46 protein-coding genes, 2 tRNA genes, 2 pseudogenes and 2 riboswitches are annotated in these 57,671 nt (G+C 42.7%); of the genes and pseudogenes, 24 read left to right on the forward strand and 26 right to left on the reverse strand.

Annotated features, from left to right (window positions below; all coding sequences use genetic code 11):
* From AC1F2U_RS13100 to AC1F2U_RS13120, 5 genes are all read left to right on the forward strand, one after another.
* Window positions 1-1,244 (forward strand): WD40 repeat domain-containing protein (locus AC1F2U_RS13100; protein ID WP_480261507.1); only part of this gene is annotated, 1,244 nt, incomplete at its 5' end.
* 29 nt (window positions 1,245-1,273) lie between these two features.
* Complete coding sequence (locus tag AC1F2U_RS13105) at window positions 1,274-1,453, forward strand: type I-MYXAN CRISPR-associated protein Cas6/Cmx6 (RefSeq protein ID WP_480261677.1); 180 nt, start codon at window positions 1,274-1,276, stop codon at window positions 1,451-1,453.
* Between the two features lie 111 nt (window positions 1,454-1,564).
* Window positions 1,565-2,164, forward strand: a complete 600-nt coding sequence (locus AC1F2U_RS13110; RefSeq protein WP_480261508.1) for a Uma2 family endonuclease — start codon at window positions 1,565-1,567, stop codon at window positions 2,162-2,164.
* 45 nt (window positions 2,165-2,209) lie between these two features.
* Window positions 2,210-2,596, forward strand: a complete 387-nt coding sequence (locus tag AC1F2U_RS13115; protein ID WP_480261509.1) for a type I restriction endonuclease — start codon at window positions 2,210-2,212, stop codon at window positions 2,594-2,596.
* Window positions 2,597-2,644: 48 nt separating this feature from the next.
* Window positions 2,645-2,893 (forward strand): hypothetical protein, encoded by a 249-nt coding sequence (locus tag AC1F2U_RS13120; protein WP_480261510.1) that lies wholly within the window; start codon window positions 2,645-2,647, stop codon window positions 2,891-2,893.
* Between the two features lie 271 nt (window positions 2,894-3,164).
* Here AC1F2U_RS13120 and AC1F2U_RS13125 read toward each other — a convergent pair.
* Window positions 3,165-3,237 (reverse strand) — tRNA-Val (locus AC1F2U_RS13125).
* A gap of 112 nt (window positions 3,238-3,349) precedes the next feature.
* On the opposite strand from AC1F2U_RS13125, the gene AC1F2U_RS13130 reads away from it, so the two are divergent.
* Both AC1F2U_RS13130 and mazG read left to right on the forward strand, forming a co-directional pair.
* The gene (locus AC1F2U_RS13130) at window positions 3,350-3,937 is read left to right on the forward strand and encodes a metal-binding protein (protein ID WP_480261511.1); all 588 of its coding nucleotides are present in this window, start codon (window positions 3,350-3,352) and stop codon (window positions 3,935-3,937) included.
* A gap of 51 nt (window positions 3,938-3,988) precedes the next feature.
* Window positions 3,989-4,807, forward strand: coding sequence for a nucleoside triphosphate pyrophosphohydrolase (mazG, locus tag AC1F2U_RS13135; RefSeq protein WP_480261512.1), 819 nt, complete (start codon window positions 3,989-3,991; stop codon window positions 4,805-4,807).
* 153 nt (window positions 4,808-4,960) lie between these two features.
* On the opposite strand, the gene AC1F2U_RS13140 is transcribed toward mazG, so the two are convergent.
* Window positions 4,961-6,151 carry a transporter substrate-binding domain-containing protein gene (locus tag AC1F2U_RS13140; protein ID WP_480261513.1) on the reverse strand — a complete coding sequence of 397 codons (1,191 nt, stop codon included), beginning with the start codon at window positions 6,149-6,151 and terminating at the stop codon, window positions 4,961-4,963.
* A gap of 844 nt (window positions 6,152-6,995) precedes the next feature.
* Between AC1F2U_RS13140 and AC1F2U_RS13145 the strand changes: the two genes are divergently transcribed.
* Together AC1F2U_RS13145 and AC1F2U_RS13150 are read left to right on the forward strand one after the other, a co-directional pair.
* Window positions 6,996-9,290 (forward strand): PAS domain-containing hybrid sensor histidine kinase/response regulator, encoded by a 2,295-nt coding sequence (locus AC1F2U_RS13145; protein WP_480261514.1) that lies wholly within the window; start codon window positions 6,996-6,998, stop codon window positions 9,288-9,290.
* A 15-nt stretch (window positions 9,291-9,305) separates the two neighbouring features.
* The gene (locus AC1F2U_RS13150) at window positions 9,306-9,611 is read left to right on the forward strand and encodes a hypothetical protein (protein ID WP_480261515.1); all 306 of its coding nucleotides are present in this window, start codon (window positions 9,306-9,308) and stop codon (window positions 9,609-9,611) included.
* 19 nt (window positions 9,612-9,630) lie between these two features.
* On the opposite strand, the gene AC1F2U_RS13155 is transcribed toward AC1F2U_RS13150, so the two are convergent.
* The 3 genes from AC1F2U_RS13155 to AC1F2U_RS13165 all read right to left on the reverse strand — a co-directional run bounded on the left by AC1F2U_RS13155 (window position 9,631) and on the right by AC1F2U_RS13165 (window position 15,929).
* A tRNA-Val gene (locus AC1F2U_RS13155) sits at window positions 9,631-9,704 on the reverse strand.
* A 221-nt stretch (window positions 9,705-9,925) separates the two neighbouring features.
* Window positions 9,926-10,546 (reverse strand): hypothetical protein, encoded by a 621-nt coding sequence (locus AC1F2U_RS13160; protein ID WP_480261516.1) that lies wholly within the window; start codon window positions 10,544-10,546, stop codon window positions 9,926-9,928.
* Between the two features lie 223 nt (window positions 10,547-10,769).
* A complete protein-coding gene (locus tag AC1F2U_RS13165) occupies window positions 10,770-15,929 on the reverse strand; it encodes a CHAT domain-containing protein (protein WP_480261517.1) in 5,160 nt (1,719 codons plus the stop codon).
* 207 nt (window positions 15,930-16,136) lie between these two features.
* Between AC1F2U_RS13165 and AC1F2U_RS13170 the strand changes: the two genes are divergently transcribed.
* Together AC1F2U_RS13170 and AC1F2U_RS13175 are read left to right on the forward strand one after the other, a co-directional pair.
* On the forward strand, window positions 16,137-17,951 hold the full coding sequence (locus AC1F2U_RS13170; RefSeq protein WP_480261518.1) for a ShlB/FhaC/HecB family hemolysin secretion/activation protein: 1,815 nt from the start codon (window positions 16,137-16,139) through the stop codon (window positions 17,949-17,951).
* Between the two features lie 329 nt (window positions 17,952-18,280).
* The gene (locus tag AC1F2U_RS13175; RefSeq protein ID WP_448267994.1) at window positions 18,281-18,535 is read left to right on the forward strand and encodes a DUF7219 family protein; all 255 of its coding nucleotides are present in this window, start codon (window positions 18,281-18,283) and stop codon (window positions 18,533-18,535) included.
* Window positions 18,536-19,225: 690 nt separating this feature from the next.
* On the opposite strand, the gene AC1F2U_RS13180 is transcribed toward AC1F2U_RS13175, so the two are convergent.
* Window positions 19,226-20,257: a VOC family protein gene (locus AC1F2U_RS13180; RefSeq protein ID WP_480261519.1), complete on the reverse strand. Its 1,032-nt coding sequence runs from the start codon at window positions 20,255-20,257 to the stop codon at window positions 19,226-19,228.
* Between the two features lie 224 nt (window positions 20,258-20,481).
* On the opposite strand from AC1F2U_RS13180, the gene AC1F2U_RS13185 reads away from it, so the two are divergent.
* The 4 genes from AC1F2U_RS13185 (at window position 20,482) to AC1F2U_RS13200 (ending at window position 25,616) form a co-directional block, all read left to right on the forward strand.
* The gene (locus AC1F2U_RS13185; RefSeq protein ID WP_480261520.1) at window positions 20,482-21,105 is read left to right on the forward strand and encodes a DUF3859 domain-containing protein; all 624 of its coding nucleotides are present in this window, start codon (window positions 20,482-20,484) and stop codon (window positions 21,103-21,105) included.
* A 5-nt stretch (window positions 21,106-21,110) separates the two neighbouring features.
* Window positions 21,111-22,949 carry an asparagine synthetase B family protein gene (locus AC1F2U_RS13190; protein ID WP_480261521.1) on the forward strand — a complete coding sequence of 613 codons (1,839 nt, stop codon included), beginning with the start codon at window positions 21,111-21,113 and terminating at the stop codon, window positions 22,947-22,949.
* A 25-nt stretch (window positions 22,950-22,974) separates the two neighbouring features.
* Window positions 22,975-24,189: a diaminopimelate decarboxylase family protein gene (locus AC1F2U_RS13195; protein WP_480261522.1), complete on the forward strand. Its 1,215-nt coding sequence runs from the start codon at window positions 22,975-22,977 to the stop codon at window positions 24,187-24,189.
* Between the two features lie 125 nt (window positions 24,190-24,314).
* Window positions 24,315-25,616 (forward strand): hypothetical protein, encoded by a 1,302-nt coding sequence (locus AC1F2U_RS13200; protein ID WP_480261523.1) that lies wholly within the window; start codon window positions 24,315-24,317, stop codon window positions 25,614-25,616.
* 96 nt (window positions 25,617-25,712) lie between these two features.
* Here the strand turns inward: AC1F2U_RS13200 and AC1F2U_RS13205 are convergent.
* The 3 genes and pseudogenes from AC1F2U_RS13205 to AC1F2U_RS13215 form a co-directional block, all read right to left on the reverse strand.
* Window positions 25,713-25,988: pseudogene (locus tag AC1F2U_RS13205) on the reverse strand (DUF4351 domain-containing protein); the annotation flags it as partial.
* Window positions 25,955-26,095: a hypothetical protein gene (locus AC1F2U_RS13210; protein ID WP_480261524.1), complete on the reverse strand. Its 141-nt coding sequence runs from the start codon at window positions 26,093-26,095 to the stop codon at window positions 25,955-25,957. The gene AC1F2U_RS13210 and the pseudogene AC1F2U_RS13205, both read right to left, overlap by 34 nt.
* Before the next feature lie 75 nt (window positions 26,096-26,170).
* Window positions 26,171-26,755, reverse strand: a complete 585-nt coding sequence (locus AC1F2U_RS13215; RefSeq protein ID WP_480261525.1) for a hypothetical protein — start codon at window positions 26,753-26,755, stop codon at window positions 26,171-26,173.
* Window positions 26,756-27,229: 474 nt separating this feature from the next.
* On the opposite strand from AC1F2U_RS13215, the gene AC1F2U_RS13220 reads away from it, so the two are divergent.
* The gene (locus AC1F2U_RS13220; protein ID WP_480261526.1) at window positions 27,230-29,218 is read left to right on the forward strand and encodes a S8 family serine peptidase; all 1,989 of its coding nucleotides are present in this window, start codon (window positions 27,230-27,232) and stop codon (window positions 29,216-29,218) included.
* Between the two features lie 708 nt (window positions 29,219-29,926).
* Here the strand turns inward: AC1F2U_RS13220 and thiC are convergent.
* From thiC to AC1F2U_RS13235, 3 genes are all read right to left on the reverse strand, one after another.
* Window positions 29,927-31,300 (reverse strand): phosphomethylpyrimidine synthase, encoded by a 1,374-nt coding sequence (thiC, locus tag AC1F2U_RS13225; protein WP_292818366.1) that lies wholly within the window; start codon window positions 31,298-31,300, stop codon window positions 29,927-29,929.
* A 7-nt stretch (window positions 31,301-31,307) separates the two neighbouring features.
* A riboswitch (TPP riboswitch) is annotated at window positions 31,308-31,404 on the reverse strand.
* 77 nt (window positions 31,405-31,481) lie between these two features.
* Window positions 31,482-32,474 carry a 2-hydroxyacid dehydrogenase gene (locus AC1F2U_RS13230; protein ID WP_480261527.1) on the reverse strand — a complete coding sequence of 331 codons (993 nt, stop codon included), beginning with the start codon at window positions 32,472-32,474 and terminating at the stop codon, window positions 31,482-31,484.
* Window positions 32,475-32,656: 182 nt separating this feature from the next.
* Complete coding sequence (locus tag AC1F2U_RS13235; protein WP_480261528.1) at window positions 32,657-32,863, reverse strand: hypothetical protein; 207 nt, start codon at window positions 32,861-32,863, stop codon at window positions 32,657-32,659.
* Window positions 32,864-33,229: 366 nt separating this feature from the next.
* Between AC1F2U_RS13235 and AC1F2U_RS13240 the strand changes: the two genes are divergently transcribed.
* Together AC1F2U_RS13240 and AC1F2U_RS13245 are read left to right on the forward strand one after the other, a co-directional pair.
* The gene (locus tag AC1F2U_RS13240; protein WP_480261529.1) at window positions 33,230-33,457 is read left to right on the forward strand and encodes a hypothetical protein; all 228 of its coding nucleotides are present in this window, start codon (window positions 33,230-33,232) and stop codon (window positions 33,455-33,457) included.
* 87 nt (window positions 33,458-33,544) lie between these two features.
* The gene (locus AC1F2U_RS13245; protein ID WP_480261530.1) at window positions 33,545-34,162 is read left to right on the forward strand and encodes an rRNA large subunit pseudouridine synthase E; all 618 of its coding nucleotides are present in this window, start codon (window positions 33,545-33,547) and stop codon (window positions 34,160-34,162) included.
* On the opposite strand, the gene lnt is transcribed toward AC1F2U_RS13245, so the two are convergent.
* The 5 genes from lnt to AC1F2U_RS13270 all read right to left on the reverse strand — a co-directional run bounded on the left by lnt (window position 34,157) and on the right by AC1F2U_RS13270 (window position 41,886).
* Window positions 34,157-35,752 (reverse strand): apolipoprotein N-acyltransferase, encoded by a 1,596-nt coding sequence (gene lnt, locus AC1F2U_RS13250; RefSeq protein WP_480261531.1) that lies wholly within the window; start codon window positions 35,750-35,752, stop codon window positions 34,157-34,159. The two genes, AC1F2U_RS13245 and lnt, sit on opposite strands and share 6 nt — an antisense overlap.
* The gene (gyrA, locus tag AC1F2U_RS13255) at window positions 35,733-38,336 is read right to left on the reverse strand and encodes a DNA topoisomerase (ATP-hydrolyzing) subunit A (protein WP_480261532.1); all 2,604 of its coding nucleotides are present in this window, start codon (window positions 38,334-38,336) and stop codon (window positions 35,733-35,735) included. Before gyrA ends, lnt begins: the two co-directional genes overlap by 20 nt.
* Before the next feature lie 140 nt (window positions 38,337-38,476).
* Window positions 38,477-39,793, reverse strand: a complete 1,317-nt coding sequence (locus AC1F2U_RS13260; RefSeq protein WP_480261533.1) for a chloride channel protein — start codon at window positions 39,791-39,793, stop codon at window positions 38,477-38,479.
* Window positions 39,794-40,193: 400 nt separating this feature from the next.
* A complete protein-coding gene (locus AC1F2U_RS13265; protein WP_480261534.1) occupies window positions 40,194-41,063 on the reverse strand; it encodes a zinc metalloprotease HtpX in 870 nt (289 codons plus the stop codon).
* Window positions 41,064-41,334: 271 nt separating this feature from the next.
* Complete coding sequence (locus AC1F2U_RS13270; protein ID WP_480261535.1) at window positions 41,335-41,886, reverse strand: Chromate resistance protein ChrB; 552 nt, start codon at window positions 41,884-41,886, stop codon at window positions 41,335-41,337.
* 131 nt (window positions 41,887-42,017) lie between these two features.
* On the opposite strand from AC1F2U_RS13270, the gene AC1F2U_RS13275 reads away from it, so the two are divergent.
* Together AC1F2U_RS13275 and AC1F2U_RS13280 are read left to right on the forward strand one after the other, a co-directional pair.
* Entirely contained in the window at window positions 42,018-42,212 is a 195-nt protein-coding gene (locus AC1F2U_RS13275; protein ID WP_480261536.1) for a hypothetical protein, read from the forward strand.
* An 81-nt stretch (window positions 42,213-42,293) separates the two neighbouring features.
* Window positions 42,294-43,487 (forward strand): MFS transporter, encoded by a 1,194-nt coding sequence (locus AC1F2U_RS13280; RefSeq protein ID WP_480261537.1) that lies wholly within the window; start codon window positions 42,294-42,296, stop codon window positions 43,485-43,487.
* 82 nt (window positions 43,488-43,569) lie between these two features.
* Here the strand turns inward: AC1F2U_RS13280 and AC1F2U_RS13285 are convergent, their stop codons facing one another.
* Window positions 43,570-45,639: a potassium channel family protein gene (locus AC1F2U_RS13285; RefSeq protein ID WP_480261538.1), complete on the reverse strand. Its 2,070-nt coding sequence runs from the start codon at window positions 45,637-45,639 to the stop codon at window positions 43,570-43,572.
* An 88-nt stretch (window positions 45,640-45,727) separates the two neighbouring features.
* A riboswitch (Fluoride riboswitch) is annotated at window positions 45,728-45,812 on the forward strand.
* A 95-nt stretch (window positions 45,813-45,907) separates the two neighbouring features.
* On the opposite strand from AC1F2U_RS13285, the gene AC1F2U_RS13290 reads away from it, so the two are divergent.
* From AC1F2U_RS13290 to vapC, 4 genes are all read left to right on the forward strand, one after another.
* Window positions 45,908-47,236 (forward strand): voltage-gated chloride channel family protein, encoded by a 1,329-nt coding sequence (locus AC1F2U_RS13290; RefSeq protein WP_480261539.1) that lies wholly within the window; start codon window positions 45,908-45,910, stop codon window positions 47,234-47,236.
* A gap of 38 nt (window positions 47,237-47,274) precedes the next feature.
* Window positions 47,275-47,571, forward strand: a complete 297-nt coding sequence (locus AC1F2U_RS13295) for a hypothetical protein (RefSeq protein WP_480261540.1) — start codon at window positions 47,275-47,277, stop codon at window positions 47,569-47,571.
* Window positions 47,572-47,729: 158 nt separating this feature from the next.
* Window positions 47,730-47,894 carry a hypothetical protein gene (locus AC1F2U_RS13300; protein ID WP_480261541.1) on the forward strand — a complete coding sequence of 55 codons (165 nt, stop codon included), beginning with the start codon at window positions 47,730-47,732 and terminating at the stop codon, window positions 47,892-47,894.
* Entirely contained in the window at window positions 47,891-48,292 is a 402-nt protein-coding gene (vapC, locus tag AC1F2U_RS13305) for a type II toxin-antitoxin system tRNA(fMet)-specific endonuclease VapC (RefSeq protein WP_480261542.1), read from the forward strand. Before AC1F2U_RS13300 ends, vapC begins: the two co-directional genes overlap by 4 nt.
* 104 nt (window positions 48,293-48,396) lie before the next feature.
* Here vapC and AC1F2U_RS13310 read toward each other — a convergent pair whose 3' ends face one another.
* The 8 genes and pseudogenes from AC1F2U_RS13310 to AC1F2U_RS13345 form a co-directional block, all read right to left on the reverse strand.
* A complete protein-coding gene (locus tag AC1F2U_RS13310) occupies window positions 48,397-48,903 on the reverse strand; it encodes an SLATT domain-containing protein (protein WP_480261543.1) in 507 nt (168 codons plus the stop codon).
* 607 nt (window positions 48,904-49,510) lie between these two features.
* Window positions 49,511-50,464: a hypothetical protein gene (locus AC1F2U_RS13315; protein ID WP_480261544.1), complete on the reverse strand. Its 954-nt coding sequence runs from the start codon at window positions 50,462-50,464 to the stop codon at window positions 49,511-49,513.
* Between the two features lie 193 nt (window positions 50,465-50,657).
* Window positions 50,658-51,143: pseudogene (locus AC1F2U_RS13320) on the reverse strand (Uma2 family endonuclease); the annotation flags it as partial.
* Between the two features lie 113 nt (window positions 51,144-51,256).
* Window positions 51,257-52,492: an LL-diaminopimelate aminotransferase gene (locus tag AC1F2U_RS13325; protein WP_480261545.1), complete on the reverse strand. Its 1,236-nt coding sequence runs from the start codon at window positions 52,490-52,492 to the stop codon at window positions 51,257-51,259.
* A 178-nt stretch (window positions 52,493-52,670) separates the two neighbouring features.
* Entirely contained in the window at window positions 52,671-54,026 is a 1,356-nt protein-coding gene (locus AC1F2U_RS13330; RefSeq protein WP_480261546.1) for an NAD(P)/FAD-dependent oxidoreductase, read from the reverse strand.
* Between the two features lie 234 nt (window positions 54,027-54,260).
* Complete coding sequence (locus AC1F2U_RS13335) at window positions 54,261-55,181, reverse strand: DUF4349 domain-containing protein (RefSeq protein ID WP_480261547.1); 921 nt, start codon at window positions 55,179-55,181, stop codon at window positions 54,261-54,263.
* 336 nt (window positions 55,182-55,517) lie between these two features.
* Window positions 55,518-56,651 carry a restriction endonuclease, SacI family gene (locus tag AC1F2U_RS13340; protein ID WP_480261548.1) on the reverse strand — a complete coding sequence of 378 codons (1,134 nt, stop codon included), beginning with the start codon at window positions 56,649-56,651 and terminating at the stop codon, window positions 55,518-55,520.
* Window positions 56,618-57,487 carry a DNA adenine methylase gene (locus tag AC1F2U_RS13345; RefSeq protein WP_480261549.1) on the reverse strand — a complete coding sequence of 290 codons (870 nt, stop codon included), beginning with the start codon at window positions 57,485-57,487 and terminating at the stop codon, window positions 56,618-56,620. Before AC1F2U_RS13345 ends, AC1F2U_RS13340 begins: the two co-directional genes overlap by 34 nt.
* Window positions 57,488-57,671 lie beyond the last annotated feature (184 nt).

Below are 57,671 nucleotides of genomic sequence, written 5' to 3' on the forward strand. Positions count from 1 at the left end.
CCTACAGCCCCAATGGACAACAGTTAGCTTCTGCTAGTCGTGACAAGACGATCAAAATCTGGGATGTCAGCAGTGGTCAACTCCTGAAAACCCTGACTGGTCATAGCAATTGGGTCTTTAGCGTCGCCTACAGCCCCAATGGACAACAGTTAGCTTCTGCAAGTTGGGACAAGACAATCAAAATCTGGGATGTCAGCAGTGGTCAACTCCTGAAAACCTTGACTGGTCATAGCGATTCGGTCATTAGCGTCGCCTACAGCCCCAATGGACAACAGTTAGCTTCTGCTAGTCGTGACAAGACGATCAAAATCTGGGATGTCAGCAGTGGTCAACTCCTGAAAACCCTGACTGGTCATAGCAATTGGGTCATTAGCGTCGCTTACAGCCTCAATGGACAACAGTTAGCTTCTGCAAGTACTGACAAGACGATCAAAATCTGGGATGTCAGCAGTGGTCAACTCCTGAAAACCCTGACTGGTCATAGCGATTCGGTCTATAGCGTCGCCTACAGCCCCAATGGACAACAGTTAGCTTCTGCTAGTCGTGACAAGACGATCAAAATCTGGGATGTCAGCAGTGGTCAACTCCTGAAAACCCTGACTGGTCATAGCAATTGGGTCATTAGCGTCGCTTACAGCCTCAATGGACAACAGTTAGCTTCTGCAAGTTGGGACAAGACGATCAAAATCTGGGATGTCAGCAGTGGTCAACTCCTGAAAACCCTGACTGGTCATAGCAGTGAGGTCATTAGCGTCGCCTACAGCCCCAATGGACAACAGTTAGCTTCTGCAAGTGATGACAAGACGATCAAAATCTGGGATGTCAGCAGTGGTCAACTCCTGAAAACCCTGACTGGTCATAGCAGTGATGTCTATAGCGTCGCCTATAGCCCCAATGGACAACAGTTAGCTTCTGCTAGTTGGGACAAGACAATAATTTTATGGGATTTGGATTTCGATAATTTATTACACAGTGGTTGCAACTTACTAAATAATTACCTCATTGCCCATCCAGAAGTGTTAGAAGAGTTGCAATCATGCCAAACGCGATCGCGGTTGGCGCAGGGAGCGGCAGTGTTAGTCATCCAAGGTGAGAAGTTAGCGCGAAATGATGATATTGATGGCGCTGTTGAAAAGTTCCGCAAAGCACAGCAGTGGGATAACAAATTAAAGTTTGATTCCCAGGCGAGAGCAAAAGAGTTGGCGAATCATGGCAAGATATTTGTCCCTCACTACATGAACTAAACAATATTGGGATTCATCCGATTGCTGGAATACCGACCAGAAAAAATTTGCTTGAACTCACTGCTCAATCTGGTCTAAGAATTCGGATTTATCATCAACAAATTCCTTTAATTTATCCTTATTTAGCGGGTCAAGCCTTTCATATAGGTCAAAATTTTTATCAACTAGATATTCCTGACTACAAACCTTCCTTGATGAACAAGCATTAGTTAGACGAAGAGTAGGGCATTACGGATAAATCTATTTGTGTAAAATAAAGTGCAGCAGAGATTTTTCTATATGAAAATGTGCGAGTCATCCAATCCAGGAGTTTCCCCACAATGATCGCAGCCAAAAACAACGTCCCCCACCTCACCCTAGACGAGTACTTTGCCTGGGAAGCAACCCAACTGGAAAAACACGAATACATCGACGGCAAAGTTTACGCCATGAGCGGCGGTAGCGTTAATCACGGTCGTATCGCCATCCGCTTCACCGCCATGTTCGACAGCAACTTAGAAAATACAGGTTGCATCACCGGAAATTCTGATGTCAAAGTCAATATCCTTGGCAGTAATAACTATACCTACCCAGATGCCAGCGTTACCTGCGACGATCGCGATAAAACCACAACCCAATATATTACCTATCCCTGCCTCATTGTCGAAGTCCTCTCCGCCAGCACCGAAGCCTACGACAGAGGCGGCAAATTCCGAATGTACCGCCAAAACCCAGCCTTAATCGATTACCTACTAGTCAGTTCCACCAGCATCGAAATCGACCTATATCACAAAAACGACGCAGGCGACTGGTTAATTATCAATTACAAAGCAGGCGACACAATCGAACTCAAAAGCATTAACCTCAATTTCCCCATTGAACAAGTCTATCGCGGTTTAACCCTCACTCCAGAAACCCCAACAGACATCATTAGAGAATAGGTAGTAGGTAATACTTTTATCTCATTCCCCATTCCTCATTTCCCTATGCCCCAAACCGAAGCCGAACTTGAACAAAAACTGATTGAACGTCTAAGAGGATTAGACTACGAACTTGTCACCCTTCGCAATGCCGAAGATTTCAAAGCCAACCTGAAAGCCCAACTGGAAAAACATAATAAAGCCGAACTAGAAAAGCATAATAAAACCCAGTTTAGCGACGGAGAATTTAAGCAAATCCTCAACTACCTCGACAAAGGCAACGTCTTCGATCGCGCCAAACGCCTGCGCGACAAAATGCAACTCAACCGCGACGATCGCACTACCTTTTACCTAGAATTCCTCAACACCGAACATTGGTGTCAAAACCAATATCAAGTCACTAACCAGATTACCCAACAAGGCAATTACAAAAATCGCTACGTTTATCTTTGACGAATGCCACCGTTCCTAATTTGGCAAAACCCATAAAAATCAGGCATCTTGCACTGTCTGTTAGGAACATACGAACTACTTACATTCCGTAATTTGAGCGGTCAACTCTCACGTCGTAGTGTTGATATTCATTTTTGCCGTTATTGTGCTGACACTCCAGAGGATGTGCAAGCTTTCAAAAGTGTATTATTAAGTTTCCAGCAGCAGATGCCACTTGCAGAAACTCCAGATTTAGTTAGTCATTGGAAATATTTTTATGAACGTACTTTGGGATGTGTTGGTATCCTCAAAGACTAGCTCAAACGCGCTTTCAAAGATGCTTTAACAGAAGGGGCTAATACTGTCACTATTAAGCATCTAAAGCAACATGCTTGGTCAATAGCCCGTCCGTGCTGCTTTGAATGATGCACGACGTGAGCTTGGTTTGTAAGCTGTTATAGTTTTACCTATAAGCTTCAAAAACTGGAAGGATAAATTTGCCAGTTTAAATTTTAACCATAAGCTTGCAGTTGCGGCAAACTTATGGGTAAAGTTACAACCAACATTTAATCTGCGAATGTACAGTAGATGGGCAGTACCAGACTCGAACTGATGACATCCTGCTTGTAAGGCAGGCGCTCTACCAACTGAGCTAACCGCCCGTTTGACTAATCCTTAACTAATATAGCAAAACATTTCGCATTGCGCTAGTAGTTTCAAGAAAATCTTTTTTTCTCTTATACTGACTCAGTATTCAGTCACTCAGGATTTAGGATGCCCTCTGGTCGGACGCACGATCGCATTACTATGTATGCTCTGCCGTTCGTGGCGGGCGTTACTTTCTGGCAGACTCGCAGTAGCAATGCAACTTTGTTGGTTGCAGGCGGGTTTCTCTTTGGTGGGCTGATGTTTGGCCCCGATTTGGATATTTACTCTGTGCAATTCCAACGCTGGGGTTTCTTGCGCTGGATTTGGCTACCTTATCAAAAAAGTCTCCGCCATCGTTCTTTTTTATCCCACGGGCCGATTATTGGCACGATTCTGCGGATACTTTATCTGGGGTGTTTGCTTGCTATTGTGGCAATTTTCGCTTTGGCGATCGCCCAAAGGTTGTGGAATCTGAGTTTTAGTTGGCAGGATTTGGGACAAACTGTGGGGCGATCGCTCGTGCAATACGATACTGAATATGTCGCCCTGTTTTTGGGGTTGGAACTCGGTGCGATGAGTCATTCTCTCAGCGATTGGGGGGGTTCGGCTTATAAGCGGTTTAAAAAACAGGGGGTTCGTGGGTTGCTTCCTAGTGGCAAAATTAAGAGGCGGAAAGTGAGGAGTGGTAGTCGTCGGCCGAGAGTAAAGAAATAATTTTTTTTAACGCAAAGGAACGCTAAGGGAAGCGCAGAGGTACGCAGAGGTATGGAAAAGCAAGAAGAGACTTTGGCGGCGTTGCAGGAATTAATTGAGGTGGTGGCGAAATTGCGATCGCCTGATGGTGGTTGTCCTTGGGATTTGGCGCAAACCCCTGAAACACTCACGCCTTATGTAATTGAGGAAGCTTATGAGGTGGTGGACGCAATTAAGAGTGGAGATAAAGGTGCGATCGCTGAGGAGTTAGGCGATTTATTATTACAGGTGGTATTGCAAGCCCAAATCGCTAGTGAATCAGGACAATTTTCTCTCAAGGAAATAACTCAGGGGATTTCTCAAAAGTTGATTCGCCGTCATCCTCATGTGTTTGGTGATGTGTCGGTGGCCAGTGTGGATGAGGTGCGGCAAAATTGGGAACAAATCAAAGCTGCGGAAAAGGGCGAAGCATCTCCAGACGCCCAAAAATTTAGTGCTAAACTCGCTCGTTATGGACGTACTCTTCCCCCACTGACGGCGGCGATGAAAATTTCTCAAAAGGCTGCGGCGATCGGGTTTGAATGGGAAAATATTCAGGGCGTCTGGGATAAGTTTCATGAGGAGTTGGCAGAGTTCCAGCAAGCTTTAGCTGAGGAAACACCCGAACGACAAGAAGCAGAATTAGGCGATTTACTATTTGCCGTGATTCAGCTAGCACGTTGGCATAATCTCGACCCTAGCACCGCTTTGCAAGGCACAAATCAGCGCTTTGTCCAGCGATTAGAAAAAATGGAGGCGGTTGTTGACCGTCCCCTTTCTGATTACAGTTTGAATGAGCTAGAAACTCTCTGGCAACAGGCAAAAGCTCAACTTGCGAAAGAAGGGAGCTGAAAAGAGGCGGAGGGGCGGAGGGGCGGAGGGGCAGAGGGGCAGAGGGGAAAAACTTACTACAACTTCTCCCCTGCTCCCCTGCTCCCCTGCTCCCCTGCTCCCCTGCTCCCCTGCTCCCCCGCTCCCCTGCTCCCCTGCTCCTTGCTTCCTTCTTCAAGATTTTTCAGCATCAAACCACTTATCATATAACGATTGATAAGTGCCATTTTCCTTAAGACTCAGGAGAGCCTGATTAATTGGTTTGCGGTAGGGACTGTTATTGGGCAGGATGATGCCATAGCTTTCTTCACGCAAGATGCTGCCAACAATTTGTACTTTTCCTTTGCCTTCATTGGCAGCAAAGAAAAGGAGTACAGGCGCATCAAATACTACAGCATCAGCTTTTTTTGTTTGCAAAGCATTATAAGCTTGCTCAATCTTAGTAACTTCTAAAACTGAAATCTTATGTTCTCGTAGGTATGTGGCGGCTGTGCTACCCGCAGTTGTAGCCACTACCTTGCCGGGTAAATCGTCTATACTTCTGATGTCACCTTGAAGCTGTTGCACTGTCAATGAGGTAGTCGCGCTGGCTGTAAAGTAGGCGGCAAAAAGTACTCCGATGAACATCCAGACAATACCTACTAGGCGTCCCATTACTCCCTTGGGCATTTCGTCAGCTTGGGTTGCTAAGGTGGCAGCTGCCCACCAACAGGCTTTGAAAATGCCAGGAAAGTATGATTTGGGAATCATCCCATCTTTGTGATGACGTTCAGATAACCAAATAATATGGGCTGCTACCACAATTAGTACCAGGGCAACACCTATTACCTGCAATAGGGCAGCAGAGAAAAACAATTGCAAAATATTTGGGAAGGCACTGTTATTGCTCTCTGCGTTTCTCACCATAATTTGCAGCCCCCCAGCAAAAATAGGTAATGAAAAATCAAAATTCTGTTCGCGTTCGGCTGTAATCGAGATAGCTGAAATTCCCAAGTTGGCTTTGTTGTCTTTAATAGCCGAAAGCAGTTGCGGCACTGTGGAATACTCTATAAATTTAGACTCTACACCTATTTGATTAGCGATTTTGCGCCAGAGGTCGATACTGAATCCTGATAGCTCACCTTTGTTTGATAGCACAAAGGGCGGTATAACTCGTGTAGCTACTAATAAAGGTTGTTGGGGTTGTGGTTTTTGGGCCACTCCTGGGGACGCCATTAATAACAATGCCAAAATTCCACCTATTAATCCTATGCAGGTATACAGTGCTAAGGAACGCTTGGTTTTGTTTTTCGGGTCATATCTGCCAATTAGGCTGTTTTTCCCAGCCATAAATTGGCGAAATCTACTAGCGATCGCATTTATCATCAGAATTGTCTTAGGGTTGTGTGCATAATCTATTTATCATGCCCACCTCATACCAAAGATCGTGTTCATCATCCCCCTAAAACCAATTTTTTTCAGATTTAGGGAGACTGGGAATTAGTAAGATAGATTACCTCGCCTGTAGTCGGGTTGATTGTTTCACATTTGCGTAGGCATAGCCCGCACTTCTCTAGGAGATGCTGTGCGTAGCTTGCTTCTTTGAAGGAGTATGACATGGTTCGACTCCGGCTCCATCGAGCGAAGCCGAGATACTCACCAGCAGCTCAGTGACCATCGTAGACATCGCTTACACTATTTACCCACTCATTCTTTAATCAGCAACTTGGTTGGGCCAATTTTGATCTATTGTTCTGGTAGTGTTGCTGTAAGCATTAAGTCCCCCTAAGCTATAAAAACATTTACTGAAATCTACCTATTATGTTTCTTGCCGTACAACCCTGTAGGTAGATTTTTTGATGAATTCTTTATTTTAAAATTATAGCCAGAGGTTGAGACAACTATATCGTGTCTAAGAGGATGTTTGAAAAGTCCTCTTGTCGGTATCAAAAATTTTAGATCCCCCTAAATCCCCCTTAAAAAGGGGGACTTTGATTCCGGTTCCCCCCTTTTTAAGGGGGGTTAGGGGGGATCTAAAAGTGCCTAAAGTCACAGCGAAACACTTTTCAAACAACCTCTAATTCACTTTCTAGAACTTGCGTTGCCAAGACAAACCTCTATCTTTTGAGCAATAGTTTTGAGATCGGACTTTAGCGTACATTTGGATTTATAATTGCGAGATATTTTATCTAAACTACGCTTCTTAGTCTTTGGAAACAAAGTGAGCAACATGGATGTAGACGATTTCAGTCAACAAATAGAGACATTGCGCTCACGGGTAACGGGATTAGTGCAAAAGACTGCTAGTGAGCCGTATTCACAGCAAGAGTTAACAGCAGAAGCTTTTGAGGAACTGCAAATCACTCTGGAAGAACTAAAAATCGCCTCCGAGGAACTACAAGCAACACGAATCGTAGTAGAGAAGGAGCGTCAGCGCTACCAAGAATTATTTGATTTTGCACCTGATGGTTACTTGGTAACTGATACATTCGGCATTATCCTGGAAGCTAACCATGCTGCTACCATGCAGCTCAATGTTTCACAGCGATTTTTGATTGGCAAACCGCTGCTGACTTTCATCGCCCAGTCAGATCATCGAGCTTTTTTTAATTACCTAACTCAGTTGCAGCATATTAACCGAGGCGGGGAATGGGAAGTGTGTTTACAACCACGAGAAAAAATCTGTTTTGATGTAGCTTTGACAGTAGTTACCGTTCGTAATGAAAAAGGTAAGCCAGTTGCTCTGCGCTGGCTAATGCGTGACATTAGCCAGCGTAAGCGTTTAGAGTTGCAGCGCCAGCAGTTATTTGCCAATGAGCAAGCCGCCCGAATTGCAGCCCAAGCCGCAGAGAAACGCTCTAATTTTTTGGCTGAAGCAAGTAGTGTATTGGCATCTTCCTTAGATTATCGCACTACCCTAACTAGCGTCGCGCAATTAGCAGTGCCTACTCTTGCCGATTGGTGTATTGTGGATGTCATCGAACATAATTTGCCAGTCTTCACTAACCCAGTCATCGTTGCATCAGAACCAGCGAAGGAAGCATTGATCCGAGAACTCCAACAACGCTATCCAATTCCTGTTGATGCTGATTACGGCCCAGCGAAAGTTTTACGGACTGGTAAGCCGGAACTGGTTACAAACATTCTTGAGTCTTCATTACAGAGAAAGTCCTCAAACGAAGAACACTTTAGTCTGCTGCGCCAACTCCAAGTTAAGTCTCAGATGGTAGTACCACTGTTAGTACGCGAACGCAAGCTGGGGACAATTCTATTTGCGTCTGCACAACCAGGACGCCATTACACGACTGTAGACCTAGAAATGGCTGAAGAACTTGCTCAACGAGCAGCATTCGCCATTGAAAATGCCCAGCTTTATCAGCAAGCCCAAGAAGCTAACCGCATCAAGGAAGAGTTTTTAGCGATCGTTTCCCACGAACTTCGTACACCTCTCAATTCTATGCTGGGTTGGGTTCAAGTAATACGTACTCGCAAATGGGACGAAGCAACTACTTCTAAGGCATTGGAGACAATCGAGCGGAATGCTAAACTTCAAAGAAAACTGATTGAAGATATCCTGGATGTCTCACGCATTGTACAAGGGCAAATTCGCCTAAATATCCGTAAAGTTGACCTTGTGCCGATAATTCAGGCGGCAATTGAAGTTGTACATCCCACATCTGAAATTAAGGATATTCAAGTTGAATTTCATCTTGATTCCTCAGTTGGTCAAGTTATGGGCGATGCCGAACGCCTACAACAAGTTGTCTGGAATTTGCTCTCTAATGCCGTCAAGTTTACACCTAACGGAGGGCGAGTTGAAGTCTATCTAGAAGAGGTAAACTCAAATGCTCAGATAACTGTCTCTGACACAGGTAAGGGAATTAGTACTGACTTTCTACCTTATATCTTTGAGCGTTTCCGTCAAGCTGATAGCACAACTACCAGAGCAGACAATGGTTTGGGGTTGGGGCTAGCAATTGTACACCATTTAGTAGAAATGCACTCAGGCACAGTCTGCGCATTTAGTGAAGGGGAAGGAAGGGGAGCAAAATTTACAGTGTTGTTGCCTCTGGTAGAACCGCAACCAGAACAGTTAATTAAAGAAAGTAAAGAAAAAGCCGAGAACCTCTCAATACTCAACGGCTTGCAAATACTTGTTGTCGATGACAATGCCGATACGCGGGAGTTAGTTGCCTTCATTCTTGAAAAGTCTGGAGGGCGGGTGACGGCAGTTAGCTCAGTAGGTGAAGCCCTGGAAGCACTAGAACTATTAAAACCAGATGTTCTAATCAGTGATATTGGAATGCCAGATGAGGATGGTTATTCTCTGATTCGGAAAGTGCGGGCGCAGGAAGCAGAGCAAGAAAAGAAGATGCTAGCTGTAGCACTAACGGCATTTGCTAGAGATGAAGAACACAAGCTCGCTCTGCAAGCTGGATTCCAAGTTCATTTATCCAAGCCAATTGAGCCAGAAGAGTTGGTGGCAGTGGTAGCGAATCTTACCAAGGGTAGCAAACAAGTTTAACGCACAATTAAGCTTTTGGTAGCAAATGCGTACCCCGAAATAGCAAATGCGAACCCTGAAATAACAAATGCGTACCCCGAAATAGCAAATGCGATCGCCAAAATAGCAAATGCGATCGCCAAAATAGCAAATGCGAACCCCGAAATAGCAAATGCGAACCCCGAAATAGCAAATGCGTACCCCGAAATAGCAAATGCGTTCGCCGAAATAGCAAATGCGAACCCCGAAATAGCAAATGCGAACCCCGAAATAGCAAATGCGTTCGCCGAAATAACAAATGCGAACCCCGAAATAGCAAATGCGATCGCAGACGAAAAATAATTAGTCACTGTACAAATAATGGACGTAACTGGATTCGAACCAGTGACCTCTACGATGTCAACGTAGCGCTCTAACCAACTGAGCTATACGTCCTTAACCACACGATTATCAATAGTAGCATATACTTCTCTGATAAAGCAAGATAAAAGACCAAATCAGGCGAATATCACTCCCTAAGTAATCAAGCGCAGATGATGTGAAGTATTTGTTTGATTTGTAAAAAAGGTTGCACCACTTGCTACAAATCAAACAAATAAGTCAAATCCTTTTCCTTTTGACCTCCAGCAAGACTGCCTGATTTTTTGCAAGCGTCTTTAAGTTTCTCGAATCCAAAATGCCAATCCTCCCCCACGACCGCGAGCTGCAATGAAATCTTCTGTGACTAAAAAGAAGCCAAAGAAGGGTAGTTTCGCTATAGGTTGGTTGTAGAAATCTTCTGTTTGAACTTTACCAGCACGAATTGCTCTGTTGTAAACAACACGACCAAACAAACTGATAATCATCTGGTTAAAGTCAAAGGCCAATAAATTTTTCTTCCCGAAATATTGCACTGGCCCCGTGAGCTTCAGTGAAACTGCGTTAAGCTCAACCTGATTAGCAATTTCGCCTCTGTCTGAATCCTGTTCCAAAGTGGCATTAAAGGAAACATGGATTGCCATGAACTTAGGTACATAGAAACCGTTGCCTAATACAATTCCGCCGCTACCTCTGTTTTTCTTAGTGCCAGTGACAAAGCAAAGTTGCCATTTACCGAGCAGAAACTCAAACGGATAAGTCAACTTTTGTTGCTTGGCAGTTTTTTCTGCTTGTAGCACTGCCTTTATTAAGATTTCAGGACTAGGGCGTATACTTTTTGGTTCTCTATACTTAGCCGCAGCCTGGGATAGCACGTTAATAAAGTCAAATGTCGCTTTAGGTGTTAAATTAGCCGTCATGAAGCCACTCTGGATTTAACTATTTCTTGATTTTCTGATAGATTGTAGCGTTCATCCGTAAGAAGACACATCTTTCAACCGTAGTATCCACTAGAAGTACGTCGCTCGATTTATCAAGGAAGGCAAGAGGCAGAGGGCAGGAGGCAGAAGGAAAACTGCCCGGTTGTTGAGCGTAGTCGAAACACTGCCTCCCGCCTACTTCAAGACTTCATATTCCCTATCTTCACCAAGGATTACCAACCATTGTAAATCCAGCCCAATAATAAGGATGCATAAGTGATTCATCAGCACTGTCAGCAGGTAAAGGCAAATTTCCAACTCCTCCTAAACCTTGCACTTGTCCATCCTTTACATAAATTTGCCCTTTGAGCATAGCTACCTGAGCCTGTCTGAGGGCTTCTGCCTTAATTGGCGCTGTCTTTAAGTTCTCATAAAATTTTGTCATCAACGCTGCTGTCCCGGCATCATTAACCGACCAAAGACTAGCAACACTAGTTTTCACACCTGCCAACACTGCTAAACCCGCAAATCCCAATTCGGATTCTTCATCCCCTAAAGCTGTTCTACAAGCACTCAGCACTAGCATTTCAACTTCAGGTTCATTCAAGCGCAACTGTCTTAATTGGTTCAAGCGTAACTTGTCTTCCCACAGTTGAATATAGGAATTACTCAAAGCACCCGTAGCAAAATCGGCATGGGTTGCCATGTGAATAATTCCAAAAGGTTGTTGGCGGCGGATGGTTTTGAGATTTTCTAAAGTGGCTTGCTTATCTAACAATAATTTGCCCTGCCAGAGTTTAGATACTAGTGTTGATAACTCCAGGGGAACTGCTGGTAAAGGCTCTTGTCCCTGAGTACTCTGAGAAACTCCCAGCGCTAAAATTTGAGATTTTTTGATGTCTTTATAGAGGGTATTGGTCAAACTAAGACTAGGCATTAAGCCAATACTGTATTTTTCTGCTAGAAATTCTTTACCATCGTGAAGTGCTGCCATTGGGGTTGAACGTAACCCAATATCTGGTAAAAAGACCAGATTGTTGATTTTTCTCGCCTGTAAATCTGCTTCTAGTGGTGCAATAATCCAGCGATAAAGTTGTTGAGATGAACGCAAATAACCGGTGCGACGACGGTTTTGTGGACTAACGATTTGGTCACGGAATTCTTGAGCTACTTGGAGAACTTTGGCTTTAGTTGTTTCTGGGATGCGCTTGCGGATAGGATCGCCTTTTCCGGTTACTACTACTACTTCTAGTTGGTCGCTATCCTTTTCTGCTACGGTATTTAACTGTTTTGTATGTTTTTGAGCTTTGCCTAAATTTCCCTCTGGTAGAATTTCCACAGGGACAAAACTGATGTAGATAAATGCAGGTTTCACACCAGTAGCTTCTTCAATTTTGCGAGCAATTTCTTTGGCATCATCTAGGGTTTTGATTCTAGGGCTGGGTATGTCTAAATGGGCGGCAAAACCATCTGTGAAATTGTCTTCGGGAGTGGGGTCGCTATTAAGAACGGGGTTATCATCAATCTTAGGATTATTGGGGACAGGGTTATTCGGTTTATCTGGTAGATTGCATTGGAATGTGCAGGGGTCAGGATTCGGAGTTTCGGGATTCGGAGTTTCAGGATTCGGAGTTTCAGGATTCGGAGTTTCAGGATTCGGTGTCTCAGGATTCGGAGTTTCAGGATTCGGTGTCTCAGGATTCGGTGTCTCAGGATTCGGTGTCTCAGGATTCGGAGTAGGAGTTTGACTGACGTTGATTCCTATCTGTACAGGTGCAGAAGAGGAAACGCCGTCATTTGCACTAATTACAAAGGCATTTAGTGACCCATTCGTATCTGCTGGAGGTGTGTATACTAAAGTATCGCCGCTAGATAAGGTTGTAACACCAGGGATGACGGGAACGCCATTGACAGTGATATTTCCCGTATTCACGACATCGACCTTGATGGAGGTGATGTCATTATTACCATCGCTGACCAGCGGAGCCAAACTAGAGAACGTTAAGGTAACAGGTTGATTAGTCTGGGTATCGGGTAGCGATGAGTTTGCTGTTAATGTCGGCGGGGTGTTGACAGATGTAATGGTGATGCCGATTGGTGTACCGCTAGCATTGCCACCATTTGGCAAGACTGGAAAGCTATTAGCGATTATTGAATTGTCACCTGTATTAATTGACCCTGCTGTACCATTGACACTTGCATCACCGACAATAAAATCTACATTGTTTGGGCCACCATCATGGCGAATGCTAACACTACCTCCTGCTGAAGGTTGAACGTTAGTACCTCCTTCGCCAGTAAATAATCCACCAGTTGCGATCGCTTCACCGGTTCCAATTCCTTGAATCAGTCCGTTGGTTAGCACTTGCACATTGCCACCTTGAACTGTATTTCCATCAACAAAATCGTCTGCTATGGACTGGGTGTTGATGTTGGTAAAATTAATATTGCTGCCAGCAGTATTGGTAGTCTGTAAAATAACATTGCCAGCTGTAACGTTTCCAATACCATCGACTCCGGTAGCGATCGCAAAGGCGTTAATGGCGTCATTCACGGTGATATTATCTCTAGCAGTTAAACTAATCGCGCCAGCTGTGCCGATAAAATCGCCACCTCCTTCCTTAACTACAGATGAGTTAATTTCTCCTGTAGTAATACTGCCGCCTGTGGTTGTTGCGACTACATCGCCAGCCTTACCTGAGCTATTAGCATCATTGGAAGAGGAATTAATAGCACCTGTTAAGATGTTGCCTGCGGCAGTCAAATTTACTGTTCCTGCATCCGTAATAATAATGCCACCATATCCAAATCCAGAAAACCCTTGAATATTACTAGTGTCTAGGTTATTTAGGGTAATTCCACCACTTGTGCTTTGGACTGTAATATTACCTGCTGAGTAGCCCTGACCACTGGCAATAATGTTGCCCGCAGTGATATCGCCACTCGCAGATAAGGTTACATTACCGCTATTGCCAGAAGAATTATTTGTATCTAGATTTCCCAGTAGTAGGCTTGCTCCAGAAATGTTGATTGCTCCTCCAACTGTCTGGATGGTGTTGGTAGGGTCAATAAAGTTTACAGAACCAGTTTGTGAGGAGAGGTTAAAGCTACCGCCATTACCCAAGTTTAATGTAGCTACACCAGGGGTAGTCACTGTTGGTGTAGCTCCGGTGATGTTATTAATGGTTATGTTGCCTGTAGCTTGTAAGTTGATATTTGCACCCGAAGCTGCGATCGCACCCCAAGAAACAGTGTTAGCCCCAATATCTGCATCGCCAAAGGCAATATTGCCTGCTGTAGCATCAAAATCACCTGTCCCACCATCGATAATTGTCAATGTGCTGGGGTCTAGCAATAAAGTCCCAAAGCTGCCATTGACGGCTGAAGTATCTACCAAACCGTTAAAATTTAAGAAATTTTTGCCTGATACTTCTACAAAACCACCATTGCCGACATTTGCTCCTCCACGAGCCGAAATTTTTCCAAAAAACTGGGTTGTGTCGTTACCCCAAACAATTACGCGTCCGCCGTTCCCATTCAAATTGCTATCGGCATTAATGACGGAGTTGGAGTCCACATAAGTCCGATCTGCGTTGGGTAAAGTTCCCTTCCCTTGATAATCTCCACCAATTAGTACAGTACCGCCGCCATTATTCCCAGAGGCGTTAATATTGGCATCAATCACCGCGACTTTTTTACCCAAAGCGGTTATAGTCCCGCCTGTTTGACTCAATGTACTTACTTTCCCAGAAACAATCGTTGTACCTGGAGTTGTGGGAATTGTCACATTAGAGTTTGTCAATTTTACAGTTCCATCAGGATTGGCAGTTAACCCTGTGTTACCAACTGTGAGCAGTTCTGGTAAAGATGCAATGGGAATTGTCCAGTTATTGGGTTGGGTGCTACTAGAGGCGAGGGGCTGAATTTCTAGACTCAGCAGATTTCCTGGCTGACTGAGACGCACCCAATTTTGTCCTGGTACTGATGTAACGGCAATCTGCCCTCCGGGTGCTGAAAGTTGCCCGGTGTTGACTACAGTACCGCCTAATAAATTCAAATTTTGCCCAGCACCTACTGCCAAATTTCCCGCATTTGCGATCGCTCCTGGCTGGTTCGTACTAAAGGCAAATCCATTAGGGTTTCCAACTAAAGCATTGTAGTCATTCACACCAATGGCGTTGAACCAACTGCTGCCAAAACCAATGCCGTTGGCTGTTGTCACCGTGAAAGCATTAGGCACATTTAAACTGGCGTTTGCTCCAAAAATAAATCCGGCCGGATTCATCAAGAAAAGGTTAGCATTGCCACCTGTCACCTGAATTAAACCATTGATAACCGAGGCATTCCCGCCTGTAATTCGACCAAGGATATTTTGCAGCGCCGGACTAGCTTGAAAGTTGGCGATTTGTTCTGGTGAAATCCCAAATTGTTGAAAGCTGTGAAAGAGGTTTGCACCATCAAGAGAAGTTGTGCCGCCAATGATATCAAGTCGATTGCCGTTGGGTGTAACAATTGTACCAGTACCATCGGCAGCAGGAACTATTTGTTGTGCTTGGGCTAATCTGGGACTTACCAGCGAGGCAAGAACTAAAACTGAAGCGGCGATACTAGACAATAAAGGTTTTTTACGGCGCAATATGAAGCGACCTGTGGGCAATTCTACATCGATTTGTAACTTGTCTGCTAATCCGCGCCGCCAAAGTGCTTGAGCGATCGCCCGCGAAGACCAAAGTATTTGTTCTTTGTTTCTAGTAACAGAGATGCTTTGGCAATGATTTCGATATAAGTAGAGGGGCTGTTTAACTTGGCGCACCTGGGTTACTTCTGAAAGTCGCAGACACAGGTCGTAATCATAAGCACTACCAGCAAAGGACGCGTTGACACCTCCCACGCGATCGTAAACAGAACGGCGCATAAGGCGGAAGTGAAAAGTCATGAAGTTTAGCAACAGACCTGTTTGGGAGTAAGGAATGTTACAACGATGCCCATAGCCAATCACTTTGCCGTCTCGATCGATATTTAAATAGTCGGTGTAAACAAATCCCGTTTCTGGGTAGCGGTTGAGAACTGTAGCGGTTTGGGCGAGGGCGGTAGGGGCTAGGATATCATCACTGTCTACAATACCAATGTAAGCGCCGCTAGTTTGAGCGATCGCTGCTTTACAAGCCGCAGCAACTCCTTGATGGTTTGCTTGGACTACCCGCACTCGCCCATCTTGTTGAGCATAGTTGTTTGCGATCGCCACCGATTTATCTGTAGAGCCATCATCCCAAATTAGTAGCTCAAAATCTTGCCATGTCTGCGCTAAAACGCTAGCGATCGCTTCTTCAAGGTAAGACTCCCGATTGTAATTGACGATGACAATGGAAATCAGTGGTGACATCGAAGTTTTCCCAAGTTTTCTACCTGTTACCACAATATAATGCTAAGGGCTATCACTTAGAAAAAATCGCTGTTAATTATAGTTTTAGTTACAAATCTTTTGAAATTTGAATATCAAAAATATGATATTGAAATACTCATACAGCCATAGCATACTCAAAAATCAAAATCAGCCCAGTCGTTATATAAGGCACTCCACTGAGGATAAATGAGAAAAGAAACAGAAACTGGTGTTCAGCCTAGAGCAACGACTCAGCAAAGAATTGTCTATTTATCTCATCAGTTAGACACTTGGCGGAGTTTGGCAATTACTAAATGCAGTAAGCACAGTTTCAGCTTTCGGTGCGGCTTGTTAATTCTGCCTGCGGTCTGGATTGTAACTGCAAATGGACTTAGAGCTAAAGCTAATATTTTTACACCGGACTCAATTCAAAATAGCAGTCAGTCAGAGTTACAAATAGCACAAGAAACAGAACCTACTCCAGCAACTAACCCACAACCAGAGATACCACAACGCATTCGAGTTCGCAAAATCCAGGTTGTAGGTAGCACTGTTTTTAAGGAAAATGACTTTAATCTAGTAGTGAAACCGTTTGAAGAACGGGACTTAACTTTAGAAGAAATCAGACAAGCCGCCGATGCCGTTACTCAGCTTTACCTAAATAAAGGCTATATAAATTCCAGAGCAATTCCAGACATTCAACAATCTAGTACCGCAGATGGTGTTGTGGTAATTCGGGTGTTGGAAGGGCGTTTGACAGAGATTGATATCCAAGGGACGCGGCGATTAAACCCATCTTATATTCGTAGTCGCATTCAACTAGGTGCTGGTATTCCTCTGAATACTGGTAAGCTCGAAGAACAACTAAAATTGTTGCGACTCGATCCCTTATTTACCAATGTGGAAGCAAGTTTGCGTCCAACGGGTAAAGTTGGTCAAAGTATTCTCGTTGTCAGGGTTGAAGAGGCAAAAACTTTAATTGGTAGCTTGGGTGTAGATAATTATTCGCCTCCCAGTATTGGCGCAGAGAGATTGGGTGTTGAATTGCGATCGCGCAATTTAACCGGTATGGGAGATGAGTTAGCTGGCTCCTATTACCATACACTCTCTGGTGGTTCCGATGTCTTTGATTTTAGTTATCAGGTTCCCGTGAACGCCATGAACGGCAAAGTGCAGATTCGAGCCGCATTTAATCGCAACGAAATTACTGAGCCACCCTTTGATGCCTTTGACATTCGGGCAAACCAGGATCTTTATGAAATCAATTATCGTCAACCATTGATCCGATCGCCAAGAGAAGAATTTGCCCTATCTTTAGGATTTACCTATCAAGATGGTCAAACCTTCCTTTTTGATAATCTCGCAACCCGTTTTGGCATTGGGCCTGATGCCAATGGCGTTAGCCGCACCAGTGTAATTAAATTTGCTCAAGATTATATCAGGCGCGAACCTCAAGGAGCTTGGTTTTTGCGATCGCAATTTAATTTTGGCGTTGATATATTAGATGCAACTATCAACAATGATCCCATACCCGATGGTCGTTTTTTCAGTTGGCTAGGTCAAATACAGCGCGTACAGCAACTCAGTAACGATCATTTATTGCTCATCCAAGCAGACTTGCAGCTTACACCAGATAGCCTTTTACCATCCCAGCAATTTGTGATTGGCGGCGGACAATCGGTAAGGGGATATCGCCAAAATATCCGTTCTGGGGATAATGGATTTCGGGTAGCGATCGAAGATCGGTTTACAGTGCAGCGCAATGAATCTGGATTATCGACAATTCAACTTGCGCCATTTCTAGACATGGGAGCCGTCTGGAATCAGTCTGATAATCCCAATCCGCTACCCAATCAAACTTTTTTAGTGGGCGCAGGCTTAGGATTATTGTGGAATCAGGCAATGGGAATTGATAATCTCTTTTTGCGGCTTGATTATGGATTTCCATTTATCGATCTGAGCGATCGCGGTAATAACGCTCAAGATGATGGCTTTTACTTTAGCCTTCGCTATCAACCCTAGCTAAAGGCTATGGTAATCATAACTAATTTTGCGGGCATGATATTATTTGAGTCGCATTTGAGCAAGTCGATTTTTATCGGCAAAATCCTATTTCACTTACTCCTTTTAGTGTTTTCCGCAAATAGGCCATTTTAATTACTCCTTTTGGTAGATGTGGTGCTTAATTCAGTATTTTCCACAGTTAATTACCTGTTCTTCTGCTTTATCCTAATATTGAACTAAAAAATTAACTTCTTTCTTCAGGAATTTTAATTTTATCCTGTGTATATACAGAAAGGGAAAGTTTTAGTTTATAAATTTAAGAAGGAAAGAATTATAAGAGAAAACTTATGACACAATCTAACTCGCAAGACAAAAACAGCTTTCTTTACCCTCGTAGTCGGTATTATGGTAAATTTCAGCCAGAGAATTTGGTGTTTAATGCCAACCTTCAAGAATTCTCTCAAAAAATTAGTTACATCACTTGCCTAGAGACAGGGGGAAAATTGTCTCAGGAAGAGGCTTATCAGCAAATTAAGTCTCTTTGGAAAGAGTTGAAACATAGCAAAAAACAATTGTCTATTGGCGGAAATCAAGAAATTTAAACTATGAAGGAGGTATTGGTAATTTTTTTTAATCTAGTGCAAAAATACTATTGCAAAAATACTTTAGCCGCCCAGAAATTGATTTGAGGGCGGTTTTTTGGCTTTTGCAAAAAGTATCTTTTTCGTAATGTTAATTCTAGTTGTTACAGGGAATACCAATTCTGTATAAAGATGTGCCAAATTATATAAGGAATGAACCAGCATAGACGCAAAGCCAATACGGTTTGGTTAAGGTTTTTTGATGAAAATTCTAGATTGCTAAAGATGCGATAAATCGCCTTCAAGACAAAAGACTGATTATTAGACCTCTTGCAAAAGTGTCTAACACCTCACCCCCAATCCTTCTCCTTGCTAAGGTTACGGTGTACACACAAGTACTTTCGTTCACAAAACAAGTACTTTCGTCCACAAAACAAGCACTTTCGTCCACAAAACAAGCACTTTCGTCCACAAAACAAGTACTTTCGTCCACAAAACAAGTACTCTCGTCCACAAAACAAGCACTTTCGTCCACAAAACAAGTACTCTCGTCCACAAAACAAGCACTTTCGTCCACAAAACAAGTACTTTCGTCCACAAAACAAGTACTTTCGTCCACAAAACAAGTACTTTCGTCCACAAAACAAGTACTTTCGTCCGCAAAGAACGCAAAATTTTGGGTACTTACATTCTTTTTCGTCAGATGTCTAGTTAATTACCTTCTAGCAAAGTCCAGAAATAACCATCTGGTGCGATAAAAGAGAAACTCGTCTCGCCGAATTCATTAATAATGATATCTGTAACTTTTTGTGCAGTACTCGCCTTGATGCGATCGCAATATTCCTGTATTTCTTTAACCCGATAGGTATATAAAGACATACCTAAGCTACCTGGTTGGGCTGCTTCAAAGCGCGATTCTAAATGAATAGATTCTGGGAAGCGAACGACATAAAGTCTACCACTGCGCGTAGCCATTAGGTCAGACTTAGAAGAACGGGGATCGTCAAAGGTAGTGACAATAAACTTTTCACCAGGGTTAAGGTCAAAAATATCTTTACCCGCTGGCGAAGATTCATAGCTAGTTTCAACATCATCACGCACGCGCAGCAAACCCAAAACTTCTTCATAAAACTTCAGGGTTTCTTTGCTATCATCCTGAACGATAATTCCTATATGGGTAAACTGACTAGTCTTGAGAGGCGCATTATCGTTAATTTGTCCGTAATGCGGTAGTGTATAGCCAAACCGTTGAAACAAAACCTGTCGAGTTAAGGGTTGCAGTAGTAGCATTTCTCGCACACCAACTGCTGGCTCAATAAAAGGACGGCTTTTTCTATCTTTGTTGTAGATGACTTCCCAATAAGGGCTAGAGTATCTAATAGGGAAACCTGCTGCCTTTGCATCTTCTATATGATTTAAAATACTCAAGACATCCGCAGTTAAACTTGTTGCCCAGCGATTTCCCTTAATTTTCATTGACGCAATTCCCAAACCTTCATTGGTGGGATTTTGCCAAACCATCAGCCGAATCAAACCATGATCAGCATTTTGGTGGTAGAGGCGAATAGAGCGTAAAGACGAATTCACTCCATATAATTGATGGGCGACATCTGCGGTTAATTCACCCACTTCACCAATGCGATAGCCAAATTGCTCCCAATACTGAATTGCAGAAATTGGCTCTGGAATGCCGATGCAGACTTCATAGATACCCGCAATTGTAGTTTGTTGTTCTTGAGTCATAATCAGGGCTGAGTTGGGAGAGACGCGATGAATCAGAGACGCGATGAATCAATCGCGTCTGTACAAGAAAGAGTATTGAGTAGAGACGCGATGAATCGCGTCTGTGTTTACAAAAGTATCTCTTAAAAAATCCGAAAAGCAACAACTTTATTTTGTAGCTTATGATGTACCTACAAAAGTGAGATTTAGCGATCGCCATCAAATTTTTCAACAGGAGTTAAGCTATGACGCAGCGACTGACTCAAGAGCAATTATCACAAATAGTCACAGAAGTAGAAGGTCTGCAATTGCGTCGGGAAACGGAACTAGACCAACAGCAGGTTAGAGAAATTTTACAGGAGTTGAATTTACCGCCAGAGTTACTAGATGAAGCGCTGATTCAGTTAAATCGCCGCCAAGCACTGGAAGTACAACAACGCCAAAATCGATGGATTACCTCTGGAGTGGTCGCAGTTATAGTGGTGGTCATTGCATCTACAATATTTTTCATGCAGCAGCAAAGTTCTACACTTTCCCGTGTTTCTACTCAACAAGACCGCATCACTTTGACACAAGATAATGGCGGCGACTTAAAGACAATTTCTCGCCAAACCAATCCAGAAGTGTTGTATCGTGTCACCTTAAAGGATGCACCTTTGGGTAAAAAGCTGGCTCTCTCTTGTAATTGGATTGACCCAAGCGGTCAAATTGTCAAGCAAAACAACTATCAAACCCGCGAAATTAATACGTCTGTCTGGGATACCCAGTGTCGCTACACTATTAATCCGGCTGCAACTGTTGGCAATTGGAAAGTGCAGATGTTCCTGGAAGGTCGGCAGATTAGCGATGCAACTTTTGAAGTTAAATAGTCCAGATGGGTATCCCGCATCACTTTCTTGGCTATTGGGGTTACGGCGCTCAACAGGAGTTGGAAGCGCTGTTAACTAGTGTTGTGAAAAACCTCTCTCCAAACCTCTCCCCTTGTAGGGGAGAGGCTTTGAATTTTCCCCCTTCCCTTGTAGGGAAGAGGGTTAGGGGGTTAGGTCTGAAAAATCAGTTTTCTGCACAGGAAAATAATCCTCTTCCCATCTGGAATGTTGTTTACATAGGAATCGATGGCAATTCTCCACCGCAACAAAATCAAATTGCTGCCATCTCCGCATCAGGATTATTTAGCTCACCCGATGCTTGGGTAACTCTCCAAGAAAATAACTGCCTCATTTTGGGCAGAGAACCTTTCGGAAGAGTTCCTTTATATTGGACTCAGCAAGGACAAATAATCTGGTTTGCATCGCAACTGCAATTACTTTTACCGATTTTGCAACAGTCAGAAGTTAGCATTCCTGGGTTATATGGCTATAGCTGTTTTTCTTACGTTCCCACACCCTTAACTCCTATTAAAGAAGTGTTTGCAGTGACGGCGGGAACTGAATTAGTTTGGCAGAGCGATCGCCAATCAGGTATTCTGCAAACACCTGAATCTAAAAAAATCCACTCGTGGCGAGAAGCGTCAGAACAGTTAACAGACGAAGCTACAGCAATTACTGAATTGCAAACTCTCCTTAAAGACTCCATTGAGCGACAAATTGCCGATTTAAAGGATGAGCCTGTTGGGGTGTTTCTCTCTGGCGGACTCGATTCTTCAGTGGTGGCGGCGCTGCTGGTACAAGCAGGAGTCAAAGTCCGCGCCTACACTTTAGATTTTGGTAACGCAGGGATTCCAGAATATCCATACTCCGAACAAGTTGCTGAGTTTCTCAAAATTCCACTTGTTAAAGTTGCAGTAACCCCAAGTTCGATTGAGAATGCGCTAATTCCGACTGTGCAAGCATTAGATTTACCCTTTGGAGATAGCGTGTGTGTGCCGTTGTATCTCCTATCAGAGAGAGCGAGTCAGGAAACTCAGGTAATTTTTAATGGCGAAGGTGGAGATCAATTGTTTGCTGGTTGGACAAACAAACCTTTAATTGCCGCAGGTGTTTATCAAGCAGAAAATCCCGCCGGACAGGAAACTTTTATCCAGCAATATCTCCGCACCTTCCACCGTCTTGGGGGATACGAATCTCAAGTTTATCAGCCGGAAGTTTATGCACAGATCCAAAATTTGCATCCTGAAGATTGGCTATTGGCGGCTTTAGATCGCAATGAGTGTCCATCTTTGCTGCATCGCCTCCGCCGTGCTAGTTTGATGCTCAAAGGAGCGCAGAATATCCATCCCCGTGCGACTGCATTGGGGTTTGCTCATGGGTTGTGGGTGCGATCGCCTTTTTGTGATTTACCTCTAGCTGAGTGGACATTCCGTCTATCTGGAGAACTCTGCTTACACGGTGCTTGTGAAAAATATATCCTCAAACGGGCTGTAGAAAATTGGCTTCCGCCGGAAATTGTCTGGCGACAAAAACGGGGTATGGGGGTTCCTTTAACTTCTTGGTGTTTAAATGATTTTTGGCATAAACTCGGCATTTGGCTCAATCCAGAAAGACTTCGCGCTCACAATCATTTTTATCCTCACATCGCAGCACAAATCGTTGAAGGCAATCTAGGAGGAGCTATTCAAGGCCGTCGAATTGGTGAAACACTCTGGTTACTAATTATGTGGCAACTTTGGCGATCGCACGTTTTAAATGAAGAAATAAGTAAACAGTCTTGGGATCATCCCTTTTGGTTACATCGTTGGCTATGGAAAAATTACAAAATAATTCGTAATTCGTAATTTACTTTATTAATATTCTTGGTAAATGGTATCAAATAATTTAATTCAAAATCGTCTTAATCCCCCATTCTCCAGGGAACTTGCTCAGGAGTTACTAAATAACTACGGTTCTCCGCTTTATGTTTATAATGGCGATCGCTTGCGCGAAACTATTGAGCGGATTAGCAAAGCAGTCAGTTATCCCCGCACGCAATTTCGGTTTGCCAGTGTTACTAATGGCAACATTGCGCTGTTAAAAATTTTTCGCTCCTTTGGATGGGGACTTCACGCCAATACGCCAGGAGATATTTATTTAGGATTGCAAGCTGGTTTCGATCCTAATGAGATTGTTTATAGCGGCAGTAATTTGAATCAGGCTGAGATTTTACAAGTTTTGAATTGGGGAGTTAAAACTCTCAATTTTGACAGTCTAGCTCAGTTGCAGTTGTGCTGCGAAGTTTTGCCCAAAGGCAGAGAGAAATCTATTCGGCTAGGTTTACGCCTCAATTTGCCGGAAATTACCGGAGATAGCCGCATTGGTGTACGTCCAGAAGAATTTGGTGATGCGATCGCTTTAACTGGTGAGGTGGGATTAAAGCTGAGTGGTTTACACTTCTATCGAGGTACGGGAACTAACGCCACAGCCGCTTTTACCCAAGCGATCGATACGGTAATCGCCACAGCACAAAAGTTACCAGATTGGGAATATTTAGATTTTGGTGGTGGCTTTGGCTATCCTTATCACCATAACAAAACAGCCTTTGACTGGGAAATATTTGGAGCTGAGTTAACCGAGAGAATTACTCGTTTAGGACGGAAAATTGATTTGGTGATTGAACCGGGACGAAGTGCGATCGCTGGATGTGCCACTTTGCTTGCTCAAGTTGTTTCGGTAAAATGGCAAGGAGAAAAACAGATTGTCGGAGTTGATACCACCGTTGCTAATCTTTCAGTACCCTCAGTACACGGCGGCTACCGAGAAATTATTACTTGGAAACAAGCAGAGAATCCATTCATAACTGATATTTGTGGTAACACCACATATTCACGAGATTATTTGGGGAAAAATTGCCAACTCCCGGCACTAGAAATTGGCGATATCGTTGCCATTTTAGATGTCGGTGCTTATGGTTATGCAATGTCGTCTCACTTTTTACACCGCCCCAAACCTGCGGAAGTTTTGCTAGAAAATGACACGCATCGCTTGATTCGTCAGCGGGAAGACTACAGTGTTTTGCTAACAAATCAGGTATTGAGTTAAGAATTATTCTATTATCTTAAATTTGGGAGAGATAGTTTGATTTAAAGAATAATGAACCACAGAGGCACAGAGAATAAGAATAGCTTTTTTCATGACTGCTCGATCATTAAAATAAAACAACCATTATGAAGTGTATTAACTGCGGAACTGACAATAATCTGAAAGACCGGACTGCTAAACAAGGTAGCTGTATAAAATGCGGTCATCGATTTGCCTTTGAACCAACCAACATGGGTAATATTAAAATTACTGACCCTATGTTTGTGAAGGCGATCGCTGACATTTCTGCAAATAACACTCTATTTTTCACCCCAAAGCAACTTTTTTACCTATTAGATAATCGGATAAAAGCCAAATCTGCTTCAAAATTTGGTTTGTTGTTTATGTATTTATTTTTTAATATTTGGGCACCAGGGTTCATAGGTGGTTTTGCTTCGTTATTGTTTGGTACTAATTCTTTCCTGATAGTATCCATTCTATTTAATATATGCTTCATATTATATTTATATAAAAAATCTCTATCAAACAAAACAAACATTAAGTCCCGCCAAGAATATGCTAGATGCTTACAAATAATAGGATGTATAATTCTTGCTATAGGAATTTACACTAGCTTAATGGTATACAACTCATTTATTTTATTTGTTATCGCCGTTATTCTAGGGATGTTGTCGATATACTTTGGAACTCGACAGCTTCGACAAACTAAATTTACACAGGAGTTTTTATTTTCTCAAAGTGATTTTCAAAGTTGGCTAAACCGCTGGCGGCAAATCAATGGTTCAATTCTCAAAATACTTCCTTCTCCAAACCAGGAAAATACACCAGCCACGGTTAATCCTGATGTGACTGCTTACAGTTTTGATAGATTAGTTGTTTGTGATACTGCTAGTATTGCTCAACTATTAATTGCTAATAATTTTCACTTTGAAAATAACTGTGCAATTCTTAGCATTACTGGATATCCCCAAAGCATTTTTGACACCACAATGCAAATGCTGCGCCGCAATCCCGATTTGAAAGTCTATGCACTGCATGATTGCAATCCACGAGGAATTGGTTTAGTTCATAATTTGAGAACCAATGCTAATTGGTTTATCAATAGCGAGATTGCGATTATTGATATTGGATTAACGCCACGTCAAATTATCGCCACTAAGCGCGGAATGTTCATTCAAACCTCTCCAGAGTCAGCGCAAGCAGCTAAACAATTACCTGAAGAAATACGTCAAAGTTTATCTGCTGAAGAATTAGCATGGTTAGAATCTGGAAAGTTTGTCGAATTGGAATCTTTCACTCCCCAAAGAATAATTAAAGTTCTGCAAAAGGGTATTGCTGGCAGCCAAAATTTAGAAAGTGATGACAGCAGCTTGCTTTTAGTAGGCGATACAGGAAATGATATGTACGTTGTTCAAAGTTTTGGTTAGTATTCTCATTTCAGTTTTAGGGGTAATTCACGACTTGCCACTACACGAATAAAGCGCAGTTTAAGATAATTTTTTTAATTGATTTACAGATTAGATTTATTCAATTTGTTGGTTTAACCAAGCTTCTAAATCAGCAATAGCTGAAAAATCTAACAAAGCCTCTCCTAACGCCTCCAATTGTTCAATAGATAATCCTTGAACTCGCTCAATAGTAGATGAATCAATCTCACCCAAAGAGCGATTTAGTTGACGTATAATTAAACGTTGTTCGCCTTGCTGATTTCCTTCTTGTATAGCTTGTTCCCGATCTTGTTGATAAAGTGGTTTTAATCGCATAATTAACTCCCGATCGTCTTCTTCTGAATATCGATTTCTCGAACTTCTCCCGCCATACGGCTAGAACCTTGCACTTCTCCATAAGGTTTTAGTAATTCTTCCAAATAATCTTTTGCAAATTGGTCATGGATAAATCTAGTCATTCAATCAAAAAAATTTATTGAGCTAACGAATTGGCGATCGCCCCACTTACTTTTACTAAAGGTATAATTTGTAATTTATCTGAAACCTCTTTCCATAAGCATTTGAGGTTCGACATTCTCAACATTAGCGATCGCTTCTAACTGAGAAATTCCAGCGATCGCATCAATAATCTTACCTGATTTGGCACGCAACCAAGCGGTATGAGGCGCATAAGAAAGGCTTTGAGCTACTTCATAACCCGCTCGATTAATTACCTCGCGCTGCAAATCTACATCAACACCTTCAGCAAAGCGGATAAAAACCAGTCCAGTTGGTACTGCTAAGGAAGCATTGGATTCTAGTGTATAAACTGGACTCAATATACCCTGTTCTGATTGATTGGGTTCGCCTGAAAAAACTGCGTAGGCGTAGCCCGTCGTAGACATCGCACCGTCGTTAAGTCGTAAAATTGCCCCTATTGCCACAGTGCTGGGTTGATTGTAATGTATTGCATAGTACCCAGGTTTACGAGTGTAAAATACAGCAGTGCGTAGGCTTACATCGCCACTAACGCGAATTTGTTCGGGATACTCAGAAAAGTAGTCTTTTTGAAATCTCACTTCAGGAATCAGGGGTAAAGAATACGCCTGTAAAAAATACTCAGCCGGAAAATAAAACATCTTTTTCAAGTTGTAATGATGTTATAGCGTTTTCACTGGTACGAAATACATTTATAACGCTTCTCAGTTGAGTGCGATACAGACCTAACCCCCAGCCCCTTCCCTACAAGGGAAGGGGAGTAAAATTCAAAGCCTCTCTCCTTTTAGGAGAGAGGTTTGGAGAGAGGTCAAAATGTATTGCATCCAAACGAGAACCGCTGTATCTCATCGTGATGCACAGTTATACGCCCCTACAGATAGTGAAGATTCTTAAAGCAACCTGATTTTGAATCCTCTCTTTTCTGGAAAGACTAATCGAAGATTTGTATGAACTGAGATAGATTAAATTCTGTATTGTAATACACATATAGCACATGAAATGAGAAGCATCCATAAACTAAACGTAAGCCTACGATGGGTGTAGCAAGCTTTAAAAGTAAGGCATAATACGGACTTCCCAATTTTCAGTTTTCAAAACATTTAGGAGATTAAACAATGGTTCAGGTTCGCTATGGTGGACAGAACGGACAACAGTATGAATTTGCTATCAGTAACGAACACGTTGTAGTGCGTACCGAAAGCCGCAGCACTATTGTTGGTGCAAGATCCTTTGAAGTCGCACCTGTATCATCCATAGCTCGTAGCATCCTCAATCAATTTGAGTTAAAAACACGGTTTCGGCAAGCGGGTGTAGAAATTTTACAAGCGAAAGTTCCGAATCAGGGTGTTGCTTTGCGCGATCGCGCCCGTGAAATTCTCAACAATGAGTCCGAAGTCCAATTTGCCGGACGTGTCTTAATCGATCCAGTATCCCAACAACCTGTAGTTTACACTGAAAACCTTTTTGTTAAATTTGATAGCGAAGAAGAGTCAAGGATTTGTCAAGAGGTTTTAAGACGTTACAACTTAACAATTAAACGCCAACTTGAATACGCACGAAATGCTTATTTTGTCAGTGCCCCTACAAATACTGGTATAGCCGTCTTTGACATCGCCGAGAGACTTCTAAATGAGGAATCAGTTGAACTGTGTCATCCCGAACTAGCACGTGAGTCACGCCAACGTCAGGTTTTCCCGCAACAGTGGCACTTAAAGCAAACAACAATTGATGGTAAGGTAATTAACGCCCATGCCAACGTTGAAGCCGCTTGGAAGTTGAGCAATGGCACTGGGACAATTATTGCAATTATCGACGATGGTATGGATCTCGATCATGAAGAGTTCCGTTCTTCTGGCAAGATTGTCGCCCCGCGTGATGTCACACGTAAAACGAACAATCCCAGACCGGGAAATGATAATAACCACGGTACATCCTGTGCAGGAGTAGCTTGTGCAAACGGTAACTTTGGAGCATCTGGTGTAGCACCGGGGGCAAAACTCATGCCGATTCGTTTAGCTTCGGCGTTGGGGTCGCAGGATGAAGCAGATGCTTTTATTTGGGCGGCTCAAAATGGTGCTGATGTTATTTCTTGCAGCTGGGGGCCAGCAGACGGTACTTGGTTTGAGCCAGACGATCCCGCACACAAGCAAAAAGTACCTTTGCCTGATTCCACCCGACTTGCTATAGACTTTGCAATCAATAAAGGACGCAATGGCAAGGGTTGTGTAATTTTATTTGCAGCTGGCAATGGTAACGAAAGCGTCGATAATGACGGTTATGCCAGCTACCAAAAGGTGATTGCAGTGGCAGCTTGTAACGACTACGGTACGAGAAGCGCTTATAGTGATTTTGGTCAGGCGGTCTGGTGTGCCTTCCCCAGCAACAATGGTGACAGTTCTCAAACCACTGGAATTTGGACAACCGATCGCTCTGGTGTACTTGGCTATAATTCAGGTAATCGAAATCTGGGTGAGGCCGCAGGCAACTATACGAACGAATTTGGCGGAACTTCTAGTGCTTGTCCAGGTGCAGCAGGTGTAGCCGCCTTGATTCTGGCCAGAAACCCAAATCTGCGTTGGGATGAAGTGCGAGACATTATTAAACGCTCTTGCGATCGCATTGATTCAGCTGGAGGTAAATATGATGCCAATGGTCGCAGCCCCTTTTACGGTTACGGTCGAATCAATGCTCTGAAAGCTGTAGAATTGGCTAAGCCACCGCAAACATCACCCATCAGCAGATTTCAAGCAGTGCAAGATGTGCCAATTAACGACTTGCAAACATCAACATTATCGGTGGCGATCGCTAATACCACTCTCCTGAAATCCATCAAAGTTAATGTAGATATCGAGCATACTTATATTGGGGATCTTATAGTTACTCTTCTTCCCCCAGTGCAAACAGGCATACTTCCCATAAATCTGCACGATCGCCAGGGCGGAGCTACAGATAATATTAAAACAACTTATGACGAGGTAAACACCCCTAAACTTGCTGCCTTTAAAGGTAAAAATCCCCAAGGAACCTGGACTCTGGAAGTTGCAGATAAAGCTGAAGGAGATACAGGAAAGATTCGCAGCTTGACCATTGAAATCGGATTTTAAGTAGGAGGGAAGGGTTTTTGGGTTTCTGCATAGATTCGGGAATCATAACTAATTAGCCAGACTTGATATTAACCCCCTTAATTCCCCCTTGTTAAGGCTACGGTGTACACACATCTTTATACACAATGCAAAACATAGTAAGATCCCCCTAAATCCCCCTTAAAAAGGGGGACTTTGAAAATTTTTTGCCCCCCTTTTTAAGGGGGGTTGGGGGGATCAAAAGCCTGTAGCGCAACTCTAGAATACTTGTGTGTACACGGTAGCCAATACATACGGGGAGGGTTAGGGTGGGGTATTTTTAATGCTCTGTTAAATAACCACATATTACTGAGCAAAAATCAAAATATTCTTCCCTGTAAGAACTTCCGCTTTGACGTTTCCGTGTTTTGCGCAGCCTGTAGCAGCTTCCGCTTTCCCTGTAAGAACTTCCGCTTTAACGTTTCCGTGTTTTGCGCAGCCTGTAGCAGCTTCCGCTTTCCCTGTAGGAACTTCCGCTTTAACGTTTCCGTGTTTTGCGCAGCCTGTAGCAGCTTCCGCTTTGACGTTTCCGTGTTACGCGCAGCCTGTAGCAGCTTCCGCCTTTACGTGAAGCAAAACCATTTTGTCTCATTCCCAGTCTCCGACTGGGAACAAGGTTTTAAAAGAGTTTTAACTTATAGTTGATAACAGTTACAGCGGTTTTTCGACTTTTGCAAGAGGTCTAATCTGTTAACTTTGAGTCACAGCCTCTTTCGCCAAGAACTTCTCTAATTCGGTCAGCGCATCAGCATCAACCTTAGTTTGCATTGGACAGAACTTAGGCCCACACATCGAACAAAACTCAGCAGTTTTATAGATATCTGCTGGCAAAGTTTCATCGTGATATTCCTTAGCCCTTTCTGGATCGAGTGATAATTCAAACTGACGGTTCCAATCGAAGTTGTAACGCGCCTTAGAAAGTTCATCATCTCTATCCCTTGCACCAGGGCGATGTCTAGCAATATCAGCCGCATGAGCTGCTATTTTATAGGCAATCAACCCATTCCGCACATCTTCGGCATCTGGTAAACCCAAATGTTCTTTAGGTGTTACATAACACAGCATTGCAGTACCGTACCATCCAGCCATTGCGGCTCCAATGGCTGAAGTGATGTGGTCATAACCGGGAGCAATATCTGTCACCAATGGCCCCAAAACATAGAAAGGTGCTTCCGAACACTCTTCCATCTGCTTGCGGACGTTGAACTCAATTTGATCCATTGGCACGTGTCCAGGCCCTTCCACCATCACCTGTATATCATCTTCCCAGGCTTTGCGAGTAAGCTGTCCCAGAGTTTTCAATTCAGCTAATTGTGCTTCATCTGAGGCATCATGGGTGCAACCCGGACGCAGGGAATCTCCTAAACTGAAGGAGACATCGTACCTTTTGAAAATCTCAATAATGTCTTGGAAGTGGGTATAAAGCGGGTTTTGTTTGTGGTGATGTAGCATCCACCGCGCCAAAATACCGCCGCCGCGAGAGACAATACCAGTGAGCCGGTTTCTCACCAAAGGCAAATGCTCAAGCAAAATCCCTGCGTGGATAGTTTGATAGTCTACTCCTTGCTGGGCGTGCTTTTCGATGATATGGAGAAAATCATCAGCAGTCAGATTCTCGATTGTGCCGTGGACACTTTCTAAAGCTTGGTAAACCGGCACTGTACCAATGGGAACAGGGGAAGCCTTGATGATTGCGGTGCGAATTTCATCCAAATTACCGCCGCCTGTGGATAAATCCATCACGGTATCAGCGCCGTACTTCACCGCCAGATTCAGCTTATCCACTTCTTCTTGAAGATTAGAAGAGTTCGGGGAAGCGCCGATATTAGCATTTACCTTACATTTAGAGGCGATGCCAATAGCCATCGGCTCTAGGTTAGTGTGATTAATATTCGCGGGGATAATCATTCGTCCCCGCGCTACTTCCTCACGAATGAGATCGGCCGGGAGATTTTCCCGTTTGGCGACGTAGTGCATTTCTTCGGTGATAACACCTTGGCGGGCATAGTGCATTTGAGATACATTAACCTGCCCACGTCGTTTAGCAACCCATTCAGTCCGCATATTGTAATTCCTCAATAAACAGCTTCCCTCCGCTGGTATTACCCAGACTCAGGTGTTAAGGGTTTGATCTCAGCCTCGTTATGTAGGCACCCCTAGCATGGATGTAGTGTAGCACCTTGGTTATATCTGGGAGCAAGGGTGTTAACAATTTATGAGGTAATACAATTTTGGATTTTAGGGTTTAGGCGCGAATTTCATTTGCACAAGGACGACTCTGTTCAATATCGGTAATATTAGCAAAAGTTGTTTCGGCAATATTGTAGAGAGCTTCTGCTGTAAAAAAGGCTTGATGTCCGGTAATCAGTACATTGGGGAACGTTGTCAGACGCTGAAAAATATCATCTTGAATAATTTCTCCAGACAAATCCTCAAAGAACAATTCCGATTCTTGTTCGTAGACATCTACAGCAAGATAGCCAATTTTACCAGACTTTAATCCCTCAATCACTGCTTGGGTATCAATCAGCGCTCCTCGGCTAGTATTAATTAGCATCACACCTGGCTTAATTTTTTCTATAGCCTCAGTGTTAATTAAGTGATGGGTTTCAGGAGTTAGGGGGCAATGCAGGGAGATAATATCGGAATTGGCAAATAGCTCAGGTAGTTCTACATACTTTCCACCTAACGCCTCCAATTCTGGATTGCGATAAACGTCATAGGCGAGTAAGTTACAGCCAAACCCCTTCATAATCTGTCCTAAAATCAGACCGATTTTGCCGGTGCCGACAATCCCCACTGTGCGCTCATGCAAATTAAATCCCAACAGCCCATCTAAAGAAAAATTGCCTTCTCGGACACGGTTATAGGCACGATGAATTTTACGATTTAGGCTTAAAATCAATCCTACAGCGTGTTCTGCCACCCCATAAGGTGAATAGGCGGGAACACGCACAACGGTAATTCCTAAATCTGCCGCGGCTTGTAAGTCTACATTGTTAAACCCGGCACAGCGAAGGACAATCAGACGAGTTCCCCGTAAGGCGAGAAGTTCTAAAGTTGGGGCATCAACCTGATCGTGGACAAATACGCAAACTGCGGGAAATTCGGCAGCCAGGATAGCCGTATCCCGATTTAAACGGGGTTCAAAAAATACTAACTCGTGTTGGATGGGAGAATTTGCAGCTGACAAAAACTGCCGATCGTAGGCTTTTGTACTGAAAACTGCTACTTTCATGCAAAACCTCAGACTTTATGTATGCTGCACGTTCGAGTACATAATACCTTGATGTTTAGAGGAGCGATGTCTACAACGAGCGTAGCTGCGGCATTTTTGAATATTTTTTAATCGTTTACTCTGGCAATGCCAGTTAAATAAGCGATGTCTACGACGGGCTACGCCTACGCACTCCAGCACTCTCAATTAACAGGTATGATGGGGCGATCGCCTTTCTGAAACCTGCTCCATGATTGTTGTAAAGCAGCAGGAGCAGGATTCTTCGCATCATAAACAACAATCACATTAGTTAGTGGGCGTCCGGCGGGGAGTGCCAATGTTAATCCTTGTGCCAAGACAGCACCTCCTAAAAACAAGAAAGACCGTCGGCAGATTTTAGAACTTGGCATAATCAACTCTTCACTATATTGTTCTTATAAGGATGCCCAAATCTTTGGATAATTTCGTCTTGTTCCTAGCCTCCAGGCTGGGAATGTACTTAAAAGAGGCTCTGCCTCTTGTCAAGCACTGGAGGCGGAGCCTCCCAGAATGGGTTCCCAGCTTGGAGGCTGGGAACTTAGTCAGATGCACATAACAAGACTGCCCTCTAGTCCGCCCAAGTAACGGTAGGACTACAGGGGTTAAATACAACAGGTTTCAAGGAAGGTAAAGTACACAACGATTCGTCTCAAAGCCTGATACGAAGAGTGTTTGACTCCTGGATTCTGCTGTATATCCAGCTTCACAAAGAAAAGGTATAAGTCAGGAATATGTTTATGAGTAGCTTAATCTTATTATTAATTGGTTTAGGAATATTATTCTTGGTTTTCAATACTAAAGATGAAATTCATCGAATTACTGCTATGATCAGCGGCACAATTCTTTTGATTTGGGGTTTGGCTCTAGCTCCCTTGTCATTTCAATTACTAATTGAGATTGTTTCAGTTTTAGCAGCTTTCTCTGTTTGTATGCGTTGTTTAGGTTGTGGTTTTAACCGCGATTGATTTTTCATTTGATAACTTATAAGTTTAAAGTAAGATTTATAAATTCTGCTTCTATTGTTAAAAGAGAATTCAGAAGTCAAATGTCCCATGCCCAATCATTATCGATATATTATTTTTTACAAACCATACGGCGTTCTCAGCCAGTTTACAAAAGATGCCCCCACACATAGCACCCTAAAAGATTATATTGATGTGTCTGATGTGTATCCTGTGGGACGCTTAGATTGGGATAGTGAAGGATTGCTGCTGTTAACAAACGATGGACAATTACAACATCGGCTTGCCCATCCACGTTTTGGTCATAAACGTACTTACTGGGTACAAGTAGAGCGAATTCCAGATGCAGAAGCTATCAAAAGGTTGCAAACAGGTGTAGAAATTCAAGATTACCGCACTCAACCAGCAGAAGTTAAGCTCTTATCAGAAGAACCACAGTTACCCGAACGCACTCCACCAATTAGATTTCGTAAAAATGTACCCACAGCTTGGCTGGAAATGACTTTAACAGAGGGAAAAAACCGCCAAGTTCGGCGCATGACTGCGGCTGTCGGGTTTCCAACTTTGCGACTGGTCAGGGTCAGCATCGCTCATCTACAATTAGATGACCTACAATTGGGTCAATGGCGCGACCTCACCGCCTCTGAACTCCAATTTCTGCATAATTTTAATAAATCGAAAAGTTTTCCTTCAAAAACCGTCTCATAATACTAATTCTATCGTGTTCAATTTCTTTATAGCGCAAATTACCAGCCAAGCTCCTCCAGAGGAGATTAACAACAACGGTGTTAACCAATCACCCCAACGCACATATAAAGTTTGTGTCTGTCGCCGATAAATTGTTTCAGCATGAGTTTCGTAAGTATTATATCCAGACATCCACAAGGTTCTGCCATGAGGATCTACAAAGGCTGAATATCCGGTGTTAGTAGCCCGTGCTGACCAGCGATCGCTTTCAATTGCCCGCATGATATCCTGTGCATGATGCTGGAATGGCATGGATGCAGTGTAATGGGCATCGTTAGAAGAACTGAGAATAAATTGCCCACCCGCCGCCGCTTGACGACGAAATTGTTCAGGAAAAGCAGATTCATAACATATACTAGCGATCGCCCGACCAAAAGGAGTGTCAAATAGCTGATTTGCTGAACCAGCAATTTGGTGTGCATCCAAAGGCGACAAGCGCTGAACTATTTTGCCTAAAATGCCTTCTAAGGGAATATATTCTCCTAAAGGTACTAGTTTGGATTTATCGTAGCGGCTGACAATTTCACCTTTACTGTTGAAAGTAAACAAGCTAATTGTATAACTGTCTCCCCGTTCGCCAAAAGCCCCAATCCAAGCAACTACACCTTTTTCCTTCACTGCTGCGACTAAGGCAGTTTGCATCAAGTTGCGTTGGAAAATAGGTAAGGCTCCTTCTGGGGTGAGGACTGCATCTACACCTTGGTCTGCTAAAGTTAGATATCCATTGGTGTAATTTTCTTGAGCGCGACGAAACCCTTCGGAACTTCGTAAAAGTCGGTTCGGGATATTACCTTGAATAATCCCCACTTTTAAGGCCGCTTCTGGGGGTTGATCAATGGGACGGCTATATAAGATAAAACCTATAAGGTGTAGAGTAATTAATAGTCCTGTGGCGGTAGCTAAGTATTTATTAACGAACCGCAGAGGCACAGAGAACATCTTGGTATCTTGTCGCTTTATATACGCTTCAGCAATTAAGCCATTAACAGCAACGATCGCTGCTGTCACAGTATTAGGCCCAGACAGTTGACCCAGATGTACAATTACGAGATTGTGCGGACTTTGAGTGTAAGCAAGGGAACTCCACCACAAAGGCCCGGCACTCCACAGACTTTCTAAACCGCACCATACGGCTGTACCAATCAGTATACGTAGCCACGGTTTTTGTCCGGCTAGGCGATCCATTACAGCCGCCCAAATAGTAAGGAATACCCCACCCAAGCCACTGATAAATCCCCAACAAAAAAGCGTGATTGCCAAGCTTGGCAACCAGGGAACGCCCAACCATGTCATCGGATGAATTCCGGTAATCCAGAATAGGGCGACACTGTGAAAACCAATACCCCAGAGGAAAGCCGGGGGGAATTTGTTTTTACCTTTGGCTGAAGTGACAACTAGCACCCATAAGGGAACTAGGGCAATCCAAGCCAATAACCATGCACCTACTGGGGCTACAGTTAGCCCCATTAAAACGCCACTAGCTAAGGCGATTAAATAAGGGAGTAAGGCGGTTAACCTCTCCCCCTGCTTTTTATTCTGCTTCTTCTGCATCGACAGCATCAGGTGGAACTATTGCTACTCCGGTAATAGCGTCATCTTCATCTAAACGCTGCACTCTGACCCCAGTTGCCGATCGCGATTGGATAGAAATCGCATTCACTGCTTGACGAATGATAATACCGCGATTTGTCACCATCATGATTTCATCATCATCATTGTTCACAATGCGTAGGGTTGCTAGCTTGTCTTTAGTTTTGCGGTTTTTGAACTTGGTTGCCATTAAACCCTGACCAGCTCGATTTTGCAGCCGGAATTGAGCAACTGGTACGCGCTTACCATATCCTCCCATTGTAATTACCAACACCCAAGGGCCAACTACGCCACTGCTAGGCACTTCTGCGGACTCTTCAGTAATTTCGGTAATTTCGATATCTTCTGTTTCGATTGTTTCGATATCTTCAGTTTCTGCTTCTGTAACATCCAAAGTTTCCAGAATTGCTGCGGGCAGAATATCCATACCCACGAGTTCATCTTTATTTTTGAGTTTCATGGCTTTCACCCCACGAGTTGCCCTACTTAAAGGACGCAGTTGTTCGTGGTTGCATCGGAAGTGAATCGCCATCCCGTTACGAGAACCAATGATTACACTATCCTCGACTCTAGCGCGTCGCACCCAGCGGAGTTGGTCGCCTTCTTCTAAGGAAATGGCAATCAAACCATTAGCGCGAATGTGACTAAAGGCTGCCAATTCGGTTTTCTTGATATTCCCACCTTTGGTGAGCATGACCAAGTATTCTTCGTTGCTAAACTCGTCAACGGGTACAATCGAGGTGATTTTTTCCTCTTTGGGGATGGGTAACATCTGGACGATTGGTGTCCCGCGACTGGTACGCGAACTCGCTGGGATTTGATAGGCTCTCAGGCAATAAACAACACCACGCTCGCTAAAAAATAAAATACTGTCGTGATCGCAGCAAGTTAAAAAATGCTCAATGGTATCATCATCTTTCACCTTAGCTGCGGCTTTGCCTCTGGTAGCACGGCTTTGGGCTTCAAAGGTGTTAACTGGCATCCGTTTGATATAGCCTTGCTCTGTCACCAAAATTATCGCTTTTTCATTGGCAATGAGGTCGCGATCGTCTAATTCCCCTTCCCCTGGTAAAATCACCGTGCGGCGGGGTGTGGCGAAGTTAGTTTTGAGTTGCCCGACTTCGGTTTCGATGATTTCTAGCACTCTCTCCCGGCGTGCCAAAATATCTTGTAAGTCGGTAATCTTCGCTTGTAATTCTTCGTGTTCCAGACGAATTTTATCTGCTTCTAAAGCAGTCAAGCGGCGCAATTGCATCTGCAAAATCGCATCTGCTTGCACTTCTGAGAGTCCATAAGTTGTGATTAATTCGCCTTTAGCTGTGGGTGCATCGGGCGCATGGCGAATTAAGACAATAATTGGATCTAACTGAGATAGGGCAATTAATAACCCTTGCAGGAGATGATCGCGTTCTTCAGCTTTCCGCAGTTCGTAGCGGGTACGTCTGGCAATGGATTCGATGCGGAAATCCAAGAAGACGGTTAAGAACTGCTTGAGGGTGAGTACTTGGGGTTCGCTATTCACCAACGCCAGCATATTTGCGCCGAAGTTGGCTTGCAGTGGCGTTTGCTTGTAGAGGTTGTTCAGCACGACGCGGGGATAAGCATCACGCTTGAGTTCGATGACAACTCGCATCCCGTCGCGATCGCTTTCATCCCGGATATCTGCAATCCCTTCTAGACGCTTCTCGTTGACCATTTCGGCGATTTTTTCAATCAGCGCCGCTTTGTTGGTTTGATAGGGCAATTCGGTGATGATAATTGCTTCTCTATCTGGCCTTCCCCGTTGTTCAACGGTTTCGATGTTAGCTACACCACGCATGGTAATAGAACCGCGCCCGGTAGTGTAAGCTTCTCGAATGGCAGATGTTCCTAAAATTTGCGCCCCAGTTGGAAAGTCTGGGCCGTGGACATACTGCATTAATTCGAGATCGGTGATTTCGGGATTGTGGATTACAGCCACCAAAGCATCGATCAATTCGCCCAAATTGTGCGGCGGAATGTTGGTGGCCATTCCCACGGCAATCCCAGAGGAACCGTTAAGTAGTAACTGCGGAATCCGTGCTGGTAAAACTGTGGGTTCTTGCTGAGAACCATCGAAGTTATCAGCGAAATCTACGGTTTCATACTCGATGTCGTGAAGTAAACCAGCACTAGTTAAAGCTTGTAAGCGACATTCGGTGTACCGCATCGCGGCTGGCGGATCGTTGTCTACCGAACCAAAGTTACCATGTCCGTTAACTAGGGGCGATCGCATGGAAAAATCCTGTGCCATCCGCACCAAGGCATCATATACTGCCGTGTCACCGTGGGGGTGATATTTACCCAATACTTCCCCGACGACACGGGCGCATTTCTTAAAGGGGCGATCGTGGAGCAGACCTAGCTCGTGCATTGCGTAGAGAATGCGACGATGCACAGGTTTTAGACCATCCCTGGCATCTGGCAACGCCCGACCCACTATCACGCTCATGGCGTATTCCAGATAAGACTGCGACATTTCGGTTCGCAAGTCAATCGGGATAATCCTCTCCTGTGAGGTTGTCATAACCTAAAAATCTCCAAAAATCGTAGATTTTAGCTTGTTTACTCAACAAAGCGCAAAATTATTCTAAATTGCTCTTGAATAATTGCTATAATTTGATACAATCTTAGCATATATTGCTTTTTATTGCCTGGGCAGCTAACTTAGGCGCTTGTTCGATCCGTAGCTTCTCTTTGGGATTTGAGTTGAGATGCGATCAGGGGAACTTTAGGGGCAAGAAAAAATCCAACCAAACTGGCAAAAAGGATTGGCGTAAAGGGACTCAAGTTAGTCAGTTTTGATAGTAGCAAAGTCGTACTTATAGGTGTGCGGGTTACGGCTGCGTTGACAGCCGCCATTGTACAAATCATCGCAAGGGCAGGATCGAGTCCTGGAACTAAGACTGCGACTGCTTTACCAATGCAAGCACCAGTGAAAAATAGGGGAATGATGAATCCACCGCGCCACCCACCTGTTACCGTAATGCTAATGGCAGCCATTTTCCCAAGAGCGAGAGTTAAGAGAAAAACAGCACCAAAGTTAGCAGTCAGGACTGAATCTAACTCTTCATGTCCAAAATAACGGGTGAGGGGTAATAAAACTGCTAAAATGCCAAGTCCCACTCCTGCTAGTGTTGTCCGCACATAAATGGGAACAGAAGTTGGTGAAACAGCTTGCCAAAAGGCATCGCAGCCGCGAAAAATACCCATAAAAATCCATCCTGCCACTGCCCCGATAATTCCAAATGCGATCGCGATCGCAAAATCATCAATCCTTTCTAAGTGATACTGAGGAAAATGCCAAGTGGGGGCAATACCCAAACGTGTAATTGCTGCAAACACCAGATAGCTAGCGCAACTCGAAACAATGGCTGGCATTAAGGCTTCGTAATATTCCACAATATGCTCGTGGTGCAAAATCTCCAAAGCGAACATCGCACCGCCAAGAGGTGCGCCAAATAAGGCAGTGAAGCCAGCCGCCATTGCTGCTAAACTCATGGTTCTGAGGTCTTCACCTTGGAGTTTTAAGCGATCGGCAATCCAAGTACCAAAAGAACCTGTTACCTGTACCAGTGGTGCTTCTGGCCCAGCACTACCGCCTGCCGAGATGCTGACTAGAGAAGCAAGAATCATTGAAGGATTTTTGCGAACATCTAGGCGTCCGCCACGAAAATGAATATTATCAACAATCACGGCGATTTCACCGGGATTTCCCAAAAAATGAATCACCAAACCAATAACTAAACCGCTAAGTGGCATCACTATCAGCAGGCTAAAACCCTCAAATCGCTGGAGTCTGTGAGTTAAAAACTCTAAAACATTCCAGTACAAGGCTGCAAATAGACCACCAGCAGTCCCTACAATTATCCAGCGAATCGCCCACTGCGAAATCATTAGGGGATTACGCTTTACCAGTCCAAAAAGTTGAGCAAATGTCCAGCGTTGAGTTTGATTGGGAGCGGGGGGCTTGTTTGGTAACACTGCTTATTTCCTATTTGTGAAACCGAGAGTACTGAATATTTACGCTTTTTCTGGTAAAGGCTATTTAGTTTAGTAAATCATTTTTGGTCTACAAAGAGCGATATAGGACTTACGCATGAATTACGGAATAACGAACCGCAGAGGCACAGAGGGCGCAAAGAAATCAGAGTTTGAGAGATATTTTGCGTAAGTCCTACGATATTTTTGACGCGCTATAAAAAAGGGCGTACATCTGTACGCCCCTAAAATATTTTATCTGTGTAGGCGTAGCCCGCCGTAAGCATCGCACCCTTTCCCTTTTTTAACGAGAATATATTCTTTAAAAACTGCACCCTGTAATGATTAATCATTAGTCATTGTTAATTTCACAAAGGACAAATGACTAATGACAAATGACAAGTTAATAAGCTTTTGTTGGCAGTTGTTGCTCTAATTTTAGTAATGCTGCAACTCGCACTTCTGTCGCCGGGTGACTAGAAAATAAGTTACCCAGAAACTGTCCAGAGATGGAATTAATAATTAATAACGGCTCATAAGCTGGATTGGCATTTAAAGGTACTTGCTTTGCTGAAGCTTCTAAGCGTTGCAATGCTCTAGCTAAGGCGCGGGGATTACCAGTTAATCTAGCAGAACCTGCATCAGCAGAAAATTCTCGTGTGCGCGAAATTGCTAGCTGAATGATTGTCGCAGCCACTGGTGCAAGCATGACTGTTAATAAAACTCCTATTGGATTTCCACCTCTGTTGTCATCTCGCGAACCACCGCCAAACCATAGGCTGTAACTAACCATTTGGGCTAGAAATGAGATCGCACCAGCCACAGTAGCAGCAACCGCTTGTGTCAGGGTGTCACGATTAATAATATGGGTTAGCTCGTGGGCGATAACACCTTCGAGTTCATCGTCTGGCAATATATTTAAAATACCTTCAGTCACAGCCACAGCAGCGTGTTCGGGATCGCGCCCTGTTGCGAAGGCGTTAGCGCCTTGGCTTGGAACAATATAAACTCTAGGCATAGGAATGTTAGCGCGATCGCTCAATCTCTGCACCATCCGATAAAGTCCTGGTGCTTCCCTTTCACTTACTGGCTGTGCTTGGTATACTGCTAGGGCAACCTTATCTGATTGATACCAGGAAAACAGGTTTGTTGCTGCTGCCAAGCCAATGCCGATAATCAAACCACTAGAACCGCCAATTACCCAGTAACTAATTGCTATCAAAAGACCACTTAGTGCAGCTAGCAAAGCAGCCGTTTTCAATTGATTTGTCATGTTTTTGCTCTCCTGCTAATGCTGTGTAAATTTTTGAGAAAACAGCATTACTTCAGCTACATTTTGATTTTATCCAGCTAAACTTAGATAGATGGTACAGAAAACCTATCAGATAAGTACGGTTTTCCTGCTTAAGTTTTAGTCATCGAATTAATATCTATAGATACTAGAAACGCATCTATCTATAGGAATAAATTGTTTATCTAGGCAGAAATTACAAGTTTGATGCTTAGATTGAGCTATGCCTAACTATTAGTTAAGATCCATTTACTTATAAAGGTTCTGAGTCTATTCCTTGTGCTTGATATATTTGTTGGGAAAATAGCTGAAAATCTAATTCACACGCCTTCAAAGCTTCAATGGCTTGTGAGTATTTTGGGGCATCAAACAAATCGCGATCGCGAATTTTTGGCAACCAAGAACGCAGTTTTATTAGTTGCGCTTCATTCTCTTCTAGTTCTGCAAAAGTGAGATTATTTATTTTCCGTTCCTCGCTCAATTCGCTATGAAAATCTCGACATTGCCCCAAAAACTCTTGATATTCTTGGTCTGCTTGCTGTTGAAAACGCTCTATCAACATAGCATTTTGCTCAGGTTCATCAATCCAAATAGTTAACAAATCTGCTTCACCGCTACCTGCTATAATGTCCGCTTTCAATTCTTCCAAATGGCTCTGCAAGTCTTTTCGCTGTGGTAGCAAGCACACCGACTGCTGTAGATAAAGTGCGCCCAATCCCTTAAGTTTACGCCAAACATACACCCGCTGCGTCGAAGGCTGTGCAGGTACTTTGTAGACTAATAGGTTCCAAGATTCTCTATCCATAATTGTAACAAGTGTTGCATTAAATTTAATTTATTGCTAAGTTGATTAATAAAATATCTGTTGAATTTTAAAAAATTATGAATGTGAACTATCAAGTTGGCAGGATTGACTGGAGTCCAATTATCTAAAGGATGGAAGCTCTGGGGAATTGTCACTTACCCGCATATCCAGGGGATTTGAAAACTGTTTTACTGAATCATGTTGGTTTGGCTCAACATCCTCAAGCTGAAAAAGCCTATCAGATGGCAAGAGAAATTGCCCGATTGACTACCTTCAGTGATGCAGAAATTACTTATTGGTTCTCAAGAATTATAGAACTGATGTAGTAATACTATTTTCCAAAATCTTTGCAGTAAATAAATCTGCTGTAGGGGTATATCTATATAGATGTAGCAGAAACAGGCAATATGCAGGTACAAGATAAATTTGTCCAGAAAATTCCTCGGACTGTTTGGGTTTTGGGGTTTGTCAGTCTGCTGACAGATATTAGTTCCGAGATGATTAATTCTGTATTGCCTTTATTTCTAGTGTCAGTATTAGGGGCGAATATCTGGACTGTCGGCATCATTGAAGGTATTGCAGAAGCAACAGCTTCAATTTTAAAAGTCTTTTCGGGAGTATTGAGTGATTACTTGGGACATCGTAAAGGATTAGCGGTGTTTGGGTACGGATTATCAACCTTTGTAAAACCTCTATTTGCTGTAGCTACCAGTCCAACTGGGGTGTTAATAGCTCGATTTGGCGATCGCATTGGCAAAGGTATTCGGGTAGCGCCCCGCGATGCTTTGGTTGCCGATTCAACTAACGCAGAGGTACGCGGTGCAGCTTATGGATTGCGTCAATCCCTCGATACTATCGGAGCATTTTTGGGGCCTTTGGCAGCATTTGCCCTGATGACTGCTTCCGAAAACAACTTCCGCCTCATTTTTTGGCTAGCACTCATCCCTGGATTTTTCGCAGTGGCTTTATTAACAGTGGGAGTACGCGAACCAACAAGTGAAACTCAAGAAAACCGAAGCAATCCTCTGCAATGGGAAGCTTTACGCAGTTTAGGTCAAGGATACTGGGTACTTGTAGCAGTGGCGCTGCTATTCAATTTAGGCAACTCCAGCAATGCTTTTTTATTGCTGCGAGCTGAACAAACAGGTATTTCAGCTTCACTTATACCGTTGACATTAATGGTGATGAACATCGCCTACTCATTCAGCGCCTACCCAATAGGAATACTTTCCGATCGCATAGGTAAATTTGGGTTATTATTAGGCGGATTTTTCCTATACGCTCTAGTCTATCTAGGCTTTGCTTTCGTGCAGACACCTTGGCAAGTCTGGGGATTGTTTGCCCTTTATGGTCTGCATTTAGGTATGAGTAAAGGATTGCTGTTAGCGCTAGTAGCAAATAGTATACCTGCAAATCTGCGCGGCACTGCTTTTGGCTTTCTTAACTTGGCTGTGGGATTAGCACTTTTACCTGCTAGTCTGCTAGCTGGTGGCTTGTGGCAAACACTGGGAGCAGAGGCAACATTTATAACTGGAAGCTTGTTTGCGATCGCTGCTGTCCTATTGCTGGTAATTAATAGAAAAAAATATTTACAAATATAACTAGGACTTACGTAAAATATCTTTCAAACTCTCATTTCTCTGTGTCCTCTGCGCCTCTGCGGTTAGTTATTCTAATAAAATTTTAATTCTCAACAAGCGGCTGCACCCTGGCTGTAACTCTTAATTTACTAAGTCTTCTTACTAGTAACAGAGCTTGTTGTTTATATAATGCCGTTGGTAGCAGTCCAGGCAAATTATGCATCAACTCTCTAGCTGTGCCAATGTTACATCCCGATATTATACTTATTTCATTTGCACCATCAAAAATAGCATCTTGAGCTAAAACTTTCTCAACCTGCACTTGCCAATTTTGAGGAAACATTTCACCCCGCTCAATCCGCTGGAGGCTATTGCTATTTGCCAGAACAACCAGGCGATCGCCAATAGAAAGTTGTGTATGATCGGCAGGCATTAACTTAACAGGCGATCGCTTCAGGTTTTGGTATAAGATTGGTACAACTCCATAACCATAAGCAACCTCAGCCAATAGTAACCCATTCAGTGTATCTTCAGCCTCAATCGTGTACTCTACTACCAAAATAGTTTGAGCATCGAAGTTAAACAAGCTGAGAATATTTTCTCCAAAAGCCGCAGCCGCAAATACTTCTGCTGAAATAGCAGAAGTGCAAATAACTTGAGCATAAGGAAACAACCGTGCAACGTTATCACGAAAATATTGGTCGTAAGTCCGAATAATCACACGAGTGTTAGGACTTTTAGCGTATGCCATCAAAGCTATTTCCAGATTCTCCATGTCATCATCCGTAACGACAACAACACTTTTACTATTAGCAAGATTCACCTTGCCTAGAGCATCAGCAATATTATCAATAATCAGTGGTATTTTGTTTAGAAAATCGGCGTTGAGTGCTGTGCTGCTAACACCTACTAAAGGTTGCTTGAATTCTTGTAATAAAGCCGCGACTCGCTGGCCAACTCGATTTAATCCAATAAGTACAACATGGTCTTTTTGAGGGATTGATGGCTGAAAACTATTGAAAAAGTGAAACCTTGAACTTAACAGAGCATCAGTTAGCAACGCATATAAAACCCCAACAAAACCTATACCCGTTAAAGTTAGTGCGAGGCTAAACAATCGCAACCACCCTGGCATATTTTGCGCTGGTTCTGGTGGCGTTTTAAAATTTACACCGCCAAATATATCTCCGTATCCTCCTAAAAGCAAGACAGCAATAGCATAAAATGCTTCTATTATATTAGTTCCCGGATAATTTAAGATATAGATAATTGTTCCAAAACACCAAAGAGAAAGTACTGTAATTCCGCAGATAATTGCCACCCGCAAACTCTGATAACGAGAAAAATTTCGCGAGAGATATGTTATTTTATATTTGAAATTATTCCAAGCTCTGCCTAATACAATCTCTTGCCATAACTGCTGCCACTTGTATTTACGCACAGTAGCAAGTTGCTTCAAACTTTTAACTTGCTCTGTGACTTCGATATAAATAATCGTATCACCTGGATGTAATATCGCTTCTGGTTCCCACTGATGAAATTCTTTAGGCAAGGGAGATGAATCATTAGCGTGATTTAATACCCGACGATATAAGGTATTCAGTTCATGTATACGCCATTTATTGCCCCAATTATCACTCATTTTAATCTGACGCTTTACTACCCTAAATTGGCGTTCCTCCAGTTGGAAATATCCGAGATTATCATCTCCAAGTGCTGCAACAGCAAAGCCAGAAGCGGAAATTTGATTCGGTTCAAAGGCAATAAAATTACCAAGAGTTTGACTTAAAAGTTCATTGAGATTTTGTTTGTCAGAACGTACAACCAAGCGAATTTCAGGATTTAAAAGCCTCGCGGCAAAAGCAGCTTCTATATTTACCCGTTCATTACCAGTGACTAAAAGGACAGTTCGGCACTGAGAAATATTTGCCTGTTCTAAAATACTAGTTTGACGGCAATCTCCGATTAATAAATGTTCTAATAAACTGGATAAATTTGATACCTGGAAATTTTTGGGTTGTTCTTGATCGATAGCATTGACAATAGCACCATACTCTTTCAGTACTGCAACACAATGCTGACCCAAACTTCCTAGCCCACAAACTAAAAACCGATCTAGTTTTGTTTGGGAATCTTTAACAGGCTGATAATTAGTTTCTGATGATGGCAGCATATAATACCGCCAATGATACACATTATTTACTTATATCGTAGAATACCAAAGATATTGACCTACAGCAAAAATGGTACTATTAAATTAAATAATTAACGGCGATGGAGCTCGCCAAAACCGCCTTTCCAGCGCGATAAACTCTCTTCTGGAAGGCTGATGGCTCCTACTTTCCTTGCTAACTGCGGGAGAGTAGGGCTTGGCTAAATGCATTACCTGACTCTCCTGTAGAAAGTATTTGTCTACAAACCGCACTTCAAGGAGTCATGGTATGAAGCACTTTCGTCAGTTTGAACCATTTATTGCCTTACCTCATCTAATCAAGTGGTTGCCTATTTCCTTTGTGGTCGGCATTCTTGCTGGAACTGCTTCAGCGGCTCTTTTAGCATCATTAGAATGGGCAACTGATTGGCGGGAATCACATCGCTGGATTATCGCCTTGCTTCCCCTTGGCGGCTTCTTGAGTGGTTGGATTTATCATCAATTTGGGCGGACTGTAGAAGCTGGAAATAACCTTTTACTGGAAGAAATTCATAATCCTAAAAATATTATTCCCTTCCGTATGGCTCCTCTAGTATTACTAGGAACAGACCTTACCCATTTTTTTGGAGGTTCAGCCGGTCGTGAAGGTACAGCATTACAAATGGGTGCTTCTTTGGCAGACCAGTTAACTAAAATATTACATTTTCAAGGGGCTAATCGGCGAATTCTGTTAACAGCAGGTATTAGTGGGGGATTTGCTTCAGTTTTCGGTACTCCCTTAGCTGGAACCGTATTTGGTTTGGAAGTTTTAGCGATTGGGAAGATTCATTATGATGCTCTTTTTCCTTCTTTGATTGCTGCGATCGTTGGAAATCAAGTAACTTTACTATTAGGTTTACATCATACAGCATACCGACACGCTCCCTCTATACCGACGCTCACAATTTGGGGATTGATTTCTGCCATTATCGCAGGTGCAATTTTTGGAATTGTCGCAAGACTTTTTGCGAAATTAACTCACCAAATTAGTCACTTCTTTAAAGTAAAAATATCTTATCCTCCAATGCATCCTTTTATCGGCGGTGCGATGGTAGCAGTCATTGTTGGATTGAGTGGTACAACTAAATACATTGGGCTTGGTATCCCTACTATTGTTGATTCTTTTTTCACTCAGCTACCTCCTTGGGATTTTGCAGCTAAATTGGGTTTGACTGCTCTAACTTTAGGAGCAGGTTTTAAGGGTGGAGAAGTGACACCTTTGTTTTTTATTGGTGCAACTTTAGGTAATGCTTTGTCGTTGCTTTTAGCATTACCTGCACCACTCTTAGCAGGAATGGGATTTGTGGGTGTATTTGCGGGTGCAGCAAATACACCTTTGGCATCTACTTTAATGGGAATTGAACTATTTGGTCTGGAATCGGGGGTATTTATTGGTATTGGCTGTATAGTGAGCTATTTATTTTCAGGTCATTCAGGAATTTACTCTGCACAGCGTATTGGGTTGAGTAAATACTCTGCTGTATATTTAGAAGAAGGGGTGACTTTGGCTAATTATGGGCAACCGAAAATTGATTTACCTGATGATAGAGAAGAAGGAGGAAGTAATTCTCAGGAATAATTTATTGATGTAATTAATGAATACTCATATGGATACTCATGAAGAATCATGGATTTGGCAAACTAGTTACTTTTCTAAATCAATTGGGACAAAAGAAAATTAGTTACACTTTAGCCCATCATCGGGATGAAACCATTATGGTGAATGTGGCGCTGGCTGGTGAACGATGGGAAGTGGAATTTTTTGAAGATGGTTCAGTTGAAGTAGAACGATTTGTTAGTAGTGGAGAGATTAATGGGGAAGAGGCTTTTAGTGAGTTATTTGCTATGTATTCAGAGCCAGAGAGTAATTCTGTCAAAGTTACCCAAAATTCTAATTTGGCAAGCACGATGTGAAGGCGATCGCACAACAGACTCGGTTATTTGTTATATTTAATCAAATGGCAGAGAGCTAGAGTATGCGAAGTATTAAAATACGTTCTTATGTAGGTGAAGACGGAATATTACATCTAGATATTCCTGTAGAAATGAAAGAAACTGAATTAGAAATCACTATGACACTGAAATCCATAAAAAAACAACCGACTTCTTTAAAAGAGGAAGATTTAAGGCAATTAGAATGGCATGAATTTATTGACAAGACTTATGGCTGTTTAGCAGATGACCCAATCATGAGACATCCTCAAGGAGAGTATGAAGAACGAGAACCGATAGAATGATTTATCTGTTAGATACTAATGCTTGTATTATTTATCTCAATGGTAGAAATATAAATTTACGGCGCAGGCTAGAAAACCACTCGGATTCAGATATTGTTGTTTGTTCTACTGTTAAAGCTGAATTATTTTATGGGGCAAAGAGAAGTAATAATCCAGTTCGCAATCTAGCTTTACAAAAAGGATTTTTAAGTAGATTTAGTTCTTTGCCATTTGATGATATCGCAGCAGAAATATTTGGTGATATCCGTTCTCACCTCGCTAATTTGGGAACTCCCATTGGCCCTTATGATTTGCAAATTGCAGCGATCGCTTTGGCAAATAATCTGATTTTAGTAACTCATAATTTAGATGAGTTTAACCGTGTAGAAGGGTTACAGCTTGAGGATTGGGAAGCATAAGGACTAAGTATTGTATCGTGATTAAGGTTAAGAATGACAATGACCCACAGTAGACTAGAATAAGTAGTTTGTCGCTTGCATACTATATTCTCTCGTAGTCTTTTTCAATTATCACGGCCCCATAATTCCTTATATTTTTCTTTTGATCTCCTGCCACCTATTTTATTTACCCATTCAGCAAGGGGAGGACTATTTATCAATGCTTCTCTCTGTTGGTACAAATCATCCATTCCTTTTTGAAATTCTTGTAAATACTCTATTGAATCCAATCCCCTAAACGTATTAAGTAATCTATCAGCTTTAGCGTAAATTAACATAAAACTTTCCTTAGCTTTTCTATGTTGATTAAACCTTTCCATTGGATTAATAAATATACTTATAGCAGATAAGACAGCAACAAAAGCTGTTAAGATACTCACTATTTTAGTAGAATTGACTATTTCTGATAGAGAAGATGCACTTGCAATTGTAGCAAAAATTGTATTAGTAATGCCTAAGTATAGGTAAAAATTAGCCCAGAAATTAGTCATATAGTTATATGATTCCATATTAATCGAACTTGTTTTCGCTAGAATAAGTGCTTGCCTCTCTAAAGAATTGAGATTATTCATTTACTTTTTATTTATTGAGAATAGATACATTACAATTGGCAATTGTAACATACAATAAATAAATTTTTTAAATAATTGATTCATTTCGCCTTTTTTGGGGTGATTTCTGGATTTTTGACAATTACTAAAGAGCAAAGCTGCTTGTTACTAGAGTTTAAACTAAGCCATGACAAAATGAGACAGCTATAAACGTTTTGATTTTAAGAATGCATCTTCATTTAAACGCTCCAGTTGAATCAAATGCATTGGATGTTTGGCAGACTGTAATAGCTTGTTTGCTCATTATTTGTAATTCCGCAAGGATGCTTTTGAGTCATCGTTGATATACTCCGGTTGTGCCTGTAGTTGTTTCGATAAAAAATCCTACTTATGACATTACGTGCTTCTGCACTTGATGCCGCACTGCTTTTTCAATAGCTGGAAGGCTGGTTCGCGTTTCAGGTAAAGTGTCTTCGCGCAATATTTAACGATCTCCTAAATATGTTTTTGAAATCCTTGTTTTTGTTCTGGACTCATCGGTAGATAAATACATTCGTCTTACTTATCCTGACGGATTATTCCCGTCTTTGCAAAAAAACTAGGATGCTCCCTCTTCACTTGCCCCATCTCAATCTATATCATCATCGTCATCATCATCATCATCATGTGTACTATCGCCACTTGCACCAAAACTGCCTCCAGAAGAATAAGAACCGCTACCTTCATAAGAACCGCCTACATCAAAACTGTATCCATCAAAAGCGTCTACATCAAAATCGCCTCCATCTTTACCAGCATTAATCAAACTTGCTATTTTTTCATCCAATATTTGAAGACCATCTTTTCTTTCCGTATCAATCGAAGGATGAACAGCCTTTAAAAATCCACCTCCTACAATTAATCCAATACCTATAAAAGGGTTAAGAATTGAAGCTCCTAATTCAAATGCCCCTATAGCTATTAAATAAACTACTCCGCCTACCTGTGCTGTGTTCCCAGCAATTTTAATACCATTTGAAATGATTTCTCCTCCCTTATTTTTAATTTGTTTACTCTCGTATTTTCCTGTCTGTAAATATGTTGCCAAATGCTCACAATTGTATCTCATAATATGATATGGTATTATTATGTATTTAAGTTCTGGGACATAAGACAACCTATTGTATATCTGACAAATTCTTGAGTATGTTATTTCTTTGTCAGAATAGATAGACTCAAAAAGAATAAAATCTTCACTTTTTCTAAATTGCCAATATTTTATATAAAAATTCCTAGCACGCCCACAAACTTCAGTACGACTATATGGATTATTTTTCGGAAATGGTAATATTTCTAAAAGTTCTTCACGTGTTTGTTCATCAGGTTTTATAAATTTATCTATTGTAGTTTTTTCAATTATCATATTTTCACATTTACCAGCCTCTTTATTACCTTGAGATTTAAAGTGAATAATTTGTCTCTTCTCTCCTGAACTCTTCTTCCAGGCAATACCATGATGATAGATTATCCCCCTTTTTATTCGCAAATGGTCTCCATCTTCTGGCTCAATGTTATTCATCTGCCTATTCTCTACATTAGCCATAATTATAACTGCCTTAATTTATCCGAAAACAATAAGTTTTTTTTAAATAAAGATTATGATAAAAATGAAGCAGTAATAATAAATTATGTGCATCAAGAATGACAAATCTTTAAAAAAAAGAATTGAATTATATCTCCAGGAATCAAAGCCGATTAACTGGTATCAAGTATGAAAATTGTATCACATTAGTATTAGAAAGGTTTCCGTTATCGTAAACCCATAATTCTGGGACTCCAATGGCTTCATAAGCATCAAGGGTAGTTTTTGATGTAACATCCGTCTCAATCGCTAAATCTGGGGGCGGATCATCAGGTTGTAAACGGCGATGACCAATCATCTGTTGATAATTCTGAATATAAAAACAAGCATCAGGTTCAACTCCTGCTACATCTTGCCTTTTAAAGGTGGTGGAACCAAAAGGTTGATATCTGATATCTTTAGCCTTTAGCAATATTTTGACAATATCAGAAATTAAATCTTTGGGAATTTCATGTTCTGGTAAAGGAGCCATAATTTCTAAAGTACCCTGGCTGTAGGCAATTCGTGTAGTTCTTTTTTGTCCCAATTCTTCTAAAATAGATTCAAATTCTTGCCAGCTAACATCAGGAATAGTCACCGCGCTACCAGGTGCTAACTGCATCTGGCTAACAGCTTTGAAAACGGGGATAGCAGCAGTCATAACCAAAATATCAATAAGCTAAATACTCAATAATTATCTATCAGGTTGCGGTGGATAATATAGCCCACCGTAACCTTTAGATTAATAGATTGAGTTTAACAAAAGCGATCGCTCTACACTTTAAACTTCTCGGCAATCCGCTTCATCGCCTCTTCCACATTCTCCCGGCTGTTAAACGCCGAAATGCGGAAGTAACCTTCACCCGCAGCACCAAAGCCAGAACCAGGGGTTCCGACAACGTTGACAGTTTGCAGCAGCTTATCAAAGAATTCCCAACTGGATAAACCATTAGGCGTTTTTACCCAAACGTAAGGTGCATTCACGCCTCCATAAACTGATAATCCGGCGGCTGTGAGTTTTTCACGGATAATTTTGGCGTTTTCGAGATAGAAATTCACCAATCCTTTGATTTGCGCTTGTCCTTCTTCAGAATAAACCGCCTCGGCTCCTCGTTGGATGATATAAGAAACACCGTTGAATTTGGTAGACTGGCGGCGATTCCAGAGTTTCCATAGTTCGACATCGGAACCATCGGCGGCTTTTGCTGTGAGTGTCTTCGGTACGACAGTTAAGGCGCAACGGGTTCCTGTAAAACCTGCATTCTTGGAAAAAGAACGAAATTCGATCGCAACTTCTCTTGCACCTTCAATTTCATAAATTGAGTGGGGAATCGACGGATCGGTAATGTAAGCTTCGTAGGCTGCATCAAAGAAAATAATCGAGTTATTAGCTTTGGCATAGTCTACCCATGCTTTGAGATATTCTTTGGTAGCAGTCGCGCCAGTGGGGTTATTGGGAAAGCAGAGATAAATTAAATCGACTTTCTTTGAGGGAATCTCGGCGGTGAAGTTGTTATCAGCCGTAATTGGCAGATAAACTAAACCCTCAAATTCGCCTTTATCATTGGCATCCCCAGTATTTCCCACCATAACGTTAGTGTCTACATACACAGGGTAAACTGGGTCAGTAACGGCGATTATATTGTCATGACCAAAGATTTCCAGAATGTTGCCCGTGTCGCACTTGGAACCGTCGGAGATAAAGATTTCCGAGGCATCTATATCGGCTCCCCGTGCTTGGAAATCTTGAGTAGCAATTTTCTCCCGCAACCATGCGTAGCCTTGCTCAGGACCGTAGCCTTTGAAGGTATTGCGATCGCCCATTTCTTCCACAGCTTTAATCATCGCTGTGCGGCAAGCCTCCGGCAGAGGTTCGGTAACATCGCCAATGCCCAGCCGGATTATTTTAGCATTACTGTTCGCCTCTGCAAAGGCATTCACCCGCCGAGCAATTTCTGGAAACAGATAACCCGCTTTCAGCTTCAGGTAGTTGTCGTTAATAGTTGCCATTATGTAGATTATGAAAAACGCCCTCAAATAGCTTACTGCTAATTTATGAGGGCGATAACTTTGTTGTGGGGAGTGGGGAAGAGGCAGGGGAGCAGGGTGCAGGGGGCAAGGGGGAGAATCAAAGAATTATCTCTTTCTCCTCTGCTCCCTGCCCCTCTGCCCCATGCCCAATGTCCAATCAGACATTTACTGGTTGTTTATTATCGGTTGAATAACTGTTGCGATCGCTAATTACAAACTCCGTAATTGATTCTTTCCCTGTAATCAATCTTGCTCCGCGATTACGGGTAAAGTAATTCCATGCCCACTGAATCATTACTACTAATTTGTTGTCAAATTCAATTAAGAAGTAGATGTGAATCACCAGCCAAAACAGCCATGCAAAGAAACCTTTCAGCTTGATAAAGCCCAAATCGACTACAGCAGAATTGTGCCCAATCATCGCTAAACTACCATGATCGGTATAAGCAAAAGGTGGCAAACTTTTACCTGCAAGCCGCTGTTGCACTAATCTTGCTACATATTCACCTTCTTGCTTCGCTACAGGTGCAACACCAGGTAGGGGTTTACCATTTTGATGAGAAAAATTTGCTAAGTCGCCAACTACAAAAATATTGGGATGTCCCTTAATACTCAAGTCAGGTTCAACAATAATCCGTCCAGCGCGATCGCACTCAGCACCTGTGTGTTCTGCTAGCACTTTGCCCATTGCGGAAGCTTTTACACCTGCTGCCCATAATACCGTTTTTGAGGCAATTTCTTTAACTTCATCGCCTTGTTTGAGGGTAACAGTATCATTTTCAATATTCGTTACCAGTGTTTTTGTCTGGACAACCACACCCAACCGCGTTAAGGATGCTTCCGCTTCTTGTGATAACTCTGGTGCAAAGGGTGGCAAAATCCGATCCAAACCTTCTAATAGTAAAATCTTGGCTTCTGATGTGTCGATGTTGCGGAAATCTTCTTTGAGAGTTTGGTTTGCCAATTCTGCGATCGCACCAGCTAACTCTACACCTGTTGGGCCACCACCCACAATTACAAAAGTTAACCAAGCACGGCGTTTTTCTGGATCGGTTTCATTTTCTGCGGCTTCAAAGGCTGAAAAAATCCGGCTACGCATTTCTATGGCATCTTCTACTGTTTTCAAGCCTGGGGCGAATTCTTCCCAGTTATCTTTGCCAAAGTAGGAATGCTTTGCACCTGTGGCGACAATTAACGTATCGTAAGCTATTGCTTCATCGCCCACAATCACTTTCTGCGCTTCTGGATCGATATTATTCACCTCTCCCAGCAGCACTTTCGTATTCTTGCTCTTGCTGAGTACAGAACGCAACGGTGAGGAGATATCAGCAGGAGATAGCGCACCTGTGGCGACTTGATATAAAAGGGGTTGAAATAGATGAAAGTTACGTTTATCGATTAGAGTAACGTTTACTGCCGCCTTGGCGAGTGTTTTTGCTGCATAAAGTCCACCAAAACCACCGCCAACAATAACTACTTGATGGGGTGGATTATTGTCAAGTGAATTTACCATAAGAAATATTATCCAGTATGCCGACTATTGTAACTATTCTTAACAGATTTGTATCAAAATTGTCATCATATATTTTGTATTGCTCTTTACATTTGAAAAAGTATTAAAGTAATCGAGACTACAGGATAAACAAAAATTTTTAAGAGAAAGGTACAGACAATAAGAGTTTGGAATCTTTCAATCCCTGTTTATCTGTGTAGATTTATCAAAGGTAGATGTAGAATTTATGCAATTTTAATCAGAAATAGTTGACTCTGGTGTTTGTGGCAAACGTGGTGAATGAGTTCGCCGCCAACGCCTAAAGCCATAGACAAGAGCAACAAAAATTAACAAATAGGGGCTGTAAACAATTAACCAAATACCCAGTTTAAGTAAGCCAACGGAAAATGCACTCAAAGAATGGGTAGAGTTATTCCAAGTTTCCTTAACTTGCAAACCCAAGGCAGGTTGGGGGCTGGTACTAGAAACTGCTGCTTCTAGATTCAGCGTAATGGTGGAATAAGCAACTTGATTTTGTAAGCTTTTGAGTTGGGCATCAATTTGTTCTATTGTTTGTCGGACATTACTCAGTTCTTGGGCAACACTAAGCACATCTCTCACAGAACCAGCCCGATCCATAATTTTTTGCAAATTGGCTTCAGTTTTTTGCAAATTGGTTAATCTGGCTTGGATATCCACCAGGCGATCGCCTACATCTTCGGCAGTAATATTACGACTATCAACAGTGCCTAATTTAGCTAGTTGTTCTAAAGTAGGTTCTAGCCGATTCTCTGGTATCCGCAATTGAATTGTTGCTGTGTAACGCGGGTTGTCATTTTTGGGTTGTTGTTGTTTCAGCCCGATTAAATCCCCTTGCTGTTGATTGATAATTTGCGAAACAGCATCGACAGTTCGATCTACAGAGTTGACAGTCAAAGAGATTGCTGCTTTTTTGATGAGTTGGGGACGAGAACGCCCTATTGGTGCAGCTTCCGCCTTTTGGGAAATACTGTTTTCACGGGCAGTTAATTGATTTACCGAGCCATCGCCTGCAATTTGAGGTGCAGACTGATTTGTTGACCGATCCGAAGAAGCGCAACTGGTGAAAATCACCCCTCCTAATAACGCACTTATAAACAAAGCAGATGTGCGCGGTAATTTCGTCGAAGTATACATAATCTATCCTCAGATGGATGAAGTTAACCCCAGTATTACTGAATAAAAACTCAAAGCCTGTATTGTTGCGATTTATGTAACAGGGTTAGTCATTTTTATTTACAGAGAATGAAAATTCATCTTGATGAGATATCTCAAAAATATTATTAGCAAGTCATTTGACGATTATTTCAAAAAATATCTGCAACAGAGTCTGTTTGCCAGTAGGGTAGTAAAATTGCTTTCTGGTAGTTGATATTTTTGAAATTGTTTGATTTTGAAAACAAGTTGGATCTGCGATCGCCAGTGCAAATCTGCCTTTATACCAATTCAGAATCCCCTACGGGATCTTGTCGGTCAAAATTCTCTGGCACTTTCAGCAGCCTGTCTCAATGCTAAAAAAGCTTCTTTTAGAGGTTGGTTAACGGCACTGTCTGGTTCTGTTAACACTAGCTGTTGGTAGGCTGATAAAAATTGCGATCGTAGCCGATGGAACAAATGCAGAAAGTGACGTACAAAGCTGATACAATCCAAAACCACAATCTCTATACCATCTGTACGGTCGTACATACTTGAGGCATATTCCTGAATACCTTCTTCTATCGCATCCGTCGTAATAAAAATATAGTTGTCAACCCGTTTGCCTGTGCTGTTGATTTTTTGTAAGGCACGGTCAATATCTGCTAAGGTGACACGTCGGGTCTTCATTTCATAGCTGGTAATCACCTTCTCGTCATCAACTAAAGTAATTTCCAAATCTCCCAAAGCACCTGTCTGCTCATCTGCTGCATTGTGGGATTCTAGAAGTAAAAAACGCTCTCCAATATATTGTTCTGCTACTTGATAGGCAGCAGCAACAATTAGTACAGGAAGACGGCTTGAACCTCGGCAAGCCAAATGCTGTTTCAGGAGTGTGATAATTTCCTCTGTTGACAAAGGTATTGCGTCTTCCGACTTCTTCAGGTCGGCTAGTAGTGTTTCCATGCGCTGCCGCTTCTCGTTCCGAGCAATAATTAGACAGCGAATAGTTTGGGCTAGCAGTTCCTCAGCAGTTATTCTGCCTTCATGAACATCATCAAGTAATTGCAGGGCGACTTCGTAGAGTTTAGGCGGTCGTCCCACCAGATTCACTGCTGGGGTTAAGGTGATGTTGCGGTTACGTAGGGCAGGGGTGAGGAACGCGGTAGTGGGATTACAGGGCAACTCGTGCTGGTTAATGAATGCTGTGATGTAACTTTCATCGTAGTAGCGTCCAGAGTAAGCATCTGGTGTGCCTATTTCGGTGTAAGGCTTGCGGATATCAACATTCCCACGGTGAATTGCTGCCAAAGAGCAGGCCAGCAACAAACGAACTACAGCACGATTGCCTACATAGCGCGATACATAGTCAATTTTTTCGGCAATGCTGGGATTGGTGACAATGGGTTGGACTATCGATGCTTCGGCTTTTTGTAAGGCTACATCAAGGATAGCTGCTGGGGTTGTGGACATGGAGCGATTTCTTCAACAGTAAGTGTGGAGGCTTGAGGGTCATAATTGAGCCAAAGTACTTCTTGCCGTAACTGCTTGATGGAATGGCAGTGTTTCACGGGCGCTTTAATGCAGTTCCAGTCACCGTAAAGTTCCTGCATCAAGGAACAATCATAGCCTGAAAGGGCAACTTTACCTTTAACTGAACGCAAAACATCCGCTAGTTGCCGATGCTGGTCGTCGGTCATTTCATAAGCGTAAGCCTTGCTATCCCCACGGGAATCGTGCGGGTAGGGAGGGTCACAGTAAAATAATGTTTCTGGACTATCGTACCGTCGAATAATATCAATTGCTCGGTCGTTCTCAATTTGCACCCGTAGCAACCGTTGCACGATTTCGGGCAGATCCTCAACACTACCAAGCCACCGGGAAACTGCACCAGCCATTCCAGCGCGGCTAGTAAGTTTGCAGTGCGCCCATCGTCCAACACTGGCGGTTTGTGCCAAGCCCGTCCTCACTTGTCGCGCCCGGACGAAAAATCGTCTAGCCTTTTCCAAGTCTGATAAACTCTCTTCTTCTTTGGCAATGGCAATCCGAAATTCTTCACGCGAAAACGGCGTTAACCCAATCGCTTCGATGAGTTGGTCTTTTTGGTCGCGTAGTACGCGAAAAAAGTTGACTAACTGCCCATCAATATCATTGTAGGTTTCTACAGGCGAAGGCTCCCGGTTCAACAACACGGCTGCTGAACCGCCAAAGGGTTCGCAGTAGTGGGTCGTTTTTGACAACAAGGGTAAAAGCCAGTCTAAATGACTGTACTTGCCGCCATACCAACCAAATGCAATTTTCTTTGCCATGAAAGCCAACCTCAAAGGGAGTGTTTTACCCGAAACCGAGGATAAGGGTAAAACGCAATTTATTATATAGTGTTGAGAAATTAAAGTATAAACGTTTAAGAAGAAATGAGATTGGATGATTAACTTGCTGTAGTACTACCATCGTGGTTCAATTTCAACTGCGTAAGCCGGACAGTATTATAAA

It is taken from the genome of Nostoc sp. LEGE 12454, from assembly GCF_056620565.1.

Excerpts from the sequence above, each read along its gene's own strand:
- AC1F2U_RS13110 (WP_480261508.1), top strand. The coding sequence starts at position 1,565 with ATGATCGCAGCCAAAAACAACGTCCCCCACCTCACCCTAGACGAGTAC.
- AC1F2U_RS13115 (WP_480261509.1), top strand. The coding sequence starts at position 2,210 with ATGCCCCAAACCGAAGCCGAACTTGAACAAAAACTGATTGAACGTCTA.
- AC1F2U_RS13130 (WP_480261511.1), top strand. The coding sequence starts at position 3,350 with ATGCCCTCTGGTCGGACGCACGATCGCATTACTATGTATGCTCTGCCG.
- mazG (WP_480261512.1), top strand. The coding sequence starts at position 3,989 with ATGGAAAAGCAAGAAGAGACTTTGGCGGCGTTGCAGGAATTAATTGAG.
- AC1F2U_RS13140 (WP_480261513.1), bottom strand. The coding sequence starts at position 6,151 with ATGATAAATGCGATCGCTAGTAGATTTCGCCAATTTATGGCTGGGAAA.
- AC1F2U_RS13145 (WP_480261514.1), top strand. The coding sequence starts at position 6,996 with ATGGATGTAGACGATTTCAGTCAACAAATAGAGACATTGCGCTCACGG.
- AC1F2U_RS13160 (WP_480261516.1), bottom strand. The coding sequence starts at position 10,546 with ATGACGGCTAATTTAACACCTAAAGCGACATTTGACTTTATTAACGTG.
- AC1F2U_RS13165 (WP_480261517.1), bottom strand. The coding sequence starts at position 15,929 with ATGTCACCACTGATTTCCATTGTCATCGTCAATTACAATCGGGAGTCT.
- AC1F2U_RS13170 (WP_480261518.1), top strand. The coding sequence starts at position 16,137 with ATGAGAAAAGAAACAGAAACTGGTGTTCAGCCTAGAGCAACGACTCAG.
- AC1F2U_RS13175 (WP_448267994.1), top strand. The coding sequence starts at position 18,281 with ATGACACAATCTAACTCGCAAGACAAAAACAGCTTTCTTTACCCTCGT.
- AC1F2U_RS13180 (WP_480261519.1), bottom strand. The coding sequence starts at position 20,257 with ATGACTCAAGAACAACAAACTACAATTGCGGGTATCTATGAAGTCTGC.
- AC1F2U_RS13185 (WP_480261520.1), top strand. The coding sequence starts at position 20,482 with ATGACGCAGCGACTGACTCAAGAGCAATTATCACAAATAGTCACAGAA.
- AC1F2U_RS13190 (WP_480261521.1), top strand. The coding sequence starts at position 21,111 with ATGGGTATCCCGCATCACTTTCTTGGCTATTGGGGTTACGGCGCTCAA.
- AC1F2U_RS13195 (WP_480261522.1), top strand. The coding sequence starts at position 22,975 with ATGGTATCAAATAATTTAATTCAAAATCGTCTTAATCCCCCATTCTCC.
- AC1F2U_RS13200 (WP_480261523.1), top strand. The coding sequence starts at position 24,315 with ATGAAGTGTATTAACTGCGGAACTGACAATAATCTGAAAGACCGGACT.
- AC1F2U_RS13210 (WP_480261524.1), bottom strand. The coding sequence starts at position 26,095 with ATGACTAGATTTATCCATGACCAATTTGCAAAAGATTATTTGGAAGAA.
- AC1F2U_RS13215 (WP_480261525.1), bottom strand. The coding sequence starts at position 26,755 with ATGTTTTATTTTCCGGCTGAGTATTTTTTACAGGCGTATTCTTTACCC.
- AC1F2U_RS13220 (WP_480261526.1), top strand. The coding sequence starts at position 27,230 with ATGGTTCAGGTTCGCTATGGTGGACAGAACGGACAACAGTATGAATTT.
- thiC (WP_292818366.1), bottom strand. The coding sequence starts at position 31,300 with ATGCGGACTGAATGGGTTGCTAAACGACGTGGGCAGGTTAATGTATCT.
- AC1F2U_RS13230 (WP_480261527.1), bottom strand. The coding sequence starts at position 32,474 with ATGAAAGTAGCAGTTTTCAGTACAAAAGCCTACGATCGGCAGTTTTTG.
- AC1F2U_RS13235 (WP_480261528.1), bottom strand. The coding sequence starts at position 32,863 with ATGCCAAGTTCTAAAATCTGCCGACGGTCTTTCTTGTTTTTAGGAGGT.
- AC1F2U_RS13240 (WP_480261529.1), top strand. The coding sequence starts at position 33,230 with ATGAGTAGCTTAATCTTATTATTAATTGGTTTAGGAATATTATTCTTG.
- AC1F2U_RS13245 (WP_480261530.1), top strand. The coding sequence starts at position 33,545 with ATGCCCAATCATTATCGATATATTATTTTTTACAAACCATACGGCGTT.
- lnt (WP_480261531.1), bottom strand. The coding sequence starts at position 35,752 with ATGCAGAAGAAGCAGAATAAAAAGCAGGGGGAGAGGTTAACCGCCTTA.
- gyrA (WP_480261532.1), bottom strand. The coding sequence starts at position 38,336 with ATGACAACCTCACAGGAGAGGATTATCCCGATTGACTTGCGAACCGAA.
- AC1F2U_RS13265 (WP_480261534.1), bottom strand. The coding sequence starts at position 41,063 with ATGACAAATCAATTGAAAACGGCTGCTTTGCTAGCTGCACTAAGTGGT.
- AC1F2U_RS13270 (WP_480261535.1), bottom strand. The coding sequence starts at position 41,886 with ATGGATAGAGAATCTTGGAACCTATTAGTCTACAAAGTACCTGCACAG.
- AC1F2U_RS13275 (WP_480261536.1), top strand. The coding sequence starts at position 42,018 with ATGGAAGCTCTGGGGAATTGTCACTTACCCGCATATCCAGGGGATTTG.
- AC1F2U_RS13280 (WP_480261537.1), top strand. The coding sequence starts at position 42,294 with ATGCAGGTACAAGATAAATTTGTCCAGAAAATTCCTCGGACTGTTTGG.
- AC1F2U_RS13285 (WP_480261538.1), bottom strand. The coding sequence starts at position 45,639 with ATGCTGCCATCATCAGAAACTAATTATCAGCCTGTTAAAGATTCCCAA.
- AC1F2U_RS13290 (WP_480261539.1), top strand. The coding sequence starts at position 45,908 with ATGAAGCACTTTCGTCAGTTTGAACCATTTATTGCCTTACCTCATCTA.
- AC1F2U_RS13295 (WP_480261540.1), top strand. The coding sequence starts at position 47,275 with ATGAAGAATCATGGATTTGGCAAACTAGTTACTTTTCTAAATCAATTG.
- AC1F2U_RS13300 (WP_480261541.1), top strand. The coding sequence starts at position 47,730 with ATGACACTGAAATCCATAAAAAAACAACCGACTTCTTTAAAAGAGGAA.
- vapC (WP_480261542.1), top strand. The coding sequence starts at position 47,891 with ATGATTTATCTGTTAGATACTAATGCTTGTATTATTTATCTCAATGGT.
- AC1F2U_RS13310 (WP_480261543.1), bottom strand. The coding sequence starts at position 48,903 with ATGAATAATCTCAATTCTTTAGAGAGGCAAGCACTTATTCTAGCGAAA.
- AC1F2U_RS13315 (WP_480261544.1), bottom strand. The coding sequence starts at position 50,464 with ATGGCTAATGTAGAGAATAGGCAGATGAATAACATTGAGCCAGAAGAT.
- AC1F2U_RS13325 (WP_480261545.1), bottom strand. The coding sequence starts at position 52,492 with ATGGCAACTATTAACGACAACTACCTGAAGCTGAAAGCGGGTTATCTG.
- AC1F2U_RS13330 (WP_480261546.1), bottom strand. The coding sequence starts at position 54,026 with ATGGTAAATTCACTTGACAATAATCCACCCCATCAAGTAGTTATTGTT.
- AC1F2U_RS13335 (WP_480261547.1), bottom strand. The coding sequence starts at position 55,181 with ATGTATACTTCGACGAAATTACCGCGCACATCTGCTTTGTTTATAAGT.
- AC1F2U_RS13340 (WP_480261548.1), bottom strand. The coding sequence starts at position 56,651 with ATGTCCACAACCCCAGCAGCTATCCTTGATGTAGCCTTACAAAAAGCC.
- AC1F2U_RS13345 (WP_480261549.1), bottom strand. The coding sequence starts at position 57,487 with ATGGCAAAGAAAATTGCATTTGGTTGGTATGGCGGCAAGTACAGTCAT.